Source organism: Liquorilactobacillus mali (assembly GCF_001437155.1).
In the GTDB taxonomy this organism is placed as follows: domain Bacteria; phylum Bacillota; class Bacilli; order Lactobacillales; family Lactobacillaceae; genus Liquorilactobacillus; species Liquorilactobacillus mali_A.
In genome coordinates, this window is the sequence record NZ_JQAR01000016.1 from 1 (window position 1) to 51,891 (window position 51,891).

Genomic DNA, 51,891 nt, shown 5'->3' on the forward strand with positions numbered 1-51,891 from the left:
ATTAATTATGGCACAACTGTTCAGAAATTTATGTACCAAATACTAGGATAGGAGCAATTCATGCTAATAAAAAATATTATAGTGGACCTATTAAAGAAAAATCTTTTTTTATACTACACAAAACAATATCATGTCAGGGAAAGATAACATAAATTATTTCATTATAAACTTTATAAGCAGTAATATCCGTAATTTGATAAGAATTATTCCAAATAAAACAGGTGTCAAGAAGGGACTGTCAATATTTATTTGTAGAGAAGTGGCTGGAAAGCTAAATACAGAATCCTTTATAAAAGAATCAAACCGATGAAGAAACACTATCCAACAAATTATAAATCACAGTTTTATAGTTTTAAAGAAGAAAGTCCACAGTTTCATATCATCACCAGAAAAAGGAATAACGTACTTGTTAGGATTTAAAGTATATTTATTCACTGAAGCAAATGTTATTATTTTTTCATGCCTCGTCTTTTTTGACAACTTTGGAACTATCGGTAGTGCAACTGGTTCGCTTAAAGTAACTAGTCAAAAGCGGTGAAGTTGTGTGGCAAAATTTTCAACGAAACTTTTATTGGTGTATCTACCGTGCACTTCTATTTTGATGAGAACAATTACTGGGTTTTACTATCAATCAGATGCAGAGATCTTTAATATATGGAACATTCTTATACTATACACTACCAAATGTAAAAGTCGGATCAAAAGATAGTTTTTGACCTAATTTTTCGCTGTATCAAAATCTAGCGTTATAATTAATTAGTGTTGATACTTAAACAAATCAGTAAAGAGGGTATATGATGAATAAACGTCTCACTAACTTTTTATTTAAAATCGATAACTGTGTAGAACACCGAAATTATCTGCTAACAGTACGTGAGGCTGTTACAATTTTGTTTCCATTTATTTTAGTAGGTATATACGTTGAACTACTGAGTAATGCAGTTTTTCATAAACATGGATTTTTAAATAATATCTACCATATTGATCAGTGGTTTCCAGGATTTAAAATATTTTCTAGGTACTTCACTATATTGAATTTTAGTATAAATGGTGTAATTTCAGTTGTATTAACATTCTTAGTAGCTAAAATTGCAGTGCGAAAATCTTCTGAGAGCGGGTTAGTTGCTGGTATAACAGCCATCTCTTCGTTTCTGATGGTAAATTTCAATAGAAGTGTTTTTGAACGAGCAGGACACCATGTAACTAGTCGTTTTTTGGAGGGTAGTTTAGGTTACAGTGGGGTCTTTATTGCAATAGTTGTTGGGTTAATAACAGGATGGATATTCAATCGATTTACACCGATGAATGAACAAAAAAACAAATCTTTCAAACAAAATGTTTCACTAGCAGAACGAACACAAAAATCAATTATGCCGGTCCTGATGACTTTAACTTTTTTTGCGTTTCTGGGTTGTATTATAAGTTTACTAGTTAAGAATGGAATCACTAATTTATCATCTGGTCCAATTCAGTTTTCGTTTGTAGGAGGTAACTGGATTTTTGGCTCCGCTATTTTAGCAGTAGTTCTAAATAATTGTCTCTGGTTATTGGGAATAATTGGTTTTTTTGATTTTAATAATGTAAGCTCTAGTAGCATGGTTCAAAATTTAGAATATGCAATTCAGCATGGCTCTTCTTGGGGTGCACCAAATCAGATATCGCTTCATACTCTAATTGACAGCTTTGCAAATATTGGTGGTCCCGGAATGGCACTATCACTTTTGATAGCAATAATATGGCGTTCTCACAATAAGAATCTACAAATAATCGGGAAAGCGAGTTTCCTGCCCAGTGCTTTCAATATTAATCAGTCACTTTTGATGGGAACTGCGTTATTGTATAATCCGTTATTAATTATTCCTTTTTTATGTACTCCTGTAGTTAGTGTTCTGATTACTTGGATTGCATTAAAATTTAATTTTATGCCACCTTCAGTATATCCAGTTAGTGAAACAACTCCTGGCTTCTTGGCTGGGTGGCTTGGTACAGGAGGGGCATGGCAGGCATTTTTGTTTAGCATTCTAAATCTTATAATTGCAATTGTGCTTTATCTGCCATTTGTTTTATTACATGATTATTTTGAAGATATACGTAAGGAAGGGGCAGCTAATGAAAACTAAGTTTTTTTTTGGTGGACTTGCTGTACTTGTACTACTGGCAATATGTATTCCGGCATATAATTGGAATCATAGCAACATTGCAAAGCTAAGAAATTCTGGAAAGACGCAAATGGCACCAATCATAATGGTTCCAGGATCAAGTGCGACCAAAAATCGTTTTGATAGTTTAATCACAGAATTAGGACATGAGGCTCCACAGAATCATAGTGTGTTGAAACTTGTTGTCCAAAAAAATGGTAAAATATCTATTACCGGTACAATTCGTCGAAATGATAATCAGCCCTTTATAGTTGTTAGTTTTGAAAATAATAAAGATGGTAAAAGTAATATTGATAAACAGGCAGTTTGGCTGAGTACTGCTTTCAAACAACTAGTAAAAACTTATCACTTCAATCATTTTTCTGCACTTGGTCATTCTAATGGTGGATTGATACTGACCTTATTTCTTGAAAAGTATCTCAAGAAAACACCTTCAGTCAGAGTTGATAAGTTGATGACAATTGCAAGTCCATACAATATGGAAGAAAAGAGTACTACTTATAAAACGGCAATGTTTAAAGAATTGTATGCTTATCGTGAAGGATTACCAGAGTCTTTGGTTATGTATTCAATTGCAGGAACTGAAAATTATAATAGTGATGGCACTGTTCCATACAATAGTGTGAACTTTGCTAAATATATTTTTCAAGATCAAATTAAAAATTTCACTGAGATCACCGTCACTGGGGCAAATACTGCACATTCTGATTTACCACAAAATAAGCAAATCGTATCACTAATTGGGCAATATATTTTAAGAGAAAATTTCCGCAGAAGAATGGGACAAACACAAGGAGAATAACGTAGTTTACTATAGGAGGGGAAAAGATGGAATATAAAGTCGATTTTAAAAATATTGAATTAACTGGTTTAGAAAGTTCTCCTGTAGCAGCATCATTGGCTGGACTTCGTGCTAATGAGGCACGCTATTTTTGGAATAAATACAAATTTGAATATATCACGTACTCTGCAAGTGAAAGAACAAAAGAAATTAATTGGTTAAATAAAATTCTAAAAGAAGAACGAAATTTAGAATTTAAATCACCTATTTTGGAAGTTGCAATCTATGAAGACGACGATATATATTGGCCTGACTTCATTTATCAAAATGGAATGATTATCAATGTTCTTTATGAGAAAAATAGGGACAAACCCAAGAGGGCAGTTGGGTTAAAGTTGTGTGAGGATATGGAGATTCCAAGTGAATTACGAGGTAAATTCAATTTTGCACATCAACGTTCAAAATTAGCCGGCTCAATTCGCGGAAGTTATTTTAAACTGAAAAAAGAATGGTTGTAAGTGTAATTAAACGCGAGAAAAAGTTAGAAAGTGTCAATCTATTCTATTAATTGTAAGGTTCAAAACTAATTTGTACAGATGGGTGAGCATATGTATTTGGCAGAAAAATTATTTACATCACTTAAAGATGGGTATAAAAGAATATTAAAAAATAATTTGGTCGGTATATATATCCATGGTTCATTTGTGCTTGATTCTTTTAATGAATCAGTTAGTGATTTGGATTATCTGGTTGTTGTCTACCAGCCTCTTTCTTTGATTACGAAAAAAAGGATTATGCAATATACAGTCGAAAGTTTATGGCCATTAGCCCCAGCCAAAGGATTGGAATTTCATATTGTTTTATTAAAAAATACTGTAACTTTTAACGAACCTATACCCTTTGAATTACATTTCTCCAAGCAGCATTATCAGAACTATATAAATAATCCTACAGAATATGTAAAGACAATGCATGGATTGGATCCAGATTTAACGGCTCACTTTATGATTACCGTAAGGGCTGGACAAGTTTTAACTGGTATGCCAATTAGAAAAGTGTTTTGTTCGATTCCAAGTTTATCCTACTGGAATAGCATTTTATATGATGTTTCAGATGCTAAATCCACAATTATAGAACAACCTATGTATAAGGTTTTAAACCTTTGTCGCGCACTTGCCTATAAGAAGGAGAAGTTGATAACCTCCAAACTTTCAGGTGGGAGGTGGGGAATAATAAATATTCCTCAAGAATACAGTGAAATCATTAAAAGTGCGTTGCATGAATATACTTCCTGTGTGTCAAGACAATATGAAAAAAAATATAGCAACGCATCTTTGATTGAATTTGCAGATTATATGTTGAATAAAATTAATGATTAGAATCATAATCAAAAAAATACAAGTTTCAAATTTACTTAACAAGTAATGTATTTCAAAAATAGGCATTTAATATAAAATATAGAACACGCATAGTAGCGTATTCTTTTTATTATAATGACATTAATAAATAAAAACGGAGGTATTTTATGCAACAACTGGTTGATGATATTTTGATTCACTACGAAATAATTGGAACTGGTGAACCAATTGTTTTTATTCATGGTCTGTGTTTAGATCTTAATTCTATGAAATGTCAGTATGAACCTGCATTTATTGGAAAAAGGTACAAAAGAATTTACATTGATCTCCCTGGGATGGGAGAGAGTCAATCTTTTTTTGCACCACAGCCGTCTAGTGATTATTTGATGGAATTAATTATAAAGTTCCTAGACTCAATTAAAATTAGTACTTTCTATCTCTGTGGACATTCTTATGGGGGATATTTGAGCTTGGGGATAGCATATAATTATTCTACACGCATAAAGGGGTTGTTTCTGACATGCCCAGTTGTTACAGCAAATTCAAATAAAAGGATTGTTGAAACACATAGCAACATCCGCGGGGAAAATTTTAAAATTCCAAGTAGTAAATATATGGAAGATTTTATCGGGATGAATGTAGTTATTGATGAAACTTCATGGCAGAAGTATACAGAAGAAATTATTCCAGGACTTAAAAACTGTGATTTTAGTTTTGTTGAAAGACTACAATCTGATAATTTTAATCATTATCAGTTTCAAAATGAAATGGAGCTTAAAAATTGGAATACTGATATCCCTGCTTTTCTTCTATTAGGGAAACATGATCATATTGTTGGTTTCAAAGAACAAGCTAAATTGGCTAAGAACTTTGGAAAATGCAACTTGCTAATTTTAGAAAATGCTGGACATAATTTGCCAGTTGATCAATCAAAAATATTCGATAGTTGTATTAAGTATTTCTTTGTTTAAATATTGGGGGGCTTTATAGAACTATATTCTAGTTTTCTCGTAGTTCATTGATTTTTCTGAGCATTTCGGCTAATTTTTGCAAATCTCTATCACTAAAATCGGCTCTCAATTCATTTAATTTTTGATTTTCATTTTCATGATATTTTTCATGTAGCTTCGCTATAATTTGGCCATTGGCGGTTAGTTTTAAATATACGTCTTTTTTATTATCGCTACGATGATATTTTTTGAGCAAATCTTTCTTTACTAAACGATTAACTATTTTTGAAACAGTTCCTTGAGGAAAATAAACGGTGGCTGCTAATTCTTTAATTCTGATTTCAGAATGACTTGCAACATGATTAATAATGTCTAAATCTGTCACAGAAACATTAGGTATAATGTCGCTAATTTTTTCTTCAGCATGCTTTAACAGATGTTCTTGAACTTTTTTTGTATTATCAAAAGCAAGATAACGATGCAATTCTTTATCAATTTGCTGTAATAATGGGTTTAGTTTTGACATATATATTCCTCCGAATATAAATTGACAGTCCTTTCAGTTACTGTTATTATACATTATATTCCATGGAATATAAAAATGTAAAGAAGGAATTCTATATGCATGTATCTATAGTACTCGACCATCCATATACTTTAGAATCAAGTAAAAATGTTCCCCACAAGAGATCTTATTGTGCGGCACTTGCTGTGAATGCCATTGATACTTTGAAGGCTCAGAATCATACAGTTGATGTTATTGATCTTCAGGCAGATAGATATAATCCAGTTATTACTAAAGAAGGGTTGACCAATTGGCGAACTAAAGAATATGTTGATGAGCAAAGCCAAAACTATTTACTTCGACTAAAAAAAGCAAATGTTAAGATGAAATAATCTTTATTTTTCCTGTTTGGTGGGAGGTTATGCCTGCAAGGATTCATCGATAAAGTATTTTGCAAAGGACAAGTGGAGGAAATAGCTGGACAACGACAAATTCTAAATCTGAAAACTAAAATCAGAGTTTTAGCAGTAATCGGTACACCAAACATTATTTATAAATTACATTATCGAAATCCATTAGGCAATATGTTAAAGAGAGGCGTGTTTGGTAAACTAGGATTAAAGGATTTTAAAATTACTTATTTTAATGCTGAAGATCAAACAGAGAGTAAAAGACTTAGGGCAATCAAAAAAGTTGGTAAGTATATCTTGTAGCACGAATTATTGGTACTTAAAAGTGGTAAAAACCATGAGCTAGATTAAAAACTGCATTTTAATCTAGCTTGTTTATTAATTAGTATAAGCATATTTCATAAGTTAAAATAGGCAGAGTGTTAATTGATTAATGCAGATATACATGCCAATAATATGTTTTTAGATGGGCTAAACTTGATGACAATGGAGGAAATTTTATGGAATTAAAAAAAATGGATCTAAAGGGCTATGAAAAGTATATTGTTGGAACTATTAAAGAATACGCTTCTGAAAAAGTGGATGCAGGAACATGGCGCGCTGAAGAAGCAATGGAATTAGCTGAAGAAGAATATAGACAGTTACTTCCTGATGGACTAGAGACAGAAGGAAATTATTTCTATATTTTTAAAGTTGACCAGAACAATATTGGATATCTATGGCTGGCAAAAAGTAAAGTAAATCCAGAGGATTCTTTTATCTATGACTTTGCAGTTGAGCCTGAATTTCAAAATAAAGGATTTGGTACGCAAGCAATGGGGATGATTTTTATAGAAGCAAGAAAACTAGGCTTTAAGAAGATTGGTTTACATGTTTTTGGTAGTAATGAACGTGCAATTCATGTTTATCATAAACTTGGTTTTATTCCAACTGATATTACTATGAGTCGTGATTTATAAAAAATAATATAAGAGTCATACAGATAGGGGGATAACTCTAAAGGTAACACCTTATGATTCATTTTTGAACTATCAAGTTGCTTGGAGTTTTGATATTTTAGGTGAGGAAGATAAAGCAATTCTATTTTATGAAAAGGCGATAGAACTAGGACTTAATGAAGAATATTTGGAGGATGCTTATTTAGGAATGGGTAGTACCTATAGAACGCTCGGAGATTATAACAAATCCAAAGTTGTATTCGAAAAAGCTATTCACCAGTTTCCGCAAAACAACGCGTTAAAAGTATTTTATGCTATGACGCTTTTCAATTTAGGGAGACATGATATTTCGATGGAAATTTTATTACAGGTATTGTCTGCAACTTCAAATGATACAGATATTCAGAATTTTAAAAAAGCAATTTTATTTTATTCTGATAAATTAGATAAAATTTGGTAGAGATGACTACATGAATTAATCTAATAAGATATTGATTTTTTTAGTTTAGCACGGTGTTCTTGATTTAGGTATTGCCAGTTTTACCTATGAATTCTTTTCTAAATGACCACGTCTAAACAGGTTCTGATTTGATATGTAGCAGTTATAATGCTAGAGTCAACAGCACTTTTAGGGGAATAGATCAAATTTTAATTTCGATTTATTCTCTTTCTTATTTAGTTTGTTAAATAAAGGAGCTGGTTCAAAATCTAACTTTTGACCCAACTCCAGATAAAAACAATTATTAGAATATTTATTCTTTATTTTTTCGATCTGTCCATAATGCAACTGGAGACAGAAGCAAGACGATCAAGGAACCCAAAATATAGGTATGACTAAAGGCACTACTAATGTGCTGATTTTTCTCGTTTTTTATACGAGTAAGTGCCTTGGTCAGGGCTTCTTTTTGTGCCAGTAATTTTATTACAGTTAGAACTTTTTGCTGGCTTTGCGATATTTCTTCTGTTCCTTTATTAATTTTCAGAGAGTTTGAAACTAAAGGTGCAAGTAAAGTATTTTTTTTACTAATAAGATTTAGTTCATCGGTTACTGCAGCCGCTTTTTTTGCAGCCATCGTTGTTGCTTGGCTGATTTTTAATTCAGCATGATATATTTTTCCATATCCAGAATTATGTTTAGGAGTAGGTAGATTCTTTGTAGCTTTAGCAGCATGAGCAAGTTCTCTTCGTAAATGTTTCTGTTTGTTCTTGGTAGAAATCGTTGATGAATCGTTAGTAGAAAACAATTTGTTCAGTTCAACGTGTGCAGTTGTTTTGACCCCTGTTGATAGTGGTTCATTCTCAATAATCCGAATTGAATTTTGTCTTATAGTATTTTTGGCAGATGTCACATTGCCATCTAAAACTGTTACAAGAAGAGCAACTCCTAAACAAGTTCCGATTTGACGTGCAGCATTTACAATACCAGAACCAATACCATTTTTATTTTGGGGTAAATGTTTTACAGAAGCAACTAGAGACACACAAGAAAAGCCAAAACCAATGCCATTTATAATTACAAAGATAACCATTATTTCTTTAGGAGTATTGACATTAATAAATGATAATAAATATAGACTAGATGCCATAATAATTAGACCTGATAACGTAACTGGAATTGCTCCTATTTTTTCAAATAACTTAGTTCCTAAGGGCATAGATACCATGATGGTCAATGAAATAGGCATGATTATTAGTGCCGAAGTCAATGCAGAATAATTTAATACATCTTGTAAAAAATAATTAAAAATTAGCATTGGACAAATCAGGGCAAATCCTGTTATAAAATAAACCAAACTGGAAGCAGTCAATGTTTTTTCGCGGAATAGATCCAATTCCAATAGAGGATTTTTTATCTTGCGCTCTACTGCAACGAAAATAACGAGTGCTAAGATACCTCCAATAATACAACTTAGAATCAGGCTTGAGTTCCAACCATATTGTCTTCCTTCCAGCATACCAAAAGTTATACCACTTAAGCCAATCGTTAAAAGAATAGTTCCCAAAATATCAATTTTTCCATCTAACGTTTCGTCATATGATTCATTTATCCAAATTGAAATAATAATAAACGAAACAATTGTTAGTGGTACATTAATTCCAAAGACTTCACGCCAAGAGGCATATTCAAGAATTATTCCTCCAATCGGTGGTCCACCTGCTGCTGCCAAAGCTGTTACAGCACCAACTACACTAGCAAGTCTTGAGGTATTCTTTTTCCCGAAAATTTCAATACCCATTGGTAAAACGATTGGTGTAATAATTGCACCACCAATGCCTTGGAAAAAGCGAAAAATAATTAATTCTAATAATGAGTTTGACAGCATACACGCTGCAGAAAAACCACCAAAGAGTGCTAAACCAAATAGCATTATTTTTTTTCGACCATAACGATCGGCAATTTTTGACCCAGTAATCATAAACACAGCTAGCGATAGTGTATAGATAGTTGATACCCAGCTAACATTGGTAATACTTGTATTGAAGTGAGCCATGATTTTAGGCAAAGCAATATTTACAATGGTACTGTCTAATGTTCCCATGAACATTGCAATTGTTAAACCAATAAAGCTTACTATTTTTATAACTCGTGACATTTTTCTCCTCCTTTAGGTAACAATTGACCATATAGGTTACAAATGTTACCATTGATGCAATTAATATTATAATTAAACAAAGGTACAAAACAATAGAATTTGCAAAAGTGAAACAAATTTAGCATGTATGTAACCTATCTATCTTGATGGAGGTAAATCTTATGAATGGTAAGGAAAGAATGGTTGAACAATCAAAGCAGTGGTTGAGTGAAGCTTTGATTGAATTAATGAAGTCTGAAGATTTTCAAGATATTTCAATCACTGAAATAGCACAACAGGCAGAGTTATCAAGAAAAACCTTTTATCACTCTTTTAAAAATAAAGAAGCACTAATTAATTATTTCTGTGATAATTTATTCGATGCATATTTTCAACGATTGATCAAACAGGCTCCTCAACCAGGAGCTACGATGTTGGATAATACATTAGACATATTTTTAAATTTCTGGTGGGAACAAAGAGATCTCATTAGATTATTGATTGACCAAGGGCTTTTCGACCACATGAATGAAATTTGGCAAAAAAAGGCAATACCGAGATATAATGCGTTCGCTGCACCATGGCATGTGAAGGGTAGCGCTAAGCAGGTGGCATATGTAATGTCATTTCAATTAGGCGGTTTTACTAATATTCTGCGAGTATGGTTGGAGCAAGACGAGCCAGAATCTCCAGCAGAAATTAAGAAAATAATGATAGATGCGATACATCAATTAGCAAACAGTATTAAGTAAAAAGGGACTAAAAATTAGTTGATTGTGAACCTTTATTTTTTGTATTTCTGGGAGAAGAAGCAAATATTAGGATAAACTATTTGTGAAACTGCGCAGAGTTCTTTAAGAAAATGTTTAAGCCAAATCATTTCTATAAGAAAAAATAATATACTTTAGAGTATTTTATGACAAAAAATGAATATACTTCATCTTTTTAAAACAATTTGTTCATCGATTATTAGTATGATAGATGTAATAAATAATTGAGGAAGGTGAAATTTATGTTAATTAACAATCAATTTTACTTACCCGTTATGACAATTGCTCCATTTAAATTAGGGTTTGTTTTGCTACTATGTGCTTTTACTTACTGGACACATACTTCATTTCCTAAGGTAAATAAACGTAATATTTTGAAAGGTACATTCTTTTTCTATTTGGCCTGTGTTGCTCAATTAACTATCAGCATTAACGTATATACACCTCGAACTTACCTCGAACTTATTCGTTCGGCTAATGGATTCGGGTATTTTGATAGCATTGAATGGCATCCGCTTGAGATGTATAAGACAATATACACAGCTGCTTCACAATATACGATCGTTGGAAATTTAGTAATGCTCATTCCATTAACTCTATTCATATCACTTCTCTGGGAGAATAAAGCAACTTTCAAAAAAATGTTTGCTATTTCATTTTTGACTTCTTTAACCATTGAAAGTTCACAATTGTTGTTGTCCTATATTTACTTGGAGCATCGTCTCTTTGACATCAACGATTTATTACAAAACACATTAGGTGGAGTGATAGGGTTTCTTATCTTCCTTGCTCTGCGAAAAATGGTTCCAAGTCTTGTCAGTCGAAGAAAAATTGTCGCAGAAGTATAAAATAAATATAAATGCATAATTAAAAACAAAACTTCGCAGCTTTTTATTCACTGCGAAGTTTTGTTTTTATATCATAAATTTGATTTCAATAGTCGTTTTACACAAATAAGCGATAAGGTGTTGTATTATACTAATGCATTTACACAATCTTTTATATACCAATAATAAATATTTACCCGATTTTAATATTGTTGGTCATGGTTTCACTGCTTCCAACCGGCTAAAAGTGCTCTGATTCCCATTAGAAATTGCTCTTCACTGGTAAATTGCTTATTTTGGATAGATTTAAGAAGACTATTTAGGAGTTCAGAATCATCCTGTAATTCCTTCATTAAAGTAGAATCAATTTGACCACCATGTTTTGGCTCAATTGCCTCTGCCCAAACAAATCCCATTGTGTAGGCAGTCAATGAATTAATCAAAAAAACAGTTGTAGGCTGTAGTTCGAGGCCTTTTCTTCTTAATTCGACCAAAATTTTTTCCACTAATATAAATTCTGTTTTAGTCACTAATGGATGTGTCGAAATCAAAGGCAGTGTATTTGGATGTTCTAATAAAGCCTGTCGTAAGTGAGTCATTATACCAATGAGCTGTTCTTGCCAACTGTCGGCCGTTGAATCTTCTTTTTCCACTAAGGCAGCCTGCCAAATCCATTCGACTAGGCCATCAAAAAGGGCATCCTGATTAGGAAAATAGCGATAAACGGCCATAGGCGAGACGTTCATATCTTGCCCTAATTTACGCATCGAAAATTTATTGAGTCCTATTTGATCTATGATTTTAAGTGTAGTTTCTAAAATGTAAGATCTACTCAGAGTTTCTTTTGTTGGTTTGGCAGGTTTCATACTAGTTATTTCCTTCTTTCAATGGTCGAGAATGAAAACCAAATAGAGATAATAAACAAAAAATAATTGTCATAATCCATAAAATAATTAAATTCTGAGAAATTGTGTTGAAGTTACCATGGTCCAAACTAATTTTTTTAATAGCCAAAAGTCCCCAGTATGCAGGATCAATCTTAGCCAGAATTCTGGCCCAATGTGGGAACGAATTAACTGGTGATAAACTGCCACCTAATCCGGCCATTAAAATTCCTAGTAAATTTGATAGAGATAGTGCAATGGCTGAGGACTTTGACCAGCTAACTAACATGATCCCAAAAAAGGTTAATGTTGCAGCAAATGAAACAACAGTTGTGATGAAAGCATACCAGTTTCCATTAATATGAAATTTAAAAATTAGACTGCTGATAAGGATTACTGTACTGAGTTGAACAATTTGAATTAAATAAGCTACAACGGCTTTTCCAGTTATGATTTCAGTTAGAGAAGTTGCTGAGATTTGTTGCCTATTCCATGTATTCCAAGTAGTTTCATCAAAAAACATCTGAATTATTAGTTGGATAGAAAAAAAAGAAAATAAAATTGCTAGTCCAGGTACAACTTGTTCGGCACCATTTGCATGTATATATCCATCAGCAATTAACTGGGTCTTTGCTGAAGGAAGCATAAATGGCGCCATTATTAGAGGAACTAGAATCATAATAAATTGTACCGTAGGATCTGCGAATTGCAAGCGACTATTTAATTTTATTACTGCAAAGGTTTGTTTAATGTTCATTTGTATTTCTCTTTTCTAACAGTGTCTGATAAGCCGACTCTAAGTCAGCCTTTTTAATTTTAATGTTTACCAATTGATTTTGATTGACTTTTGGGTTACTGAGTACATTTTTTAATGCAGCTATATAATGCATGTTACTGCCTAAGTTTGCCAACTTCAAATGACCATTTTCAATTTTCCAACCTTTTAAAGAAGGTAATTTTTTTTCAAAGTAAAGTTCTAATGAAGGTCTTGCGTATGTTTGAAGTATCTTCTCTAAACTTCCGTTAGCTTGAATCAGCCCGTGGTTGAGAAAAATAATTTTTGCGTCAAGTGCTTCCATTTCTTGAAGATAGTGTGTTGTATATATAACTGTAATACCTTGTTTGCTTAAAACCTTAACTGCATGAATGATTTGATTGCGCGAATTAACATCTGCACCGACAGTTGGTTCATCAAGAAAAATAATTTTTGCTTGATTCATCAGAGCAATAGCTGAATGGAGCCATCTTTTTTGACCACCACTTAAATCCGCTGCTTTTCGTTCTGCTAAATCTTTTAAATTAAAGATTGACGTCACGTGCAAGTACTTTTCTTCAATTTGTACGGGTGATAGACCGTTGAGAGCACCAAAGCTTCTCAAATTTTGTTTAACAGTTAGCTGTGGATAGATTCCTAATTCTTGTGGAGCAATGCCTAAATATCTCTTTAGGCGATATTTACTTTTAAACAAAGGTTTTTCTAATATTTCAACTTGGCCAGCATCGGGTGAAACTAAGCCTGTCATAATTTTAATTAATGTTGATTTACCGGCACCGTTTGGCCCCAATAAACCAATGATTTCACCTTGTTTAATTTCAAAGCTTATTCCATTTAAAATGGGTCGCTTATTGAAACTCTTATAAATATGATTCAATCTAATCGCAGTTTTCATTTTTTCTCCCTTGTTTACGTTGTAATCTATGATTACATTGTAAACTAAAAAATAAAAAATACAAGTATCTGCTAAAAATTACTTATAGTAAGGAATACGCTCTGGTCGTAATTTTGAAGCGATACTTGAATTTTACCGTTTTATGCAAAGTATTATACTTTATTTAAAAAATTATGCTGAGCCATCAGCATAGCAACAGTGACAACTAAATTGTCAATAATTCTTCGGCCTTACTTAAAAGAAAATCAGGTTTTTCTTTTAACAGACTATAAGGATCATGTGCTCCCCAAGTAACCCCGCAGGTATGAACACCAGCAGATTTACCCATTCTTAAATCAAAAATGGCATCTCCAATCATAATGCAGTCATCAGAATTAAGATGGTATTTATTAATTATTGATAAAACACCATCAGGAGCAGGTTTAAAATGTTGAACTTGATCTGAACCAATAACATCTGTGAAATATTTTTTTATTTTCAGATTTTCTAAATTTCGTAATAAGGCTACTGAATTTTTACTAGATACCACGTAGAGAGATTTAGAACGCTGAGTTAAGGTCTGTAAGGTCGGTAAAATGCCATTAAATAGAGTTATATTAGCTAACTCATTTTTTTATAATGTTCGCGAAAACAATCCATCAAGTCTTTAAACTCTTGTTCATTAAAAACGTGTTGGGGAGCCATCTTTTTGAAAGAAACTTCAATTGGTATTGCCATATAATAATTAACTGTTTTGTAATCAGGTATAGGCAATGAGAAGTCCTTAAAAGCATCTTGGGTCGCCAAAATTCCAGTTTTTCCTGAATCGGCTAAAGTACCATCAAAATCAAAAATATATGTTTGCATACAACTCTCTCCTAGGTTATTCGCTAAAAACTTAAGTAACCATAATAAATAAAGTGTTTTAGCAATGATTTTTAGCAATTTTTTAATTCTATAAATTCTCATTATACAGAATTCTAAATATAAGTGGTAGACACATTTGATGGGTTACGAAGTAATATCTTGGGAAAAGGATTAGTAAATGAGTAATTGTATTATATTAATTAACGGTAAAACTTAAATGACTTAAAGCAATCGCTAACTTACATTTAGCGATTGCTTTTTGTTTAATAATATAAAATTATTTCTGGGCAGCAAAAGAAAAGAGTTCATTGAGTATTTTCCCCATCTCAGCAGGTGTTTCTTTCATTCCTTCTTGTATCCATTGAATTTGAATGGATATCACTGCTCCTGCCATAAATGAAGGAAAGTACTGATGATGACTTCTTGTATTTGAAGAATCAATAATTTTTTGATCCACGAGAAATAGATATACAGTTCTGAATGTCCTAATTAGAGTATCTGTTAGTCCTGCATTAATAAGCAATACATTCTCGGTTGACTGTTGCTTCATTAATCTAAAGTAGGCAGTCATAAGTTGAGTAAAATTCATATGTGCCGCGTGCGGGAGAATACGCAAGTAGGATTTAATAGCCATTTCCTGATGCCGCGAAATAATTTCTTGCATGGACTTATAGTTTCGGTAGTAATATGTGCGCGATACACCTGCATTACGACACAAAACTGAGACAGAGATGTCACTGAGAGAATGGTCGGCAAGCAATGATAAGAGTGCCTTGTATATTCGATTGAGTTTTAATTGTTTCATTTCCTGTGGAGACATAGTTTACAAGTTTCCACCTTTCTGTAACCTAATTATTTACTTCTAATATATCATTACTTACACTTACTGCATACTTTAGTAAGGGGTAATTATTTTGAAAAAAAGACAAATTATTATTTTAGCTACAATGGCTCTTGGGATTTTCCTTTGTATGCTTGATACAACGGTAATGAATATTGCACTGCCAGCAATTCAAACAGGACTTCATACAGATCTCAATACTCTCCAATGGGCATTAAATGTCTATACTATTACGTTTGCGGCGCTCACTATTCCACTCGGTAGAATAGCTGACCAGATAGGACGACACAAAGTCTATGTTCTTGGTCTAATCTTATTTTTCACTGGTTCATTGTTGTCAGCTGCAAGCTCAACGGTGATCATTCTAATTTCAGGACGAGAACTTCAGAGTATTGGAGCAGCAATCATTTTTCCAGCTAGCATGACGATAGGTATCAATTCGGTTGAGTTAAGTAAAAGGAATGAAGCTGTTGTAGTCTTAGGTATTACTCAGGGACTTGCAACAGCCCTCGGACCAACAATCGGTGGATTGTTAACCCAAGTTTGGGGATGGCGGGGTATTTTCTATATTAACATTCCATTGGTCCTAATAGCCATTGTTTTGTGTTTGCTTTTATTACCAATGCGCAATGAAAAAAATGTACGAGCTAAGTTGGATATTACAGGTATGCTTCTAGCAATCTTTACCTTGTTCTCATTGACACTTGCCCTTGTCCAAGGAAGTGAGTGGGGGTGGAGCAGTAGTAAAATTCTTTGTTTGTTTGTCGGATTTGTTGTATCACTTGGATTGTTTATCTGGCGTGAAACAAGTGCTTCGGATCCAATAATTCGCTTAGATCTATTTAGATATCGTCATTTCACAGGGGCTATCATTGTAACTGTTTTTGCTGGAATATTTTTTGTGGGTATGATGGTGCTTATGCCAAGTTTCTTTACCAAGATTCAAAGTCATACTGAATTGGCAGCTGCATTAATGATCACTCCTGCATCAGCAATGGTTTTTCTATTTTCACCAGTCAGTGGATTGCTTCTTAAAAAAGCAGGTAGTCGATTATTGATTTCCTTAGGAATTATTCTTCTGGCATTCGGTTATGTCGGAATTTCGATCATGGACCCTGATATTTACTGGCAATTTGCAATTTCCTGCATTTTTATCGGAGCAGGTTATGGAATAATTATTGGTCCAATTACTGTCTTGAGCGCTGGAAATTTCACAGGTGAGCTGCTCACAGCGTCTCAAAGTGTAACGGGTGTGTTTAGGCAAATTGGTACAGTGCTTGCTGTTGCTATTTTTGTTTCTACACTTTCAACAAATTTGGGAATTGCAAAAGCGCAAGTTTGGTCAACAGCACAAATCGAAATCAAAAAAATATCTGTCAATCGAAATGAAAGAAAACAAATATTACAGACAACGCACAAATCTTTGTATGGTACAGGAAGTTCAACTACTAAAGATAATCCAGCTATTAATTCTCAGGCACAAGAAAAGATAGTTATGGCTGAGACAAAGCGTTATCTAACAAAACATGATGGAATTCAGTGGCCGACAGCCGCTAAGGAGAAAGTTCAAGCAAAAATTTCAGTAATCGTAAAAGAAAAGGTCAGAAAAATAAATCAACAAGTTGATAATTATCGGCAAATTATTGCTAAGACAGCTAAGAAAAAAATGACGATTGCATTTATCAAACCATACCAAATTGCAATGCCTTTTGCTTGGATGCTGCTGCTCACAGTATTTATTTTTGAAAAAAGGAAACAAAAGTCTTAGAAAGCTTAGGAATTAATTCGTGGGTATAGTAAGCTTGTCTTATATCTACTGTTGACAAAATATAAGGGGAATATAGATGAAAAATATTTTACTTTCTTCACGAGCATTTATAAATAAAGAAATTACACAGAGTTTTCTAAATATGTTAGGAGATATAGATTTTGCATCTGATCAAGTGATAATTATTGTCAATTCAGTCAAAGAAGGTAAGAAACATCCTAAAATGATTGAATTACAACAAACTGTTCGAACGTTAGGATTTGAAAATGTTGTTTTGTTTGATGTTTTATCAGATAATTCAGATATTCTTAAAACAGCTAAAGCCATCATATTAAATGGTGGTTACGAATTTTTATTGCTAGATAGCTTAAGAAAAACTGGTGTCATTCGTATCTTACAGGAACTAGCCTTAAGAGGAACACCTCTCTATGGGATAAGTGCAGGAGCAATCGTTTTAGGACCAGATCTCGACTTATATGATGAGCTTTATCCAGAAGATAATTTTAATGATGATGTAGACATGTCCTCTATTAGTGTTACAGATATTAGAATTTATCCCCACTACGATGTACACTCAAAGCTAGATCATCGTCTGAAAAATGCTATAGATGAGTTCGAGAAGGAGACCCAAAAATCGATTACTAGATTAACTAATGAACAAGGTATTCTAATCGAGGATAATAAGAATATCCTAATATCTCCAACTGAGTGATTGTTGATTATTTCTAATCGGATAATTTGAATTTCATAAATGTCTCTAAGAATAGGCAGAAGATTATACATTCTATATTATCAAATGATAAGTTCTTTTAATTATGTTATAAGGTAAAGTTGCAGCCTCTGAACCTCTATATAATTTTTATTGAGAAATTCAGTATGGGGGCTTAATTATTTTGAAGAAAAAAATTATATATGGTTCTTCGCCATATTACTTAGCAAGCCTAGGATTACATCTGATAGGCATTGTGTTATTATTTATAGCTGCTGCAAAGCACCCCAGTTTTTGGGGGTTAGGTTTATTAGCTTACTCACTAGGATTAAGACATGCATTTGATGCAGATCATATCGCCGCAATCGACAATACAGTGCGCAAACTAATTCAACAAGACAAGAAATCTTATGGGGTAGGTTTTTACTTTTCATTAGGACATTCAACTGTTGTCTTCTTGATGGCAGTTGTAGTAAGTATCTCAATTAAGTGGGCTAAATTGAAATTACCTTTCTTAGAAGCAGTTGGAGGAAGAATTGGATCTCTAGTCTCAGGTAGCTTTTTGATTGCTATCGCTGCTTTTAACTTTTTGGTGCTTATTAGTCTATATCGTTCATTGAAATCCATGAAAAACGGGGAAGTCGATGAAGATGTCCTCAATAATATTCTACTGTCGCGTGGCCTTTTGGCCAGAATTCTCAAACCGTTCTTTAGATGTATAAATCATTCATGGCAAATGTATCCGATTGGTTTTCTATTTGGCTTAGGATTCGATACTGCAACAGAAATTGCTCTAATAGCTCTTTCAGCAAGCACGGCTCAGTCGGGGATATCTACCATTGGAATTATTGCATTACCAATTTTGTTTGCTGCTGGAATGAATCTGATGGATACGACAGACTCTGTTATGATGTCAGGTGCATATACTTGGGCATTTGATACTCCGGTCAGGAAAGCATATTACAATTTAACTGTAACTACAGTTTCTGTGATTGCAGCATTTCTCATTGGAGCAATTGAATTGATACAAGTTGCTGCAAGTCTGGCACACACTGAGGGTGGAATCTGGTCTTGGATACAGAACATAGACTTTGGTTGGTTAGGGTATGGATTGGTCCTTACCTTACTAGCTATGTGGTTAATCGCTTATGCTATTCGAAAACTTCTCATTAAAAAAAGAGAAACAACAATTTAAGAATTCATGATTGGAGGCAGATCAAAGGTTAAGCTTTGATTTGGCCTCCTTATTTATTCTTCGTAAATGTGTTCTAGAAATCGAAAATTTCTGTCTGATTTCGAATTATTCATGATAAAGTATAACTAGCGACTTACGTCACGAACCTATCTTGTGATAGTTAGAAAGGATGAAAATTACATTGATATTGATTAGTTCATGCTTAGCTGGATTTGAAGTTCGCTACGACGGATCCGCAGCTACAAATAAGTTGGCCCTTTGGTTAGTTACACATGGTCAGGCCATAACTGCATGTCCCGAAATAATGGCAGACTTTGATATTCCACGTTCACCGGCAGAAATTGTCAATGGAACGGCCAATGATGTCCTTGATGATAAAGCAATAGTAAAAGAAATAAATGGCAAAGATGTAACAGATAAATACCTTTTGGGTGCAGATTTAGTTTTGAAAATAGCTAAGAAAAATCAGGTAACTGCGGCTTTTTTAAAGGATGGTAGCCCATCTTGTGGAAATTGCACTGTCTACAATGGCACATTTACGGGTCAGAAAATCTCTGGTAGAGGTGTAACTGCTGAAGTTTTGGCAAAAAATGGAATTAAAACCTTTTCTGATAATGAGCTTTCTGTCGAAAATGTGTTGCCTTTTGTCGATGATATTGTAAAGGAAAGCCTACTAGATACAACTATTTTTAACTAGGACAGGAGAGAATGTTATTTTGGCAAAAATTGCAATTTTTTCGGATATTCATGGCAATTTGAGCGCCCTAAATGCATTTTATGAAGACTCAAAAAAAGAAAATGTTGATGATTACTGGTTTCTGGGTGATATCTTTGGACCAGGGCCTGATGTTCAAGAAATATGGAATAAATTTTTGGAAATTAATCCTAGTATAAAAATTAGGGGAAACTGGGAAGACTTTCTCATTAATTCATTCTCAAAAAAAGCTAAATTATCCAATTCAATCGAGCTCATTGAAAAGTACATTATTGGGCACCTAGACAATCCATTGGAAACTTGTAAGATTGTTGAACAGTGGCCACTACACTTTGAAAAAGAAGTTAATGGGGTAAGAATAGGATTATCACACAATCTTCCTAATGATAATCAGGGTGATTCTCTTTCTGTAAGGGCAGAAAGTATAGATTTAATTAGATTATTTGAGAAACAGCGTCAAAATTTAGATGTTGCTATTTTCGCGCATATTCATCATCCAACAATGCGTTACATTGATTTGAATTGCTTAAGTAATAATATGGTAAATTACGATTATACTAATGCTGATGAACGTTTAATCTTAAATATTGGCTCTATCGGGCTTCCATTTGATAAACCTACTCATTTGTACAAAGAAAAGCGAGCCGAGTATCTGTTGTTGGAAGTAGGTGAGCATGGTGACATTAATCCACAATTTAGACGAATTGCTTATGACTGTACTCTTGAATTCGAAAAAGCCTTTGAACTTAGGTTACCCTTTAAAGAACAATATATAAAGAACTTTAAATCATAGAAGTTTTATGTAAAAAAATAATAAATCAGATGTTTAAGATACAAGAAACATTGAATTATTATTATATGTGTACTATAACGATGTTTATACAAATTACTTAGGGAAACTGCAGATGCAATTTTCTACATATTGATATTCATCACCTAGACATTACTTTTCTGAAGAGTAGGATGGGTAAAGCAAATTATGCAGGAAAATTCAAAAAATAAAAAACACCAGGGTATTACAAATAAGGAATCAAATGTTCAAATTTTAAAAGACGTACTTAGTAAACATCACAAAAAGGCTGTGTCAAAATACAAATTTTGGCACAGCTTATTTTTTAATTGTAGATTTAAAATTGATTTTCGGTACTCTATTAGTAAATAGCATTCCAGGCAAAATAATTAATAAATTGAAATCGGAATAACCATAAATTAACATTAAAAAGAATGGATTTTGATTACTCTCAGATAGTGTTGCAGGAATATTTTTATACATTCTTGATTATCACGGAGTTTATTAGTTACAAATGTGTGTCTGAAAAATGCAATGGTTGAATTTGGCAAGCTGTTACCAAAGTTGAAATTAATATGGAACAGAATACACTACAATATTTTGAAAAATTCGAAAACCAATTGGAATGGCGAAAATTTGTGAAATTTTTTTATCAGAGTAATTATTTGACTAGACTAATCTGATTAGTTATAATGCTAATATAGTTAGTTAAATCGGAAATAATGCCATTTGGAAAGGAGAAAATAATGAAAGTAACACAAAACAAAAACTTATATCAGATAACTTGGGCACCCTATATTTTTCCAATCAATTGTTATGTTTGGGAAGATAAGAATGAGCTATTTGTGATTGATATGGGTGTTAAAAGCTTTGTATCGGAAATAGAAAAGATTTCAAGAAAATTAAAAAAGCCCGTTTCTAAGTTGTTGCTGACTCATGCACATGCGGATCATGTGAGTGGGGTTCCTTTATTTCACCAGAAATTTCCAAAAACAGAAATAGGCATATCACAAAGAGATTTACGACTTATAAGAGGAGACTTTACTTTACTGCCTACAGAGTCCCAAAATAAAATTAGAGGTTCATTTTCAAAGAACATAATTCATATTGATTTTACATTTAAAAATAAGGATATTCTTAGTACACTTGAAGTAATTGAAAGTTCAGGACACACCCCTGGGTCGGTTTCCTTCTTTGACACTTCTTCTAAGACTTTAATTGCTGGTGATGCTTTTCAGACAAGGGGAGGAATCGCTGTTTCTGGTACTTTGAAAATATTTTTTCCGTTTCCATCTCTTGCTACCTGGAATTCTAAAGTAGCATTAACTAGTGCAAAAAAATTACGAAAACTGAATCCCACTCTCTTAGCAGTAGGTCATGACATTTTATTAAGTGACCCAATTGAGCAGATAGAAAAGGCTATTAGAGCTGCCGAAAGGAAATAAAATTGAAAAGAAAAATAACTACAAATGAGATAATAAATGCTGCTATTTTTATCTTGGATCAACAAGGATTAGAAAAGGTTACTTTAAAAAATATTGCGACTGAATTGAATATCAAATCTCCATCACTGTATAATCATATTAAAAGTTTGGATGATATACTTTTACAAACAGCAAGGCGGTCATTAGAGAATTTATATAATAATCTTGTGAAGTCTATCATTGGTTTAGAAAAAGAGAAGGCTTTATTAGCGCTGTCTGACACATATCGAGCTTTTTTTAAATCACATCCTGGACAATATTCATTAACTCAGAAAGTAGCTCTCTGGAATAAGAATAACTTTTCTGTATCTAAATCAGATGAAATCTTACAATTAGTCGAACGTATTTTAGTTGGATACAACATTAAAGATGAGAACGCGATTCACTTCATTAGGGTTTGGAGAAGTTACATGCATGGATTTTTACTTCTGGAAACCAATGAATCTTTTGGATTGGATACTGATATTGATGAATCCTTTACTTATGGGTTGAAGTTACTTATTGGGAGTCTTAAGGAGTAAGCTATTAGTGAAAGCTCAAGTGTTATGGAAAATATTTTTAATACAACCTTGCACTGATAAATTTAGTGTCATGTACAGATTGGATCTATCTGGTATTAAAATTGTTAATAAAAATAGATAATAAAAATGGGAGGTTAATAATGCAAACCTACAGTGACCAATCAGAACTGGTTGCCAAAATTAATTTAGCTTACTCTAAGTTTATTAATGAATTTAATGGTATTCCCGAAAATAAGCGAGACTTATTACGTGTCCCTGTCGATAAAACACCATCACAAATGTTGTCTTATCATATAGGTTGGTTAACTTTGTTATTATCCTGGGAAGAACGGGAAAAAGCAGGTAAGCCTGTAGTCACACCGACACCTGATTTCAAATGGAATAATCTAGGGGGTCTTTACCAGCAATTTTATATTGAATTTGGTAACCAATCACTGGTTTCACAGCGGGAAAAATTGGATCAATTGGTCCAGCAAACTTGTAGTTGGATACTTACTTTATCAACAGATGAACTATTTGGCTCTCATCAAAGAGAATGGGCTAACAATCAGGCTCAATGGCCCTTATGGAAATGGATTCATATTAATACTGTGGCACCATTTACTAATTTTCGTCCTAAAATAAGAAAGTGGAAAAAGCTGGCTGTTTCTTCCAATTGAATTAATTGTTTATTTTTGTTGAGACATTTTACTAATAGGTTCAAATTTTAAATAGATTTAACTTAGAAAAATATTCTATAATGGTTGTTATAGAGTATTTTTTAATTTATTTTGTAAGATGGAGCCTTTAATTATGAATATTTCAGTACTTAATAATCAAATCATTCTTATTTTTTTATTAATGTTAGTAGGAGTTTTAATTAATAAGATTGGATTTATGCATCCACAAACAGCAAATGATCTAACTAATATGTTGCTAAACATTGTTTCACCTTGTTTAATCATCAATGCCTTTGAACAATCATACTCTGCTGATCGTGTACAGCAGCTTTTAATAGCTGGGATTGGAATTGTAGTGTTTTATCTACTAGAAATATTGCTGGCCTCTATTTTTTTCAAAGTGGTCAAAGATTCCAATCTTCGAAGGATTTACAAGTATGGTTCTATTTTCTCTAACGCTGGTTTTATGGGAATTCCCTTAGTCAGTTCACTTTTTGGAAAGATGGGGGTGTTTTTTGCGGTTGTTTCCCTTGCAGGGTTTAATATTTTTAATTGGACATATGGTTTATCTTTGTTTAATAAAAATAAGAGTAACATAAAAAAATTGTCTAGATTAAGAACAGTATTCTTGAATCCCAATATTATTTCAATATTTTTGGGATTGCTTTTGTTTATTTTTTCTATTTCTTTACCAAGTACTATTAGCCAAACAGTTAGGTATGTTGGGACAATTAATACACCATTGTCTATGATCGTAATTGGTAACAGTTTGGGAAACATTAAAATACAGAGAGAAGCAAAAAGTCTAGGTATCTGGCTAACAGTTTTTTTAAGAAACATACTTTTCCCAATACTTGCAATAGTAGTTCTGGAATTCTTAGGTGTTTCTGGAGTTGCTCTTGATACGACAGTCATCATGATGGCATGTCCTGTTGCTGGAATTGTTGTTTTGTTCACACTACAAAATAAGGATGATGTTTCTCCTGCAATCACATTAATGGGTATTTCTACAATTCTTAGTCTAATAACAATTCCAATTGTGTTTTATTTGATTCCTTACATATAGTTAATTTTTGTAATGTGAGAAGAGGGGTCTTTGATTGAGGGAAAAATTTTATTTGGAAAGAGGATAGGGTGGTGCATTGGTACAGATTCATTTGTTATTTTCTCAGTCCAATACTATAAATTTTTTAAATTTTGATAATTCAGATTAGATGTATTAGAAGCTAACATTGCTTGCAAATATTATAGAAACGTGATATTTTCAGAAATGTTGATTACATAAAGATTACCATTAAATGTATTTGCACATGCGAATATTTCTTTAGGTTTTAAAAATAATTTTATATGTGCTTTTGGGGGGAATAAAAATGACATGGGTTTATTTAATAGTTGCAGGGATTTTTGAGGTAGTTTGGGCAACCTCTATGAAACTCAGCAATGGCTTCGTAAATATCTTTTGGGATGTGATTACACTTTTGGGAATGTTTCTAAGCTTTTATTTTTTGGTAATTGCTACCAAACATCTTCCAATAAGTATTGCTTATCCTGTGTGGACTGGAATTGGGGCCGCTGGCTCAATCTTAGCTGGAGTGATTTTATTTAGAGACCAAATTCCAGGTATAACATGGCTATTTATTGTCTTGTTGTTAGTGGGGATAGTAGGAATAAAAATAACATCTGGACATTAGTTAGACCTAATTTTTTAATTTAAAGCGTAACAATAAGCATTTTTTGACTGATAAGTTGTGTTGAACTCACAGTTTGAAACGAATAAACTTAACCTTGATAATAATTATGTTCAAGAATAGATTTCAAAAGTGAAAGATTTGAACATTATTTTATTTTTTCAGATCTTTAAACATCATCTTTCCAGGTTTATTTTGACCATTGATAGTCAACAGAATTGGTAAGCCTCCAACTACTTTAAAACCATATTTTTGATAAAGGCCAATGGCTCTTTGATTATCAGAAAGTACTTCTAAATAAAGACCATCGATTCGCCATTTATTAGCAGCTTGATCAATACAGGCTTCAAATAACTTACTACCAAAATGTTGACCCCAATATTCTTTATCTACTGAGATAGCCAGTTCTGCTTGATTCTTGTATCTGATTCTTAGCTTTCTAGTAATTTGTGCTAATCCAATGATTTGTCCAGTCTCATCATTTTTAGCAACAAAAGAAACGTTTGCTTCTGAATCTTTATTGAAGCGTTCAATTTTCTCTACATTAAAAAAAGCAGATATTTCTTGGCTTTCTATACCAAGATTGTTAGTTTGTAATGAAACTTTTTTAAGATATCCCAATAAATTTTTAGAATCAGTTTTCTCAAAGGGCATTATTTTTATCATTTAATCACCTCACTAAATAATCAAGATTATACAATATCAAATTAATCAACGCAAAATAATCAGTGTCAGTGAATAAAAAAAGAAAATAACAGAATTTGATATTGTGGAACTCGTATTAAGGAACTTTGACGCTATGTTTTAAAGCATTGTTAGTTTCTACTACCATAGTCTCTGACTTCCTTCAGTTTCATTTTTTTGTTTATTCTAGTGTTAAGATTCTGTATTTGCCCATATATTAATTTAAAATAACTTCTTTGTTTAATAGTTTTGAGGTATTCGGGGCTATTAATCTGAGAAGTTTTTTGTGTGCCTAATGTTTTAGATATCAATATTGTAAAAAATGTTAGTTGACTAACATTTTTAATTAGTTTAACATAATCCTATTAACGACTACGTATAAAAAGGAGCAAACAACTATGGGACAAACGGAAAATATTGGTCGTTTAATTAAAATTGCAAGCAATAAACTAACAACTTCCTTGAATTATTACGGAAAACAGCATGATTTGACTAGTACTCAAATGTCAATTATTGATTTTATAATGAATCACCCGAACAAAGAAATTTTGCAGAGTGATATTGAAAAGGAATTCAATATTAAACGATCAACCACAACCAACTTGCTTAAGAGAATGGAATCAAAAGGGTTATTAAAAAAAGTTAACAGCACTCATGATAAACGGCAAAAGAAAATTATAATTGCTGACAAAGCTACGAATTTAAGTAATCACATAGCGCAACACCTGAAAGGACAGGAGAAATTATTGACTAAGGACTTTGATGATGAAGAAATACAGTTAATTATTTCATTTTTGAAGAAAATAATTAACAAGGAGGCAAAGTAATTTGAATTCTGAAAAAATGGCACGAAACGATATTTGGGGATTATTTGCTATCTGCGGACTGGTTTTTACAGCAGTTTGTTTAGAAACGGCATTGAATGTAGCTTTTCCAACTTTAGCAAGAAACTTTCACACCTCAATTTCAACAGTAACTTGGTTAACAACAATTTATTTGTTAGTTTTAAGTATTATTGTTCCTTTGTCAGCTTATTTGAATAAGGCTTTCACTACTAGGCAACTATTTATTTTTTCAAATCTACTCTTTTTAATTGCACTGGCTTTATCTGGTTGGGCACCAAATTTTGCTTGGTTATTGTTTTTCAGAACACTGCAGGCTATTGGTGCTGGAATTGCCTTACCACTTGTTTTTAACTATGTGGCAGCTACCGCACCACTTAAAATATTGGGATTTATGATGGGGATTGCCAATCTTATTATTTCAATTGCTCCGGCAGTTGGTCCAACTTATGGTGGAATCATCTTGTCAAATGTTTCTTGGCAAGCCATTTTTAGACTCGCATGTCTAGTTCCTTTTATTACATTAATTATTGGTTTAATCTTCTTGCGCAAAGAGCCAACAATAAAAAAACGCCCCCATTTTGATTTTATCAGTTGGCTAATTCTATCAGCATGTTTGACTTTATTGGTATTAGGATTAGAAAGGCTAGTTACAACACCAATTTTTGCTGTTATTTTATTATTATTTAGTGGAATTTTCTTATTTGTTTTCTTAAACAGATCGAAAAAAACAAAGACCCCATTATTAAAATTGAGCTTATTTAAACAAAAGGATTTCTTAAAAAACAGTCTTAGCTTTTTTATTGTTCAATTTACGCTATTGTCATTGAATCTCTTACTACCAACTTATGTGCAGCAAACGTTACACTTATCTGCTCAAGTAAGTGGCTTTGTCATCTTCCCCGGAGCTATTTTAGGCTCAATTCTAGCACCTATCAGTGGGGGATTATTGGATGAATATGGTGCTAAATTGACTGTCATACTTGGTTCAATAATCAACTTTATTGGGCTTTTATTAATGAGTGCTGCCTTACTATTTAATCATTTGGATTTGATGTTATTACTAATTTTCTACATTGTCTACATGCTAGGGGTTGGTTTCTCATTTAGTAATATTAGAACGCTGGCGACCATGGTATTAGCTGATAAGGACCAAGCTGATGGCAATGCTTTACTAACTACTGGACAGCAATTATCCGGTTCTATTGGAACAGTATTCGTTTCCGCAATGTTGTCCATTATTTCTACAGTTATAACCGCTTCATTTTTGATTATTACTTTGTTTTCGGCTTTGTTGTTCATTCTAATTTTTGTTATTAGTTCTCAATTTAAAAATTCACGAGCTAACTAATAGCGTGGGACTTCGAATACATTTCAAAAAAATTTAATCAAAGATACTAGAAAATATGTGAATAGAGGAGTCAGGTCATAAATTTGACTTGGCTCCTCTATTTATTCCACAAGAAGAGTGTCCCATTAGCTAAATTATTTGTCTAATTTCAAATTTTTCAAACTAATGAGGCATTTCTGCATATTTATATGGTTGATGTTTTACTCACATTGATAGCATTACCTTGACATCCTTGATCAAAACTCACATTGCATTACTTATACTAAGTAAAAAATAATATCGGTAAACAGCATAAATTTCAAAATAAACTATGGTATAACAATTTTCTACACTTATCTTGGTATTTTCACCACTTGAATCATATATATTGCCACTTATCATAACAATTAAGACGGCCATCAAAATAGTTCATATAATAAATACAAATCTATTATAGAGAGAAATACTTCATGAAAATTTTATTGTTTATCTCATTAATGACAAAATAGAAAAACTAAACTGCACTGAGTTAGATAAATATTTCTATTTTTGACTTACTAGAAACATATAATAAAATTAATTTTTTTGATAGGAGAAGAAGAAGATGGCTGATATACTTAAAATTATTTTTGAAATAGTTCACAATACTCCCTTGTGGGTATGGTTTGTTTTATTGATCTTAATTAAACGTGGATCTGCTTTGTTAGTGGAAAGTCAGGTTTCTTTGAAACGTTCTTTCATAATGCCTGCTATTTTCATTGTTTGGGGGTTAGATACTATTGTTAACCGCTTTGGTAATCCTAATGTATTATTGAATTTTTACGTAGTTTCTTTAATCCCAGGGTTTTTTCTTAGTTATTTTCTTTATAAAAATCAAAAATTTTATATTAGAAATACTGTGCTAGTACGCGAGGGAAGTATTATTCCATTAGTAGTTATGTTACTCAATTTTTTAGTCAAATATACTTTAAACGTGGTACTTGCAATTCGACCGACACTGTATACTGATTTTCATTTTAATATCTTTTATGGTTATATCAGTGGCTTTACCATTGGTCTCTTCTTTGGTGGGATTTATAAAATTATACAGGTCAAGAAACAGCTATTTGTTCGTAAAAAATAAGTATATTTAATCGAACGGTATATTGACTCATTCTAATTACGAATAATCTTGGAAAGAAATTCTACAACAGAATTTTAGGATTTTAAAAGAATATTTTGTGAATTTGATGCATTGATTTAGACTACATTTTTCATTTGAAAATTTTTGATTATCAAAATAAAAAATGATAACATTGCAGTTGTTTGAAAAGTACAAATGAAATAAGAAAGAAAGAGAGGAGTAGATAGTGAATAATGAATGGATTGAAATCTCAAATGCATATCAAAATAATCTAAAAAATGTTTCTATTAAAATACCTAAGCATCAATTAACGGTTTTTACTGGTGTATCAGGTTCTGGAAAATCAACTTTGGTGTTTGACACCTTAGTTGCACAGTCAAGACGCGAGTTAAATGATACTTTTTCAAGCTATATTCAGCACATCTTACCAAAATATGGTAGACCTGAGGTTGGTAATATCACTAACTTACCGATAGCCATTCCAATTGAACAAAGAAAAATGTCAGGCAATGTCAGATCGACAGTAGGTACATATACCGAAATATATACTTTTTTAAGATTACTCTTCTCAAGATTAGGCAAACCATTTGTTGGTTATTCTGATGTTTTTTCCTTTAATCACCCTCAGGGAAAATGTGAAGTATGTGATGGCTTAGGGTTTACAAAGGAAGTTAATTTGCATTACTTAGTTGATTTCAACCAGTCGCTAAATGAAAATCCAATTAATTTCCCAACTTTTGGGAATGGTGCGTGGCGTTGGAAACGATATGCGGATAGTGGCTTATTTGATTTGGATAAAAAAATTAAAGACTATTCAAAAGAAGAATTGGATATGTTTCTTTACGCACCCCAGCAGAAATTAGCAAATCCTCCTCAAAAATGGCCAAAAACGGCTCTGTATGAAGGCATATTGCCAAGAATCAAAAGAAGTATTATAAATACTGATGAAGGTAAGCGACATAAAAAACAACTCGAGAAGTTTGTGACAACAAAGGTATGTCCTGCCTGCAACGGTTCAAGACTAAATGCTAAGTCGCTTAGTTGTAAAATTAAAGGACGAAACATCAGTGACTTAGTTGCCATGCCATTAGACGAATTAAGTAACTTTATTAAAAGTCTGAAAAGCTCACTGGTTAAAGATGTTAACATACAAATTATCAAACGTTTAGATGCTCTAATTACAATAGGTTTAGGTTATCTTAATCTGGCAAGAAGTACTGACACTTTATCAGGCGGTGAAGCACAGAGAATTCGGATTGCCAAACATATCACTAGTTCTTTAAATGATGTCATGTATGTACTAGACGAGCCGAGTTCTGGCTTGCATCCTAAAGATATTGAGCGTATCTATAACTGTTTGAATATTTTAAAAGGACAAGGGAACACCATCATTTTAGTAGAACATAATCCCTTGCTGATCGAAAAAGCTGATTATATAATCGATGTTGGGCCCGGACCTGGTAATACAGGTGGCCAAATTCAATTTGCCGGAACATATAATGACTTTAAGAACGCTAATACTATTACAAGTTCCGCATTGCGGGAAAAAAAGATTGAAAAGCTTGACACACCTGTATTTAACAATTGGTTTTCGATTCAACACCGAAGCTTAAATACATTAAAAAATGTTTCTTTGAAACTTCCATTAAATGCCTTAACTGTACTTTGTGGAGTTGCTGGTTCTGGGAAAACATCGCTCGCGCATATTATTGGAACAGAACTAGAGAGAGAAAACTTTGAAGTTATTAATATTTCGCAAAAGAATATAGGTATCAGTCTTAGATCTACACCAATGACTTATTTAGATATTTTTGATGATATTAGAAAATTATTTGCCAAAGCTAATGCAGTCAGTGTATCCCTGTTCAGCTATAATTCCAAAGGTGCCTGCCCACATTGTAAGGGGAAGGGAGTTATTGTCAATGATATGTATTTTATGGATGATGTTGTGTCAGAATGCGAGCTATGCCATGGTACGCGCTATGCTGCAGAAGTTTTACAATACAAGTATCATGACAAAACAATAGTTGATGTATTATCCATGACTGTTAGTCAAGCACTGAATTTCTTCAAAGAAGAGAATAAAATTAAAGTTGGCTTGCAAGCTATTTGTGATGTTGGACTTGGCTATTTAAAATTAAATCAATCTTTGAAAACATTATCAGGTGGTGAACTTCAACGGATTAAACTCTCGAGTTTTTTACAAAAAGAAGGTAGTGTTTACATTATTGATGAACCAACGAACGGGCTACATTTAAAAGACATCGATCACTTATTAGCACTTTTTGATAAATTGATTGATAAGGGGAATACTATTATCATTATTGAACATAGTCTTAAAGTTATCAGAAGGGCTGATTGGTTAATTGAAATGGGCCCTGAAGGCGGTAAAATGGGTGGTTCTGTAATGTTTTCTGGTACTTTTAGTGAGTTAAAAAAATCAAAAGATACAATTACAAAACCTTATTTATAAGATGTTTTTAAGTATTGTACATGTTTATATGAAATAAATAGAGGGGCTAAGTCAAAATTTTTTTGACTTAGCCCCTTGGAATGTTAATAATGTGATCAGGTGATTTAATTATTTTGTTTTTGAAGTTTTGAGTGCTGCAATCCATATACAAAGTAAACAATAAGACCTAATACTAGCCAAATTCCGACTGATATTTTAGTGATATTAGGCAGCATAATTATAAAATAAATGCTTGCAATGCCTGCTAAGCAGGGTAGAAAAGGATAAAGAGGCATTTTAAATCCTTTATTTTGAATGTCCTGACGTCTGCGCAAAGGAATAATACCAAAGGAAATAAATGCAAAAGCAAGTAAAGTACCAGCATTAATTAGTGAAGCAAGTTCTGTTAGTGGTACTAAACCTGCAAAAAATGCCTGAACGATTGTTGCAACAATGATTGCATTTTTAGGAACAACGTGTTTACCACTAACTGCACCCATCTTAGCGGGTAATAGTCCATCACGTCCTAAAGCATAGACTAGTCGTGAACCACCGAAAAACATTGTGATCATTGATGTGAAAATACCAATCAGAGCTCCGATTGTAATCAACTTATTCCAAGTGTTTAAATGGATAACTTGCAACGCATAAGCTGCAGGATCATCAACATTCAATTCGGAATAATGAACGATTCCAGTTAGAACAAATGAAAATGAAACATACAAAATGACCGAAACAATGACTGTACCTAGGATTCCTTTAACAACATTCTTCTCAGGTTTAATAGTTTCAGCAGAATTAGCTGCCAAAGCATCAAAACCGATAAAAGCAAAAAAGACTGTAGCTGCAGCTGTTGAAATTCCACCTAGACCGAGAGGATGTGTTTGAAATTGTTTTGGATAAAAGGGCACATAATTACTGGACTTGATATAAAAGGCTCCTACTAAAATAAAAGCAAGAATAATGGCTACTTTGATGATAACTGCAACATTTTCTACGCTTTTTGAAAGATTAACACCGTTAGAAATAATAAGCGCAATTATTAAAACGATAACTACAGCAGAAAGATTAATAACGCCACCCTCTAATGGGCCGGCTTGAAGAGCTTTCGGGAGTATTAAGCCTAAAGATTCTAGAATATTATTATTAAAATAAGCAGCAAATCCTGTGGCTTCTGCAGATACCGCTAAGAAATATTCTAAGATCAAAGCCCAACCTAGGATCCATCCGATGATTTCCCCATAAACAACTGAACCAAAAGAATAGGCCGAACCTGCCACTGGCATTGCAGACGAAAATTCTGCATATGCCATACCTACAATACCTGAAACTATTGCGGCTATCAAGAAGGCTATTGTGACGGCTGGTCCAGCATGGAGTGCAGCTTCATGGCCTGGCAGAATGAAGATTCCAGTTCCAATCACCGCTCCAATTCCTAATGCTAAAAGATCTCGTGCACGTAAGCTTTTATTCAAACGAGCATCAGCCTTCAAATAAGTACTAACTGACTCTTTCTTAAAGATATTCTTCATGTTTCCTCCTACTAATTTGTTAGCTTGTTCTTAAAAGTACATGTTCACTATTCAACCTACAATGTTTGAATAGTAGACTAAAAAGATTGGCTATATTTTGAGAACAGCCTCTAAAGTATAACATATGATGTAATAAAGAGTAATCATGATATTTTACTCGTTAGAACTATGATTTCAAATTACTATCCTTGATTTAAGCGCATTTTAATGTGATTCGAAAATAGTTTAAGAAGAAGTCATGAAAGTAAGCTTGTTGTACGTAGTCATGTTATATTCTAAAAATTTACAAAATAATTAATTTGGAGATAATCCCACCCTTGATTTCAGATAAACGTATTCTACAATTTGAAGTTTTTTGTCTAACTTCAAATTGCTTATGGTCAAGAACTAGTTATGTTTGTATTTTCGTGATAGTACTCAAATTTTACTAACTTATGGCACGCTCACATAAAAAATATTACGAGGCAGTTTAAATAACTTTTTGGCTTAACAGGCGTAAAATTAAATTATTACTAAAAAGAAACAAGGTGATCTTGCATGAGTATTATTAGTTTTCTGAGAGATAAATCTAATCATTCAGAATGGCAACAAAACCTACGTATACTTTGGTTTGGGACCTTTATGGCTGGGATTGGTTCAAGCTGTGTCGCACCATTTATCGCATTATTTATTGGTCAATTAGGTCATTTTTCTAGTGCAGAGAATGCTTTTTGGAGTGGTTGGGCTTTTTCTGCACCATTTATAACAAAAGCACTTATTTCTCCTTTTTGGGGTCGTCTTTCTGATAAATATGGGCGCAAACCAATGTTGATTCGTGCTTCCTTGGGAATGTCCCTTGTAATGATGGCAACAGCATTAGCAGGGAATGTTTATGAATTGATTGGCTTGCGTCTTCTTTTAGGAGTGTTTAACGGTTTTATTAGTACAGCTAATACTCTGGTTGCAATTCAAGTCCCACGAAACAAAAGTGGGCAGTCTTTAGGAACCTTAGCAACAGGAAGTGTCTCGGGAACTTTGATTGGTCCATTGGTCGGTGGAACAATTGCCGATTTGATTGGATATCGATACACATTTTTAATGACTGGCCTATGTTTATTTGTTGCTTTTTTACTAGTTGTTTTTTTTGTACATGAACATTTTACCCCTATAAATCAAGAAAAAGACAAGCCTGCCACTAATTTTTTTAAAGCTTTACCACAGCGTAAAATTATCTTAGGAATGTTTTTAACAACAATGATTATTCAAGCATCTAACAACTCAATCGAGCCAATTTTAAGCCTTTATGTACGCCAATTATTGAATGGACATGGTCATATAGCATTAGTAGCTGGAATAATTGAAGCAATTAGTGGAATTGCTACTTTGTTTGCGGCACCATTTTTTGGACGTTTAGGAGATCATTGGGGGACTCACTGGATTTTACTTAGTGGTTTAATTTTTTCAATGCTGATTTTTATACCAATGGCGTTTGTGCAAAATGTTTGGGAACTGGGAATATTACGCTTTTTAGTCGGTATTTCCGATGCTGCCTTGATTCCAAGCGTGCAAACTCTTCTTTCTAAAAATTCACCACATAGAGTGATGGGCGAAGTTTTCAGTTGGAATCAAAGCTTTCAAGCGGTTGGAAATGTTGTTGGACCGCAAATTGGAGCTAGCGTGGCGCGAATTGGTGGCTATCGTGAAGTCTTTTTATCAACTTCTGTTTTGGTTTTAATTAATTTCTTGGCAGTCTTTAGAAATACCGATGGATTGCGTGAGAAGTCCCACAATTAAATTTTACTCAAACAAGTATGGATAAGATGAGTAAATGCTGACTATGAAACATATTGAATTTGTGCTGCGAATTTGTATATTTCAATTAATAAATTAAAGAGTATTATATTTTCAAACAACTTTAACACAGTCAGGCAATATAACAATTGCAAAGCAAGGTGTATCGGCAATTGTTTAAGACAAATTGAAGAACCTATCCTGATTATCTCGCAAAAAAACATCAGCTTTTTTTGTGGTGAGAAAAATAAAATGGTAAACTTATGTGATATATATTTGTGGATTGCTGCCTTAAACTTTATGAACGGAGTGTATTTAATGTCTTTTATTGGTTCACTAGTTATTATTTTGTTATCTACCACACTTGCGGGGCATGTGACTGCAAGAGTTGGGGTTCCTGCGGTCCTAGGCCAACTCTTAATTGGGATAATTATTGGTCCAGGTGTCTTGAACTTTATTCATTCAACCGAACTAATAGAGCAATTCGCTGAAATTGGTGTTATCTTGCTGATGTTTATGGCTGGAATAGAGAGTGATATGAAGCAACTGAGAAAATATTTCAGGCCGGCCCTATTAGTTGCATTATCAGGTGTTTTGTTACCTGTAATTCTGATGGGCACGGTCAGTCTATTATTTGGTTATCATTTACAAGAATCTTTATTTATCGGTGTTGTTTTTTCGGCTACCTCTGTCAGTATTTCTGTAGCAGTAATGCGTGAATTTAAGGCGCTTAACGGCAAAGAAGGAACAACAGTCCTCGGAGCTGCAGTTGCAGATGATATTCTGGGGGTTTTGCTGTTGAGTTTAATGATAGCCCTTGTAGGTAATAGCGGGACGGCTAATCATGGAAGTTCAAACAATATTTTAGTGCAGTTGGTTTTCCAAGGAATCTTTTTTGCAGGTGTTTTTCTCCTTGTTCGTTGGATTGCACCAAGCATCATGAACCTAAGTAGTAAATTATTAATTCCAACTAGTAGGACCATCTCAGCCGTAATCATCTGTTTATCAATGGCCTATTTAGCTGAATTTGTTGGTTTATCTGGTGCAATTGGTGCATTTTTTGCAGGAATTGCAGTTGGACAAACTCCAACTAAAGAAATCGTTAGTACTAATATTGAACCGATCAGTAACGCTATTTTTGTACCTGTTTTCTTTGTTAGCATTGGCTTGAGTGTATCATTTAATAACTTTTTGACCTCACTACCATTTATCGTAACTATGACAATACTCGCAGTCATAACAAAATGGTTTGGTGGAGAATTAGGGGCATTACTAGCTGGTTTTGATAGAAATAGTGGGCGGGTAATCGGTACTGGAATGATTGCACGTGGTGAAATGGCTCTCATTACTGCCCAGATTGGTTTTAATGCACATTTACTTGATAAGGCTTTATATATGGATATTATTTTTGTGATAGTTATTGCAACGTTACTAGCACCATTGCTATTACGTTGGTCATTGAAAAAGTTAAATCAAATCAATTGATTTGCTGGTAAGATTATTTTTAGGGAGCTGGGTCAGAAGTTAAATTTTGACTTGGCTCTTCTATTTGTTCTGAATAAACAGTTGGAATATATGGTTATGATTGTGACCTTTTATTTTGAAAAGCTGAAAGTTTCAAGCAAAAATAATTTACCCATTGTTAATTCATGATTTACATGGAATAATATTACTAAGTTGCATCATCTACCAGCGAGGAGGAATATTCTTATGCAAAATCATGAAGCAGGACACAGTTTTTTAGCACGGTTAGGCAAGACTAAACTACGTCCAGGTGGGATAACAGCTACAAATTGGTTACTAGAACAAAGTAATATACAGAAAGATACAAAAGTTTTAGAGGTAGCATGCAATATGGGAACAACCATGATTTATTTAGCCAAAAAATATGATTGTGACGTCGTTGGATTGGACCAAAGTCCCACTGTTTTGAAAAAGGCTAAACAAAATATTTTAAAAAATAATCTCTCCCAAAAGTTAAAAACTATTCAAGGAAACGCTCTTAAATTACCCTTTGAGGATAATACTTTTGATATTGTTATAAATGAAGCAATGCTAACCATGTTAGGTGAGAATGCCAAAAAGAAGGCCGTTGCAGAATATTATCGCGTACTGAAACCAAATGGCGTTCTCTTGACCCACGATGTCTGCCTATTTTTAGATGATACCAGTAAAAAAGAAAAACTCATTGAGGAACTAAGCCGAACGATTAATGTCCATGTTGGCCCGATGAACGCCGCTGGTTGGAAAAAGTTATTTGAGACTAACGGATTTGAAAATTCACAAAAAGTAGGGAAAATGACTTTAATGAATCCAATTGGCATGATACATGACGAGGGCTTTTTGCGGACATTAAAAATTGTTAGAAATGGTTTTAAAAAAGAGAACCGATCAATGTTTTTCAAAATGTTTAATTTTTTCAAGAGTAATCAACAAAATTTAGGTTATGTAGCAAACTACAGCGTAAAAAAGGGAGTAAATGTCGATGAAAAAATATCAAGGAACTAACAAAATTAGTAATATCTTTGAGTCAAAAAATCAAGTTATCACAAATTTAGTAATTCCAAAAGGAAAAGAAATTCCCACTCACCATGTGCCTTATACAGTTGTCGTCGTTCCTGTTAAAGGAAAAATCATTTTTTCAGGAGAAAATTTTGAAGAAGAGATAAAACCTGGAATAATTGTTAGGATGCAGCCAGATGAAAAGCATAAATTGTTCGCATTAACAGATAGTGAAATTATGGTAATCAAATCACATTTGGCAAATTAATAAACACGCAATCTGTTTGTCTGTAAAGAATTTTCATTATGAGGTCCAGAGATAAAACAGCCAAAAAACATTAATAATGGATAATAACTATTGTAGAGGAGGAAGAACTACCGTTATGGTTTATGCTACAAAAGAACAAGCCATTGCACTATTAGAAAATCTGCAAATTAATTACAAAATGATTGAGCATCCGCCTTTGTGGACAATGAATGATCCGCACGCTCCCAAGGGCTTACCAGAGGTTAAAAACCTCTTGATAAAAAAGAAAAAAAGTGATCAGTACTATTTGTTTCTAACTACTAACAAGCCAGTTGATTTTAAACTTTTGGCGGTACAATTAGAAACTAGTCGCAACAAACTAAAATTTGCAAGTGAAGCAGAACTGGAAGGAATACTGCACGTTGTATCAGGTATGGTAACTCCATTGGCATTACCTAATGATATTTACCACAAAGTTCAAGTACTGATAGACGCAGATTTGCAGAAATTGCCGGCAATTTCTGCGCACCCTAATGTCAATACTGCAACTATTATTATCTCCTATGAAGATCTTATTAAACTATTAGAGAGCATAGGTTACATACCGCAAATCATACAACAAGATTATTGTCTATAATTATTTTAACACCTCTTAGGATGCTCAATCTATTAGAGTAACAGGTGTAAGGTCGTCCAAATGCAGAGTGGACTTAATTTTTGTGGAATACTCTTTGTGGGGCTTGTAATTTTACTTATACACTCAGTACTAATTATCTAGTTTCAAAATATTTCGGTATTTTGTGTACTATAATCTTAAACAATATTTAATAACACAGAATTGATTTCAAAAAGTTTAATTGATTCGTGGTTCTTAAAACCTATCGTTAGAGATAGGTTTTTTGCGTACAAGATAATCTATTTTTTCCTGTTTTTATGTTGGAAAAACATTAGTATGACTACAAAAGAAATATCGTTATTTACTTTTGATGTTTATGTTTAATGGAGATTACCTAATAAAAATATGATAGAATTACTCATTATTAATACAAAGTATAGGTCTTATCATTACGTAAAAAGGGGAGAAAGTTATGTTTGAAAAACAAATTGCAGTTTTTTTAACCCTATGTGTTACAGGAAGTTTTACAAAAACGGCTGAAAGATTATTTATGAGTCAAGGTACTGTTTCGAAATATGTTGCTTTTCTTGAAAAAAAATTCGGTCCTTTGGTAAAAAGAAATAATAATGGTGTCGTAGTTAATGAACAAGGAAAATTAGTTTTTGACTATTTTATAAGAATGCTTGACCAAGAATTCCGAATGGAATATGAACTACTTCAGTTGGAGGAACCACATCCGACAGTAACAATATCTACAATTCCATCAATCGTTAACTATCATATTTTCCAAGTGATTAAAGAATTCCAAAAAAAATATCCAGCTATAGAGGTCCGCTTTCAAGAATCAAGCATGCGTGATTGGGAAAAAGATGTTTCGCCAGAGGAAGTTGATTTTTTATTTTTCCATCAAATGAGTGAACACATTAATTTATTATACTATGAAGCACTCGCTGGGGAGGACGAAAAATTTGTAGTTGCGGTCAACAAGAATAGCTCATTAGCAACTTATCCTGAATTGCGGTTCAGAGATCTGGTAGATGAAAAATTCTTCTTATTGGACTGGAGTACGAAAAAAATTGATCCTATTTTAAACATCTTAAAAAGAGATTTTTCTAAATCTCAAATTTCATATATTGGTCAGAATTTGGATATGATTTTGTCATCTGTTTCTTCAAATATGGGAGTTTCCATTTTACTTAAACGTATAATACCTGCTAAAGAAACGACTCAATTAAAGTTGGTACCTTTTAATGATTTAGAAGGTGGAAAGGTTGTACTAGTTAGACAACGGCAAGTGGATCATTCAAGGCCTGCTAATTTATTTTGGGAATTTGTAATGACAAATCAATTAGTAAAAAGTGGAATTCCAAAATGGAATAGTTAGTTGCTTATTAGATAGCAATGAACAATTAATATTTAACTTAGTGCCTTTATAACGCCTTTATTCGACTCGTGATTAAAATTTGGAAATAAAACAATTGCAAATAAAATGGAATTGGATTATAAAAATGTAATGAGAAACGCTGGAATATTATAATTAATTTATTTTGTTTTTCCAAATTTGAGAAAGAGGGTTTTCACCATGAATAAAGAAGAACAAAAAGTTGTTGCGCAGGTAGATGATTTTTCACTAAGTCGTGTTCCGATGGATAAGCGACAACCATTATGGCAGGTTTTAGCCATTCAGATTGGTGGCTTTGTTGCTTTAAGTCAATTCATGTTGGGAGCCGAACTCGGCTATGGATTGGACTTTAAAACAGCAGTCATAGCTACAATTTTAGGTAGTGTGATTTTGGAGGTTATTGCATTTTACTTGGGACTAGCAGGACAAAAAGAAGGTCTACCAACAAGCCTTTTAGCTAAGTGGGCGGGCTTTGGTACTGTTGGATCTGCATTGGTGGGCGTTGCATTTGCTATTAGTCTTATCGGCTGGTTTGGTATTCAGAATTCAAATTTTGCTGCAGGCATTATTACTATTTCGGGTCAGCATTGGCCCTTTGGTGTGGTAGCAACAATAACTGGCTTATTGGTTACACTTTCAGTTATTTTTGGATTTAAGGGCTTGGCTTGGACGACCGTTATTTCGCTACCTTTGTTCTTAGTAATGATAATCATGGCAACAGCTAATATGTTAGAAGGACACAGCTTAAACACTCTGGTTTCTATGGCTGCTCCTAGTGCAAAATTAACATTAACGACTGCTATTACTTTAGTAACAGGAAACTTTATCATCGGTGCTATCATAATGCCCGATATTACAAGGTTTGCTAAAAGTGGGAAAGATGTTTTTTGGGTTACTGTTGTTGGTACAACAATTGGAGAATTAGGCGTAAATGTTTTAGGAGTCTTGATGGCTCACGCAACTGGAACAGAAGAAATTTTGCCAATTATCTACGAATTGACTGGTAGCTTAGGTATATTATTGGTCATTACGTCAACATTAAAGATCAACGATATTAATTTATATTCGGCTAGCTTAGGATTTGTTAATTTTTTTAAACAGGTATTTAAAATTGATTTTAATCGTGGTGGTGTAACATTAGTTGTTGGAATTTTTGGAACCATAGCTTCGGTTTTGGGAATTATTGATAAATTTGCAGGGTTTTTAACAATTTTAGGTATTGTGTTTCCACCAATAGCTGCAATTATTTTTATTGATTATTACGTGCTGAAGAGAAGTCGTAAAATTTTAGATGAATCGCGTCGGACTGGAACATTGCCCAGTTACACAGAAACCATGCATCCTGTAACATTAGTAGCTTGGATTGCCGGAGCAGCTACGGGATATTTTGTGACATGGGGAGTACAATCCTTTACAGTATTAATCGTATCAAGTGTTGTCTATTACGTTGGTATGAAAATATTTGATAAGAGATAAAAAAGATTGTTCTAAAATCTAGAAATGTACTTCTTTATAAACGGACCATACACCGATTATTATGGTTATCAAAAATCTATTAATACAAAGTTAGAAGGTTTATTTATGACACAGATTAACATTGATGATATTAAACATATTGCAATAGGAGCGTCTCTTTTAGGTGCTGGAGGCGGTGGAAATCCATATGTGGGCACTTTAATGGCAATTTCAGCTGTTCGTGAAAAAGGGCCAGTTCAATTAATTGAGCCAACTGACGTACCAGAAGATGCTTTAGTAATTTCTGCTTCAATGGTGGGGGCACCCGCAGTTTCATTAGAAAAATTCCCCAATGGAAATGAATATGATAAAGCTTTTCCTCTTTTAGAGGAAACATATGGGCAAAAAGCTTATGCTACTTACCCAATTGAGGCCGGTGGTATTAATTCTATGATTCCAATCATGGTCGCGGCTCGTCGAGGTCTTCCACTTGTTGATGTAGATGGTATGGGACGTGCATTTCCAGAGCTGCAGATGACAACCTTTGCTATAGCAGGACATCCAGTTACACCAATAGTTATAACCGACGAACGTGGTAACAATGCATTAGTGAATACCATTGATGCCAATTGGGCCGAGAAAATTATCCGGACAATCACTGTTAAAATGGGAGCAACTTCATCAGTTGCGGGAGATGCGGTTCATGGTAAAGATTTGGTTGCAAATGGTGTGACAGGAATTATTAGTTTAAGTAAACAAATCGGTGAACTAATTGACAGTGCTAGTGATTTTGAAACGGTTGATGCTGCATTAACACAGCTATTGCAGATTACGAAGGGTTATAAATTATTTACTGGAAAAATTACTGATATTAATCATACGACAAAAGATGGTTTCAATTTTGGCGAAGTTACAATAGAAGGATTTGGTACATTTGAGCAGAGTTTCGGTTCTGTATCATTTCAAAATGAAAATATTATTTTTAAAGTCAATGATCAAGTTTTGGCTACAGCTCCTGATTTAATTACTTTAGTAGACGTGGACACCCTAATTCCAGTTACAAATGAGGAATTACGTTACGGTAAGCGAGTCAACGTGCTAGGTCTACCTGCAAATTCAAAATGGCGAACAGAGGTTGGTATTGCGACTGTTGGGCCACGGTACTTTGGTTATGATATAGATTATGTACCACTGGAGCAACTTGTAGAAAAGTATTCAAAGATGGGAGAATAAAAAATGACTTATCAGATTGGTATTGATGTTGGAGGCACTAACACAGATGCCGTTATTTTAGATGAAAGACGTAAAGTGATTGCTGCTACCAAACAACACACCACAAAGGACATTCAAACTGGTATTTCAAATGCACTGCATGAGGTATTGAATCAGTCTGGTGTCAACCCAGATTATATTACAGATGTTATGTTGGGAACTACTCAAGCAACTAATGCCATAGTAGAAAGAAAAAGTTTAGCGAAAGTCGGTGTTATTCGCCTAGGATATCCTGCAACCGCCTCTATTGTACCGTTCACAGAATGGCCAAGTGACATGGTCTCACTTTTATCTGGTACTTATCAGCTAGTCCATGGTGGTTATGAATTTGATGGCAATAATATTTCACCTATTGACTACAATGAGATTCGGAAGGTACTAAAAGGTTGGAAAGGAAAAGTGGACTCAATTGCTGTTGTTGGTGTTTTTTCTAGCTTAAATCCAGATCAAGAAGAAAGTGTAAAAAAACTAGCAACCGAAATTCTAGGTGACGTACCAATATCGATTTCATCGAAAATTGGTTCCCTTGGTCTGATTGCACGTGAAAATGCAACAATTTTAAATGCTTCCTTGTATAAAGTTATTAATAAAGTAGCAATTGGATTTGATAAAGCACTGCAAGATGAAGGTATAAAAAAATGTAATAAATATCTTACTCAAAATGACGGTACATTGATGACCCTAGATTATGCAAAACTGTATCCAATATTAACCATCGGTTCTGGACCCACAAATAGTATTCGCGGAGCTGCTTATTTAGCTAAGATCAGAGAATCTCTTGTTTTGGATATTGGAGGCACAACATCTGATATTGGTGTTTTGATTAATGGTTTCCCACGAGAATCATCACTTGCAGTTAATGTCGGAGGAATCCAAACCAATTTTAGAATGCCTGATATTTTATCAGTTGGTCTTGGTGGTGGTTCTGTTGTCAGACAGTTGAGTAATGGAGAGGTGACTGTCGGGCCAGATTCTGTAGGATATAATATTACCCAAGAGGCATTAGTCTTTGGTGGTCAGACTACCACAGCAACGGACATTGCAGTGGCAATGGGTGTAGCAAAAGTAGGAGATTCTAAGAAAGTCGATGGACTTGATAGAACGTTTGTAAAAAAAGCATTTAAGAAAATATCAGAAATTTTGGAAGATGCCATTGATAAAATGAAAACCAGTGCCGAAAAAGTTGATTTAGTTCTAGTTGGAGGTGGTGCTATTATTGCACCGGATTATTTAAAGGGTGTTAGTCATATATTTAAGAATGAACAAGGAGGCGTGGCAAATGCAATAGGCGCGACTATTGCACAAATTGGTGGTCAATATGAAAAAATATATCAGTATGCACAATATAAACGCGAAGAGGCATTGCGAGACACACAAAAATTGGCAAAGAAGCAGGCAATTCAAGCGGGAGCCGATCCTGAGAGTGTTCGTTTAGTAGATATTGAAGAGATGCCTCTTGCTTACGCACCGGGTGAAACAACAAAAGTCAAAGCAAAAGTAGTTGGGGACTTTATGAAGAAATAGTAATTGATTAATCTAGCAGCAAGCGTTACTCTCTTACGTTTTTGGTATTAAGAATTGCTGCTAAAACAGTCACTACGCTATATTTTAAACTAAGTTAAACTAGAAATTAATAGATAGGGGGAGCTAGAAACGAAAATACTTCTGACAGGGTTTGCGCCATTCGGGGATGATAAGATTAATCCAGCCATTGAAACTGTCAAGATGATTCCTGATAAAATAGCACAAGCCGAAATTTTCAAACTAGAGTTACCAACCGTTTTTAATAAAAGTGCAGAAGTTGTACATGCAGCCATTTTAAAATATCACCCTGATGTTGTATTAAATATCGGACAGGCTGGTGGCAGGTATGGCATAACCCCAGAAAGAGTGGCAATTAATATGGATGATGCACGTATTCCTGATAATGAAGGTCAACAACCACTAGAAAAAGTTATTCATTCTGATGGAAAAACCGCGTATTTTTCTCAATTGCCTATTAAAAAAATAGTTGAAGCGATTAAAAGGGAGTCTTTACCTAGTTATGTTTCTACCACTGCTGGAACGTTTGTCTGCAACCATATTATGTATCAAGTTCAGTACATGATTGATAAGGAATTTAAGCACATTAAAGGTGGTTTTATTCATATACCATTTCTTCCTTCACAAGTAATTGATAGGCCGAATACCCCTTGTTTAAGTATTCGTGATGATGTATTGGGGATTACCAAAGCAATTGAAGTTATTGTTAAAGAAGCCTAAATAATTTGCAAGAAAATCAGAGAACTGATTCAGTTATGGTTTCAATGATTTTAGCAACATTCAATATTTTAAATGGATGATTCGAAAATTTATTTTTTATATTTCCGCTAAGGTAAAGGTCACCTCAGTAGAAATATTGCCCATGATTATCTTAGGGTAAAGTTATTTGAAGAAATTGTTCAAAATGACGATGATAGGAAAAATATTTTGTTTTTTAAAAGGAAACGCTTGCATTTTTTAGGATGTATGCTATATTATAGATGTAGGGGATTATGGCAGACGCTATAATCGAAGTTTCATTAACATGCTTGCATGATAATGAAACAAAAATAGCTATCGCAAGGTAGTTAGAAAAGAGGCCAGAGTTTGGAAATCCCTTATAATAGCAGTCCAGTAGTTAATTGATAAAGTTGCGGATGATTTTAAAGTGATTTAAAGTTGTTGCTACGGATATTGGTTAGATTAAAAGAAAAAGTGATGTGTTAAAAGCTGAAACTTTATCTTACTGGGCTGTTTTAATTTGTTTATTAATAATTTACTTGAGGTCAAGTCAAAAGTTGATTTTTGACTTGGCTTTTCTGTTATATGGGATGTAAATTCAATAAAATTGATGTTACGAGTTTGACAATAGAACGACAGCACAAAAGGTTAAGACTCATATTAATCAATGCTACCTCATAATAAATTATTTATTTTTCACAAATAAAAAATTTAGCATTTATATTTTTTAATAAGAATAATAGCAATCACAAATTGACATTTACTCTTAAAAGACTTACACTTTGATTGTGAAATAGTTATTAATCTTTTCCAAATTTACGAAAGAGGGTCTTCAAAGATGGTTGAACGCAGTTATGATTTTTTGGTACCTAGTGTTAATTTTTTCGGTCCAGGTGTGATCAGTAAGATTGGTCAGCGTGCACGAATGCTTTTAATATGAAGAAACCGGTAATCGTTACTGATAAATTCTTAGAAAATTTAGAGGATGGAGCTGTACAACAAACTTTAAGTTCCTTAAAGAAAGCTGGAGTAGATTATGTAATCTATAATGGGGTTGAACCTAATCCAAAGATTCACAATATAGAGGCTGTAAAAAAATTATACCAAGAGTCTGGTGCTGATTCTATCATCACAGTAGGTGGCGGCTCGGCTCATGATACCGGTAAAGGTGCTGGAATAATTCTTACAAATGGTAATGATATTACCAAATTGGCAGGAATTGAAACACTTGATAAAGCTCTGCCACCATTAATCGCGGTTAATACTACTGCTGGGACCGGATCCGAATTAACCCGTCATGCAGTTATCACTAATGAAGAAACACATTTAAAGTTTGTGGTTGTTTCATGGCGCAATATTCCACTGGTTTCTTTCAACGATCCGACATTGATGTTAGATGTTCCTAAAGGTTTGACTGCAGCAACTGGTATGGATGCTTTTGTACAAGCAATTGAACCATATGTCTCTGTTGACCATAACCCAATTACAGACTCTCAGTGCATTCAGGCAATTAAATTAATTGAGACTTCCTTACGTGAAGCTGTTGCAAATGGTCATAATCTTGATGCACGAACTAAGATGGTTGAAGCTGAGATGCTGGCTGGAATGGCGTTTAACAATGCAAATCTTGGCTATGTCCACGCAATGGCTCATCAGTTGGGTGGTCAGTACGATGCTCCTCATGGTGTCTGCTGTGCACTATTGCTACCCTATGTTGAAGAATATAATATAATTGCTTGTCCTGACCGTTTTGCACAGCTAGCTAAATTTATGGGTGAAAACACAGACGGTTTATCAACCCGTGATGCAGCAGAATTAGCAATTAAGGCAATGAAACAGATGTCTGAAGATGTTGGTATTCCTAAATCAATTAAAGAAATCGGTGCAAAGCCTGAGGACTTTTCTTTAATGGCTGAGAATGCTTTGAAAGATGGCAATGCCTTCTCTAATCCGCGCAAGGGAACTAAAGAAGACATCATTCGCATCTTTCAAGCAGCTTATGATGCTAGTTAGTAAAAAAATAAATACTGCTCTTTATCAATGGTTGTTGATGAAAAAATTTATGAGAAATTTAATTCATTTTTGAATTAATTTCTTTTTTTTCAATTTATTTAAAGTGGAAATTAAATCTCAACTCGCATGAAAGAATGAAAAATTTTTCGTATATGTAAGCGTTCTCTTTAATTCTTTTAATCTAACTACGAAGTTTTCAGTAATTTAACTTTTGAATTAACCGCAATTGGAGATGATAAGGAAATTTGATAGGACGAAATTGAAATACAAAATTGTTATTTGTTGCTGGAATAGAGTTAAGAGGTGTTTAAGATGGAAAATGAAAAAAGAGACCTTGTTACAACCATCGCACAACTTACTGATGGTATGGCTATTTATAATCAATTAGATACCACTGAAAAGGGACTAAGTACACAAGAAGTTAACGAACGGCTGGCAAAGTATGGAAAAAATGTATTACATGAAATAAAAGGAGAACCATTATGGTTAGAATTTGTTAAAAATTTTACTAGCTTAATGGCAATTTTACTATGGGTTGCTGGCTTAATATCTTTTATTGCAAATTTAACGGAACTGGGTATAGCTATATGGGCAGTTAATATTATCAATGGGTGCTTTAGTTTTTGGCAAGAGTATCGTGCGGGAAAAGCAACTGCTGCCTTAAAGGATATGTTACCAGCTTATACGCGCGTAGTTCGAGATGGTGAAGAAAAGAAAATATTGGCACAGGAACTAGTACCTGGTGACATTGTTAAGTTAGAAGAAGGCGATGATATTCCTGCAGATATAAGGATAATACATGCAACAGATGTCAGAGTCGACCAATCGACGTTAACTGGCGAAGTGAATCCTGTTAACAAGGATGCACGTGTTGTTCGCAATACAACAGGAAATCATGCCGATTTAAGAAACACAATTTTTTCAGGAACATCAATGCTTAAGGGAAACGCAATAGGTATTGTGGTAGTTACGGGAATGGAAACTGATTTTGGGAAAATTGCAGATTTGACTCAAAATGTAAAGGAAGATAGCAGCCCACTGCAAAAGGAATTGAATGTACTGACAAGACAACTATCAGCTTTAGCCATTGCTATCGGCATCGCTTTTTTTCTGCTTGCAACTTTTATAGTACATTATCCTATTGTCAAGGCTTTTGTTTTTGGACTAGGTATGATTGTGGCCTTTATTCCGGAAGGATTATTACCGACTGTGACCCTTTCATTAGCAGGGGCCGTTCAAAGAATGGCACAAAAAAATGCCCTCGTAAAAAAACTAGCAAGTGTTGAAACTTTGGGTTCTGCTTCAGTTATTTGCTCTGATAAGACGGGTACACTGACCCAAAATCAAATGACAGTAAATCATCTCTGGACGATTAAGCACAGTTATACAGTTAGTGGTGAGGGATACAAGCCTAAGGGGAGTATTTTAGAAGGTCCTAAAGAGGTCAAAGCAGCGGATAATCCGGATTTATTTGAATTATTAAGAGGTGCTTTGCTGGCAGATAATGCAAAAATTGTAGCTCCTAATAAACATCATAAACGTTATCAAGTATTAGGTGATCCAACCGAAGCTTGTTTAGAAGTTGCAGCGTTTAAAGGCGGCATTAATCCTGAGTTGGAGAGAAAAATTGCTGTACGAATTAAGGAACTGCCTTTTGATTCTGACCGTAAGATGATGACAGTGATAGAAGAAAACGTTGCTATACGAACTTTTGATACTTTTACAAAAGGAGCTCCAAATTGTGTTTTAGAGCAGTGTAGCAGCTATCTAGAAAACGGGAAGGTAAAAAAGTTAACTGCTGAGATAAAGCAAAAAATTATGGACGCAAATGACGGTTATGCTAAACAAGGATTACGCGTTTTAGCTGTTGCTTGCCAGCAATTACCAGAAGAACTACGAAAAGAAATAAAAAAAGCATCAATAGCGAATGTCGAACAAAAAATGATTTTTGTTGGATTGATTGTTATGTTCGATCCTCCAAGAAAGGAGGTCCGTGCTGCAGCACAGTTATGTCATAAAGCAAAAATAAAAATTATTATGGTAACTGGTGATTACAGCTTAACGGCTGAAAGTATTGCACGTAATATCGGTATTATTCCTCCTGATTCTCATGTAAATGTAGTAACAGGGGAGGATTTAAAGAAAATGTCTGATAGTGAATTGAAGCAAGCTTTGAAAGGTGAAATAGTCTTTGCACGTATGGCACCAGAGCAAAAATATCGAGTGGTTGCTAATCTTCAGCAAATGGGAGAAGTTGTTGCTGTAACAGGGGATGGCGTTAACGATGCTCCTGCGTTAAAGAAAGCTGATATTGGAGTTGCAATGGGCATCACAGGAACTGATGTTGCTAAGGAAGCAGCGGATATGATTTTAACTGATGATAATTTTGCGTCGATTGTTACTGCAATTAAGGAAGGTCGCGGGGTCTATAGTAATATTCGTAAGTTTTTGTTATATATACTAAATAGTAATATGCCAGAAGCGGTTCCATCAGTTCTCTTCTTATTAAGCGGAGGGCTGATTCCGTTGCCGCTAACCATTATGCAGATTCTCTCAATTGATTTGGGCACTGATATGTTGCCAGCGCTTGGGCTTGGAAAAGAGTATGCAGAAGATAGTGTTATGGAAAATCCACCTCGTTCATTGAAGCAGCATCTTATTAATAGAAAACTATTGTTTAAAGCTTTTTGTTGGTATGGATTATGGGCCTCGATTATTTCAACAGGTGCATATTTCTTTAGTAATTATTTCTCTGGGTATACTTTCCCACATTTAGCAAGTAATGGAACAGTATATGCTCAAGCAACAACCGTTACTCTTGGCGCAATAATTTTTTGTCAAATTGCTGCGGTGTTAAATTGTCGCTATGAAAAGAAATCAATGTTTCATAAACATTTTTGGAATAATTCACTAATTTTTGTGAGCATTATTTTCGAAATAGTGTTATTTTTAGCGCTAACCTATGTTCCTATACTACAGGGAGTTTTTGGAACTGCACCTTTAGGATATAGAGATTGGTTATTTCTAGTTTGTATTCCGTTCCCACTTATTTTGATTGATGAAATAAGAAAATGGGTAGTACGCAAACGAAGTTCTAATTAAAGTAATACTAGAAGATAACACTTTTTCTACTGTATATTTGTATTTGACATATGCACTACAAAATTCTGCGCATCGTTTATATCCATTTGTTTGAATAGAATATTTGTTCATAATACTTTCCTTAGAGTCAACTTCATGGTTTAGTATAACTTTATAGATAGGGAGGGTAAGCTTAATGAATATCAAGAAAGCGGCTGAAATGTTTGATTTGAGTGTTGATACACTGCGCTATTATGAACGTGTAGGTGTAATTCCACCAGTTCACCGTAATGCAAGTGGCTACCGTGATTACACAACGAACGATTTAAATTGGATTTATTTAGCAAAAAATTTGCGTAATGCTAGTTTATCGGTGGAATCATTAATTGAGTTTGCTAAGCTGGCTCAATTACATGATACTCAAAATGTAGAAAACGCCCAAAAACAGATTTTATTTGATCAATTAGAAGAACTGGATAAAAAACTAGTTGAAATGCAGCAAGTAAGAGACTTACTCGTCTATAAAATTGAAGCTTATGATGATCATATCGCGAAATTCAAAGCAGGTGATGGAGGAACGGATAAGGTCGAAAAATTATGGGAAAGGGCAAAATAAACTTTTCTCTTGCTATGGATCTAACTCCAAGGTTTAGGATAGATAATGTAAAGAATATTGGAGGAGGAAATAGCATGCAAATAATCAAATTGAATAATGGTGTAGAAATGCCTCAATTAGGATTTGGGGTTTATCAAATTCCATTGGAAAAAACAGCCGAAGCAGTTTATCAAGCAATCAAAGCAGGTTATCGTTTGATTGATACAGCTTCTGTTTATGGGAATGAAAAAGAAACAGGTGAAGGAATCAGACGTGCAATACATGAAGGGCTCGTAACTCGAGAAGACCTCTTTGTTACTTCTAAATTGTTTATTTTACAAGCACCAGAAGTGAAAGCTGCCAAAACGATTGAAAATTCACTTAGGATAATGGGGTTAGATTACCTTGATCTTTATCTTATTCACCAGCCCTATGGAGACATTTATGGTGCATGGCGCGCAATGGTCGCGGCACAAAAATCTAAAAGCTTACGTGCAATTGGTATTTCAAATTTCAAAGCACCCAAGATGATTGAATTTGTTGGACTGAATGATGTAAAGCCACAAATTAATCAAATTGAAGTTAATCCTTGGAATCAACGAAGCGAGGACCAAAAATGGCATGAAAAATATGGAGTACAAGTCGAAGCCTGGGCACCATTTGCTGAAGGTCGCCACGATTTATTTACAAATTCTGTACTAACGAAAATTGGAAAACAATATGGCAAAACAGTTGGACAAGTTGTGCTTCGCTGGTTGATGCAAAGAGGAATTGTGGCTTTAGCAAAATCAGTTCATCCGGAACGAATGGCAGAAAATATTGATATTTTTGATTTTGAACTTTCAAAAGAAGACATCGAAAAAATAGCAGCTTTAGACATGAAAGAATCTGCTTTCTTCGACCATGATGCACCACAACAAGTAGAATGGTTTATGAATCGAATGTTGGATACGGAAAAATGATGAATATATACAAATTTCGACGCAGGTGGTTAAAAGGGCGCATAGATAGCTTTTTTATACACTTGACGTTGATGTTTTAGCGGCCTGCAAATCACCCCTATGTCCCTAAATAGGAGTGATTTTTTGTATTTAAATATTAAACTTAGCTAGAAAATAAATTCTAATATGAATTAAAAACTTATAAATTCACTAAGATAATGCAGTTCAACAAAAAAACTGATATTCTTGTAAAAAGAAGATTTAGATTGACCTGTGCTGCTTTTTTAACAAATAAGAAACAATTAGGGGTACTAGAGCTATGATTGGTAACGTGTACAGAACCATGGATAAGCCATAAGTGTCAGCCAAACTACCTAATATTGGTGAAGCAATTCCGCCAACGCTAACCGCTAATCCTAAAGTCACACCAGAAGCAAGTCCCATGTTTTGGGGTAGATAGGCCTGACCTAGTAAAACCATAGAACTATAGGGCATAAAAACAATTAATCCCAGTGGAATTAAAAACAGTAATGCTAAAATGGGATTTTTAATTAGAGGAAAAAGTAATAAAATAACCGGTAAAATAGTAAAACTTAGCCGTAATACATTGATAAATCCTAAGCGATCTGCCAAGTTCCCACCAAGTAAAGTACCTAATGATCCAACAATGAAGAGCTGCTCTTATCCTAGTATTTGGTACACAAATATTTAGACAGTTGTGCCATAATAAA

47 protein-coding genes and 2 pseudogenes are annotated in these 51,891 nt (G+C 33.7%); 38 read left to right on the plus strand and 11 right to left on the minus strand.

Translation table 11 applies throughout. From position 1 onward, the window contains the following. Positions 1-797 precede the first annotated feature (797 nt). From IV36_RS07505 to IV36_RS07525, 5 genes are all read left to right on the plus strand, one after another. Positions 798-2,120 carry a PTS transporter subunit EIIC gene (locus tag IV36_RS07505; RefSeq protein WP_056991567.1) on the plus strand — a complete coding sequence of 441 codons (1,323 nt, stop codon included), beginning with the start codon at positions 798-800 and terminating at the stop codon, positions 2,118-2,120. Further along, complete coding sequence (locus tag IV36_RS07510) at positions 2,110-2,961, plus strand: alpha/beta hydrolase (RefSeq protein ID WP_056991568.1); 852 nt, start codon at positions 2,110-2,112, stop codon at positions 2,959-2,961. The genes IV36_RS07505 and IV36_RS07510 overlap by 11 nt, the downstream gene beginning before the upstream one ends. Positions 2,962-2,987: 26 nt before the next feature. Beyond that, entirely contained in the window at positions 2,988-3,458 is a 471-nt protein-coding gene (locus IV36_RS07515) for a hypothetical protein (protein ID WP_003689577.1), read from the plus strand. A gap of 90 nt (positions 3,459-3,548) precedes the next feature. Then, positions 3,549-4,319 (plus strand): DUF4111 domain-containing protein, encoded by a 771-nt coding sequence (locus tag IV36_RS07520; RefSeq protein ID WP_082623732.1) that lies wholly within the window; start codon positions 3,549-3,551, stop codon positions 4,317-4,319. Positions 4,320-4,465: 146 nt separating this feature from the next. Continuing rightward, a complete protein-coding gene (locus tag IV36_RS07525; RefSeq protein ID WP_056991570.1) occupies positions 4,466-5,269 on the plus strand; it encodes an alpha/beta fold hydrolase in 804 nt (267 codons plus the stop codon). Positions 5,270-5,297: 28 nt separating this feature from the next. Here IV36_RS07525 and IV36_RS07530 read toward each other — a convergent pair whose 3' ends face one another. Next, positions 5,298-5,774: a MarR family winged helix-turn-helix transcriptional regulator gene (locus tag IV36_RS07530; protein ID WP_056991571.1), complete on the minus strand. Its 477-nt coding sequence runs from the start codon at positions 5,772-5,774 to the stop codon at positions 5,298-5,300. A 95-nt stretch (positions 5,775-5,869) separates the two neighbouring features. Between IV36_RS07530 and IV36_RS07535 the strand changes: the two are divergent. The 3 genes and pseudogenes from IV36_RS07535 (at position 5,870) to IV36_RS07545 (ending at position 7,561) form a co-directional block, all read left to right on the plus strand. Continuing rightward, positions 5,870-6,466 (plus strand): annotated as a pseudogene (locus IV36_RS07535) (NAD(P)H-dependent oxidoreductase). Between the two features lie 197 nt (positions 6,467-6,663). Then, positions 6,664-7,122: a GNAT family N-acetyltransferase gene (locus IV36_RS07540; RefSeq protein ID WP_056991572.1), complete on the plus strand. Its 459-nt coding sequence runs from the start codon at positions 6,664-6,666 to the stop codon at positions 7,120-7,122. A 64-nt stretch (positions 7,123-7,186) separates the two neighbouring features. Continuing rightward, positions 7,187-7,561, plus strand: coding sequence for a tetratricopeptide repeat protein (locus IV36_RS07545; RefSeq protein WP_235810278.1), 375 nt, complete (start codon positions 7,187-7,189; stop codon positions 7,559-7,561). Positions 7,562-7,853: 292 nt separating this feature from the next. On the opposite strand, the gene IV36_RS07550 is transcribed toward IV36_RS07545, so the two are convergent. Then, entirely contained in the window at positions 7,854-9,695 is a 1,842-nt protein-coding gene (locus IV36_RS07550; protein ID WP_056991574.1) for an MFS transporter, read from the minus strand. A 161-nt stretch (positions 9,696-9,856) separates the two neighbouring features. Between IV36_RS07550 and IV36_RS07555 the strand changes: the two genes are divergently transcribed. Together IV36_RS07555 and IV36_RS07560 are read left to right on the plus strand one after the other, a co-directional pair. Next, positions 9,857-10,426: a TetR/AcrR family transcriptional regulator gene (locus IV36_RS07555; protein ID WP_056991575.1), complete on the plus strand. Its 570-nt coding sequence runs from the start codon at positions 9,857-9,859 to the stop codon at positions 10,424-10,426. 260 nt (positions 10,427-10,686) lie between these two features. After that, positions 10,687-11,292 carry a VanZ family protein gene (locus tag IV36_RS07560; RefSeq protein ID WP_056991576.1) on the plus strand — a complete coding sequence of 202 codons (606 nt, stop codon included), beginning with the start codon at positions 10,687-10,689 and terminating at the stop codon, positions 11,290-11,292. Positions 11,293-11,495: 203 nt separating this feature from the next. On the opposite strand, the gene IV36_RS07565 is transcribed toward IV36_RS07560, so the two are convergent. From IV36_RS07565 to IV36_RS07585, 6 genes are all read right to left on the minus strand, one after another. Further along, positions 11,496-12,137: a TetR/AcrR family transcriptional regulator gene (locus IV36_RS07565; protein ID WP_056991577.1), complete on the minus strand. Its 642-nt coding sequence runs from the start codon at positions 12,135-12,137 to the stop codon at positions 11,496-11,498. Position 12,138: 1 nt separating this feature from the next. Next, entirely contained in the window at positions 12,139-12,912 is a 774-nt protein-coding gene (locus IV36_RS07570; protein ID WP_056991578.1) for an ABC transporter permease, read from the minus strand. Beyond that, positions 12,902-13,825 (minus strand): ABC transporter ATP-binding protein, encoded by a 924-nt coding sequence (locus IV36_RS07575; RefSeq protein WP_056991579.1) that lies wholly within the window; start codon positions 13,823-13,825, stop codon positions 12,902-12,904. The genes IV36_RS07570 and IV36_RS07575 overlap by 11 nt, the downstream gene beginning before the upstream one ends. Positions 13,826-14,030: 205 nt before the next feature. After that, complete coding sequence (locus IV36_RS12540; RefSeq protein ID WP_338086408.1) at positions 14,031-14,420, minus strand: HAD family hydrolase; 390 nt, start codon at positions 14,418-14,420, stop codon at positions 14,031-14,033. Between the two features lie 5 nt (positions 14,421-14,425). Beyond that, positions 14,426-14,671 carry an HAD family hydrolase gene (locus IV36_RS12545; protein ID WP_338086407.1) on the minus strand — a complete coding sequence of 82 codons (246 nt, stop codon included), beginning with the start codon at positions 14,669-14,671 and terminating at the stop codon, positions 14,426-14,428. Between the two features lie 277 nt (positions 14,672-14,948). Beyond that, positions 14,949-15,491 carry a TetR/AcrR family transcriptional regulator gene (locus IV36_RS07585; RefSeq protein WP_056991580.1) on the minus strand — a complete coding sequence of 181 codons (543 nt, stop codon included), beginning with the start codon at positions 15,489-15,491 and terminating at the stop codon, positions 14,949-14,951. 94 nt (positions 15,492-15,585) lie between these two features. Here IV36_RS07585 and IV36_RS07590 point away from each other — a divergent pair, with 94 nt between their 5' ends. From IV36_RS07590 to IV36_RS07640, 10 genes are all read left to right on the plus strand, one after another. After that, complete coding sequence (locus IV36_RS07590; protein WP_056991581.1) at positions 15,586-17,280, plus strand: MFS transporter; 1,695 nt, start codon at positions 15,586-15,588, stop codon at positions 17,278-17,280. A gap of 76 nt (positions 17,281-17,356) precedes the next feature. Further along, a complete protein-coding gene (locus IV36_RS07595) occupies positions 17,357-17,992 on the plus strand; it encodes a Type 1 glutamine amidotransferase-like domain-containing protein (protein ID WP_056991582.1) in 636 nt (211 codons plus the stop codon). Positions 17,993-18,173: 181 nt separating this feature from the next. Then, positions 18,174-19,184, plus strand: a complete 1,011-nt coding sequence (locus tag IV36_RS07600; RefSeq protein ID WP_056991583.1) for a HoxN/HupN/NixA family nickel/cobalt transporter — start codon at positions 18,174-18,176, stop codon at positions 19,182-19,184. A gap of 169 nt (positions 19,185-19,353) precedes the next feature. After that, the gene (locus IV36_RS07605) at positions 19,354-19,881 is read left to right on the plus strand and encodes a 2-thiouracil desulfurase family protein (RefSeq protein ID WP_156648640.1); all 528 of its coding nucleotides are present in this window, start codon (positions 19,354-19,356) and stop codon (positions 19,879-19,881) included. A gap of 19 nt (positions 19,882-19,900) precedes the next feature. Further along, positions 19,901-20,692, plus strand: a complete 792-nt coding sequence (locus IV36_RS07610; protein ID WP_056991585.1) for a metallophosphoesterase family protein — start codon at positions 19,901-19,903, stop codon at positions 20,690-20,692. A 743-nt stretch (positions 20,693-21,435) separates the two neighbouring features. Then, positions 21,436-22,134 (plus strand): MBL fold metallo-hydrolase, encoded by a 699-nt coding sequence (locus IV36_RS07620; protein ID WP_056991587.1) that lies wholly within the window; start codon positions 21,436-21,438, stop codon positions 22,132-22,134. A 2-nt stretch (positions 22,135-22,136) separates the two neighbouring features. After that, the gene (locus IV36_RS07625; protein WP_056991588.1) at positions 22,137-22,694 is read left to right on the plus strand and encodes a TetR/AcrR family transcriptional regulator; all 558 of its coding nucleotides are present in this window, start codon (positions 22,137-22,139) and stop codon (positions 22,692-22,694) included. 140 nt (positions 22,695-22,834) lie between these two features. Next, entirely contained in the window at positions 22,835-23,353 is a 519-nt protein-coding gene (locus IV36_RS07630; protein ID WP_056991589.1) for a ClbS/DfsB family four-helix bundle protein, read from the plus strand. A 133-nt stretch (positions 23,354-23,486) separates the two neighbouring features. After that, positions 23,487-24,419, plus strand: a complete 933-nt coding sequence (locus IV36_RS07635) for an AEC family transporter (protein WP_056991590.1) — start codon at positions 23,487-23,489, stop codon at positions 24,417-24,419. Between the two features lie 304 nt (positions 24,420-24,723). Then, positions 24,724-25,044, plus strand: coding sequence for a DMT family transporter (locus IV36_RS07640; protein ID WP_056991591.1), 321 nt, complete (start codon positions 24,724-24,726; stop codon positions 25,042-25,044). A 150-nt stretch (positions 25,045-25,194) separates the two neighbouring features. On the opposite strand, the gene IV36_RS07645 is transcribed toward IV36_RS07640, so the two are convergent. Continuing rightward, positions 25,195-25,707, minus strand: a complete 513-nt coding sequence (locus IV36_RS07645; protein WP_056991592.1) for a GNAT family N-acetyltransferase — start codon at positions 25,705-25,707, stop codon at positions 25,195-25,197. Between the two features lie 416 nt (positions 25,708-26,123). On the opposite strand from IV36_RS07645, the gene IV36_RS07650 reads away from it, so the two are divergent. From IV36_RS07650 to IV36_RS07665, 4 genes are all read left to right on the plus strand, one after another. After that, on the plus strand, positions 26,124-26,552 hold the full coding sequence (locus IV36_RS07650) for a MarR family winged helix-turn-helix transcriptional regulator (protein ID WP_056991593.1): 429 nt from the start codon (positions 26,124-26,126) through the stop codon (positions 26,550-26,552). Position 26,553: 1 nt separating this feature from the next. Further along, the gene (locus tag IV36_RS07655) at positions 26,554-27,918 is read left to right on the plus strand and encodes an MFS transporter (RefSeq protein WP_056991594.1); all 1,365 of its coding nucleotides are present in this window, start codon (positions 26,554-26,556) and stop codon (positions 27,916-27,918) included. Between the two features lie 583 nt (positions 27,919-28,501). Beyond that, positions 28,502-29,020, plus strand: coding sequence for a DUF6622 family protein (locus IV36_RS07660; protein ID WP_056991595.1), 519 nt, complete (start codon positions 28,502-28,504; stop codon positions 29,018-29,020). Between the two features lie 226 nt (positions 29,021-29,246). Next, positions 29,247-31,493 (plus strand): ATP-binding cassette domain-containing protein, encoded by a 2,247-nt coding sequence (locus IV36_RS07665; RefSeq protein WP_156648641.1) that lies wholly within the window; start codon positions 29,247-29,249, stop codon positions 31,491-31,493. 104 nt (positions 31,494-31,597) lie between these two features. Here the strand turns inward: IV36_RS07665 and IV36_RS07670 are convergent, their stop codons facing one another. Continuing rightward, positions 31,598-33,004 (minus strand): APC family permease, encoded by a 1,407-nt coding sequence (locus IV36_RS07670; protein WP_056991597.1) that lies wholly within the window; start codon positions 33,002-33,004, stop codon positions 31,598-31,600. Between the two features lie 537 nt (positions 33,005-33,541). Here IV36_RS07670 and IV36_RS07675 point away from each other — a divergent pair. From IV36_RS07675 to IV36_RS07740, 14 genes and pseudogenes are all read left to right on the plus strand, one after another. Next, a complete protein-coding gene (locus IV36_RS07675; RefSeq protein ID WP_056991598.1) occupies positions 33,542-34,777 on the plus strand; it encodes a multidrug efflux MFS transporter in 1,236 nt (411 codons plus the stop codon). A 315-nt stretch (positions 34,778-35,092) separates the two neighbouring features. Beyond that, positions 35,093-36,259: a cation:proton antiporter gene (locus IV36_RS07680; protein WP_056991599.1), complete on the plus strand. Its 1,167-nt coding sequence runs from the start codon at positions 35,093-35,095 to the stop codon at positions 36,257-36,259. A 225-nt stretch (positions 36,260-36,484) separates the two neighbouring features. Beyond that, positions 36,485-37,282 carry a class I SAM-dependent methyltransferase gene (locus tag IV36_RS07685; protein ID WP_056991600.1) on the plus strand — a complete coding sequence of 266 codons (798 nt, stop codon included), beginning with the start codon at positions 36,485-36,487 and terminating at the stop codon, positions 37,280-37,282. Further along, a complete protein-coding gene (locus tag IV36_RS07690; RefSeq protein WP_003689470.1) occupies positions 37,260-37,544 on the plus strand; it encodes a cupin domain-containing protein in 285 nt (94 codons plus the stop codon). Before IV36_RS07685 ends, IV36_RS07690 begins: the two co-directional genes overlap by 23 nt. 115 nt (positions 37,545-37,659) lie before the next feature. Continuing rightward, positions 37,660-38,160 carry a YbaK/EbsC family protein gene (locus IV36_RS07695; RefSeq protein WP_003689468.1) on the plus strand — a complete coding sequence of 167 codons (501 nt, stop codon included), beginning with the start codon at positions 37,660-37,662 and terminating at the stop codon, positions 38,158-38,160. 451 nt (positions 38,161-38,611) lie between these two features. Next, the gene (locus tag IV36_RS07700; RefSeq protein ID WP_056991601.1) at positions 38,612-39,523 is read left to right on the plus strand and encodes a LysR family transcriptional regulator; all 912 of its coding nucleotides are present in this window, start codon (positions 38,612-38,614) and stop codon (positions 39,521-39,523) included. Positions 39,524-39,721: 198 nt separating this feature from the next. Next, on the plus strand, positions 39,722-41,017 hold the full coding sequence (locus IV36_RS07705) for a purine-cytosine permease family protein (protein ID WP_003689107.1): 1,296 nt from the start codon (positions 39,722-39,724) through the stop codon (positions 41,015-41,017). 105 nt (positions 41,018-41,122) lie between these two features. Then, a complete protein-coding gene (locus IV36_RS07710) occupies positions 41,123-42,229 on the plus strand; it encodes a DUF917 domain-containing protein (protein ID WP_003689106.1) in 1,107 nt (368 codons plus the stop codon). A gap of 3 nt (positions 42,230-42,232) precedes the next feature. Beyond that, positions 42,233-43,792 carry a hydantoinase/oxoprolinase N-terminal domain-containing protein gene (locus IV36_RS07715; RefSeq protein ID WP_003689105.1) on the plus strand — a complete coding sequence of 520 codons (1,560 nt, stop codon included), beginning with the start codon at positions 42,233-42,235 and terminating at the stop codon, positions 43,790-43,792. Positions 43,793-43,927: 135 nt separating this feature from the next. Further along, positions 43,928-44,530 carry a pyroglutamyl-peptidase I gene (gene pcp / locus IV36_RS07720; protein ID WP_040538200.1) on the plus strand — a complete coding sequence of 201 codons (603 nt, stop codon included), beginning with the start codon at positions 43,928-43,930 and terminating at the stop codon, positions 44,528-44,530. Positions 44,531-45,368: 838 nt separating this feature from the next. Continuing rightward, positions 45,369-46,543: pseudogene (locus tag IV36_RS07725) on the plus strand (iron-containing alcohol dehydrogenase). A 312-nt stretch (positions 46,544-46,855) separates the two neighbouring features. Beyond that, entirely contained in the window at positions 46,856-49,645 is a 2,790-nt protein-coding gene (locus tag IV36_RS07730; protein WP_010077804.1) for a cation-translocating P-type ATPase, read from the plus strand. Positions 49,646-49,820: 175 nt separating this feature from the next. Continuing rightward, on the plus strand, positions 49,821-50,240 hold the full coding sequence (locus IV36_RS07735; RefSeq protein ID WP_003689102.1) for a MerR family transcriptional regulator: 420 nt from the start codon (positions 49,821-49,823) through the stop codon (positions 50,238-50,240). A gap of 74 nt (positions 50,241-50,314) precedes the next feature. Beyond that, the gene (locus tag IV36_RS07740) at positions 50,315-51,181 is read left to right on the plus strand and encodes an aldo/keto reductase (RefSeq protein ID WP_029327353.1); all 867 of its coding nucleotides are present in this window, start codon (positions 50,315-50,317) and stop codon (positions 51,179-51,181) included. Between the two features lie 240 nt (positions 51,182-51,421). On the opposite strand, the gene IV36_RS07745 is transcribed toward IV36_RS07740, so the two are convergent. Continuing rightward, complete coding sequence (locus IV36_RS07745) at positions 51,422-51,793, minus strand: MFS transporter (RefSeq protein ID WP_003689100.1); 372 nt, start codon at positions 51,791-51,793, stop codon at positions 51,422-51,424. Positions 51,794-51,891: the final 98 nt, after the last annotated feature.

Coding starts and splice junctions, on each gene's coding strand:
- IV36_RS07505 (WP_056991567.1), top strand. CDS start 798: ATGAATAAACGTCTCACTAACTTTTTATTTAAAATCGATAACTGTGTA.
- IV36_RS07510 (WP_056991568.1), top strand. CDS start 2,110: ATGAAAACTAAGTTTTTTTTTGGTGGACTTGCTGTACTTGTACTACTG.
- IV36_RS07515 (WP_003689577.1), top strand. CDS start 2,988: ATGGAATATAAAGTCGATTTTAAAAATATTGAATTAACTGGTTTAGAA.
- IV36_RS07520 (WP_082623732.1), top strand. CDS start 3,549: ATGTATTTGGCAGAAAAATTATTTACATCACTTAAAGATGGGTATAAA.
- IV36_RS07525 (WP_056991570.1), top strand. CDS start 4,466: ATGCAACAACTGGTTGATGATATTTTGATTCACTACGAAATAATTGGA.
- IV36_RS07530 (WP_056991571.1), bottom strand. CDS start 5,774: ATGTCAAAACTAAACCCATTATTACAGCAAATTGATAAAGAATTGCAT.
- IV36_RS07540 (WP_056991572.1), top strand. CDS start 6,664: ATGGAATTAAAAAAAATGGATCTAAAGGGCTATGAAAAGTATATTGTT.
- IV36_RS07550 (WP_056991574.1), bottom strand. CDS start 9,695: ATGTCACGAGTTATAAAAATAGTAAGCTTTATTGGTTTAACAATTGCA.
- IV36_RS07555 (WP_056991575.1), top strand. CDS start 9,857: ATGAATGGTAAGGAAAGAATGGTTGAACAATCAAAGCAGTGGTTGAGT.
- IV36_RS07560 (WP_056991576.1), top strand. CDS start 10,687: ATGTTAATTAACAATCAATTTTACTTACCCGTTATGACAATTGCTCCA.
- IV36_RS07565 (WP_056991577.1), bottom strand. CDS start 12,137: ATGAAACCTGCCAAACCAACAAAAGAAACTCTGAGTAGATCTTACATT.
- IV36_RS07570 (WP_056991578.1), bottom strand. CDS start 12,912: ATGAACATTAAACAAACCTTTGCAGTAATAAAATTAAATAGTCGCTTG.
- IV36_RS07575 (WP_056991579.1), bottom strand. CDS start 13,825: ATGAAAACTGCGATTAGATTGAATCATATTTATAAGAGTTTCAATAAG.
- IV36_RS12545 (WP_338086407.1), bottom strand. CDS start 14,671: ATGCAAACATATATTTTTGATTTTGATGGTACTTTAGCCGATTCAGGA.
- IV36_RS07585 (WP_056991580.1), bottom strand. CDS start 15,491: ATGTCTCCACAGGAAATGAAACAATTAAAACTCAATCGAATATACAAG.
- IV36_RS07595 (WP_056991582.1), top strand. CDS start 17,357: ATGAAAAATATTTTACTTTCTTCACGAGCATTTATAAATAAAGAAATT.
- IV36_RS07605 (WP_156648640.1), top strand. CDS start 19,354: ATGAAAATTACATTGATATTGATTAGTTCATGCTTAGCTGGATTTGAA.
- IV36_RS07620 (WP_056991587.1), top strand. CDS start 21,436: ATGAAAGTAACACAAAACAAAAACTTATATCAGATAACTTGGGCACCC.
- IV36_RS07630 (WP_056991589.1), top strand. CDS start 22,835: ATGCAAACCTACAGTGACCAATCAGAACTGGTTGCCAAAATTAATTTA.
- IV36_RS07635 (WP_056991590.1), top strand. CDS start 23,487: ATGAATATTTCAGTACTTAATAATCAAATCATTCTTATTTTTTTATTA.
- IV36_RS07640 (WP_056991591.1), top strand. CDS start 24,724: ATGACATGGGTTTATTTAATAGTTGCAGGGATTTTTGAGGTAGTTTGG.
- IV36_RS07645 (WP_056991592.1), bottom strand. CDS start 25,707: ATGATAAAAATAATGCCCTTTGAGAAAACTGATTCTAAAAATTTATTG.
- IV36_RS07650 (WP_056991593.1), top strand. CDS start 26,124: ATGGGACAAACGGAAAATATTGGTCGTTTAATTAAAATTGCAAGCAAT.
- IV36_RS07660 (WP_056991595.1), top strand. CDS start 28,502: ATGGCTGATATACTTAAAATTATTTTTGAAATAGTTCACAATACTCCC.
- IV36_RS07670 (WP_056991597.1), bottom strand. CDS start 33,004: ATGAAGAATATCTTTAAGAAAGAGTCAGTTAGTACTTATTTGAAGGCT.
- IV36_RS07675 (WP_056991598.1), top strand. CDS start 33,542: ATGAGTATTATTAGTTTTCTGAGAGATAAATCTAATCATTCAGAATGG.
- IV36_RS07680 (WP_056991599.1), top strand. CDS start 35,093: ATGTCTTTTATTGGTTCACTAGTTATTATTTTGTTATCTACCACACTT.
- IV36_RS07685 (WP_056991600.1), top strand. CDS start 36,485: ATGCAAAATCATGAAGCAGGACACAGTTTTTTAGCACGGTTAGGCAAG.
- IV36_RS07690 (WP_003689470.1), top strand. CDS start 37,260: ATGAAAAAATATCAAGGAACTAACAAAATTAGTAATATCTTTGAGTCA.
- IV36_RS07695 (WP_003689468.1), top strand. CDS start 37,660: ATGGTTTATGCTACAAAAGAACAAGCCATTGCACTATTAGAAAATCTG.
- IV36_RS07700 (WP_056991601.1), top strand. CDS start 38,612: ATGTTTGAAAAACAAATTGCAGTTTTTTTAACCCTATGTGTTACAGGA.
- IV36_RS07705 (WP_003689107.1), top strand. CDS start 39,722: ATGAATAAAGAAGAACAAAAAGTTGTTGCGCAGGTAGATGATTTTTCA.
- IV36_RS07710 (WP_003689106.1), top strand. CDS start 41,123: ATGACACAGATTAACATTGATGATATTAAACATATTGCAATAGGAGCG.
- IV36_RS07715 (WP_003689105.1), top strand. CDS start 42,233: ATGACTTATCAGATTGGTATTGATGTTGGAGGCACTAACACAGATGCC.
- IV36_RS07730 (WP_010077804.1), top strand. CDS start 46,856: ATGGAAAATGAAAAAAGAGACCTTGTTACAACCATCGCACAACTTACT.
- IV36_RS07735 (WP_003689102.1), top strand. CDS start 49,821: ATGAATATCAAGAAAGCGGCTGAAATGTTTGATTTGAGTGTTGATACA.
- IV36_RS07740 (WP_029327353.1), top strand. CDS start 50,315: ATGCAAATAATCAAATTGAATAATGGTGTAGAAATGCCTCAATTAGGA.